The 57,671-nt window shown below is 51.5% G+C and carries 48 protein-coding genes (2 of these 48 running past the window's edge); 31 read left to right on the top strand and 17 right to left on the bottom strand.

All coding sequences use genetic code 11. The annotated features are described in order from the left end of the window. The 3 genes in view from wzc to SK36_RS06675 are tightly spaced (at most 5 nt apart) and all read right to left on the bottom strand, a layout consistent with a single transcriptional unit that may run on beyond the window. Positions 1-779, bottom strand: partial view of a tyrosine-protein kinase Wzc gene (gene wzc, locus SK36_RS06685; protein ID WP_048221096.1) — the start only. It extends 1,384 nt beyond the left edge of the window; 779 of the gene's 2,163 nt are visible here — the first part of the coding sequence; the start codon lies at positions 777-779; the stop codon falls past the left edge of the window. Then, positions 776-1,225 carry a low molecular weight protein-tyrosine-phosphatase Wzb gene (gene wzb / locus SK36_RS06680; protein WP_045444719.1) on the bottom strand — a complete coding sequence of 150 codons (450 nt, stop codon included), beginning with the start codon at positions 1,223-1,225 and terminating at the stop codon, positions 776-778. Before wzb ends, wzc begins: the two co-directional genes overlap by 4 nt. A 5-nt stretch (positions 1,226-1,230) precedes the next feature. Beyond that, a complete protein-coding gene (locus SK36_RS06675) occupies positions 1,231-2,370 on the bottom strand; it encodes a polysaccharide export protein (protein WP_045444723.1) in 1,140 nt (379 codons plus the stop codon). A 653-nt stretch (positions 2,371-3,023) separates the two neighbouring features. Between SK36_RS06675 and SK36_RS06670 the strand changes: the two genes are divergently transcribed. After that, positions 3,024-4,610, top strand: a complete 1,587-nt coding sequence (locus SK36_RS06670; protein WP_045444726.1) for a TerC family protein — start codon at positions 3,024-3,026, stop codon at positions 4,608-4,610. A gap of 53 nt (positions 4,611-4,663) precedes the next feature. Here SK36_RS06670 and asmA read toward each other — a convergent pair whose 3' ends face one another. From asmA to udk, 3 genes are all read right to left on the bottom strand, one after another. Further along, positions 4,664-6,517 (bottom strand): outer membrane assembly protein AsmA, encoded by a 1,854-nt coding sequence (asmA, locus tag SK36_RS06665; protein WP_048221095.1) that lies wholly within the window; start codon positions 6,515-6,517, stop codon positions 4,664-4,666. 26 nt (positions 6,518-6,543) lie between these two features. Further along, on the bottom strand, positions 6,544-7,125 hold the full coding sequence (dcd, locus tag SK36_RS06660) for a dCTP deaminase (protein WP_045444731.1): 582 nt from the start codon (positions 7,123-7,125) through the stop codon (positions 6,544-6,546). 91 nt (positions 7,126-7,216) lie between these two features. Further along, positions 7,217-7,858: a uridine kinase gene (udk, locus tag SK36_RS06655; RefSeq protein ID WP_003036776.1), complete on the bottom strand. Its 642-nt coding sequence runs from the start codon at positions 7,856-7,858 to the stop codon at positions 7,217-7,219. A 316-nt stretch (positions 7,859-8,174) separates the two neighbouring features. Here udk and SK36_RS06650 point away from each other — a divergent pair, with 316 nt between their 5' ends. Continuing rightward, the gene (locus SK36_RS06650) at positions 8,175-11,504 is read left to right on the top strand and encodes a diguanylate cyclase (protein WP_048221094.1); all 3,330 of its coding nucleotides are present in this window, start codon (positions 8,175-8,177) and stop codon (positions 11,502-11,504) included. On the opposite strand, the gene alkA is transcribed toward SK36_RS06650, so the two are convergent. Then, a complete protein-coding gene (alkA, locus tag SK36_RS06645) occupies positions 11,472-12,341 on the bottom strand; it encodes a DNA-3-methyladenine glycosylase 2 (protein ID WP_048222613.1) in 870 nt (289 codons plus the stop codon). The two genes, SK36_RS06650 and alkA, sit on opposite strands and share 33 nt — an antisense overlap. Positions 12,342-12,477: 136 nt before the next feature. Between alkA and yegD the strand changes: the two genes are divergently transcribed. Continuing rightward, on the top strand, positions 12,478-13,830 hold the full coding sequence (gene yegD / locus SK36_RS06640; protein ID WP_048221093.1) for a molecular chaperone: 1,353 nt from the start codon (positions 12,478-12,480) through the stop codon (positions 13,828-13,830). A 99-nt stretch (positions 13,831-13,929) separates the two neighbouring features. Here yegD and SK36_RS24615 read toward each other — a convergent pair whose 3' ends face one another. Continuing rightward, positions 13,930-13,989 (bottom strand): type I toxin-antitoxin system Ibs family toxin, encoded by a 60-nt coding sequence (locus SK36_RS24615; RefSeq protein WP_136345439.1) that lies wholly within the window; start codon positions 13,987-13,989, stop codon positions 13,930-13,932. Positions 13,990-14,267: 278 nt separating this feature from the next. On the opposite strand from SK36_RS24615, the gene SK36_RS06635 reads away from it, so the two are divergent. The 8 genes from SK36_RS06635 to trhP all read left to right on the top strand — a co-directional run bounded on the left by SK36_RS06635 (position 14,268) and on the right by trhP (position 27,241). Then, positions 14,268-15,515: an MdtA/MuxA family multidrug efflux RND transporter periplasmic adaptor subunit gene (locus SK36_RS06635; protein WP_048221092.1), complete on the top strand. Its 1,248-nt coding sequence runs from the start codon at positions 14,268-14,270 to the stop codon at positions 15,513-15,515. Then, entirely contained in the window at positions 15,515-18,637 is a 3,123-nt protein-coding gene (locus SK36_RS06630; protein ID WP_048221091.1) for an MdtB/MuxB family multidrug efflux RND transporter permease subunit, read from the top strand. The genes SK36_RS06635 and SK36_RS06630 overlap by 1 nt, the downstream gene beginning before the upstream one ends. Continuing rightward, on the top strand, positions 18,638-21,718 hold the full coding sequence (mdtC, locus tag SK36_RS06625; protein WP_048221090.1) for a multidrug efflux RND transporter permease subunit MdtC: 3,081 nt from the start codon (positions 18,638-18,640) through the stop codon (positions 21,716-21,718). It abuts the gene before it with no gap. Beyond that, positions 21,715-23,127: an MFS transporter gene (locus tag SK36_RS06620; protein WP_048221089.1), complete on the top strand. Its 1,413-nt coding sequence runs from the start codon at positions 21,715-21,717 to the stop codon at positions 23,125-23,127. Before mdtC ends, SK36_RS06620 begins: the two co-directional genes overlap by 4 nt. Beyond that, on the top strand, positions 23,127-24,530 hold the full coding sequence (baeS, locus tag SK36_RS06615; protein ID WP_048221088.1) for an envelope stress sensor histidine kinase BaeS: 1,404 nt from the start codon (positions 23,127-23,129) through the stop codon (positions 24,528-24,530). The genes SK36_RS06620 and baeS overlap by 1 nt, the downstream gene beginning before the upstream one ends. Further along, positions 24,527-25,249: an envelope stress response regulator BaeR gene (baeR, locus tag SK36_RS06610; RefSeq protein ID WP_045444756.1), complete on the top strand. Its 723-nt coding sequence runs from the start codon at positions 24,527-24,529 to the stop codon at positions 25,247-25,249. Before baeS ends, baeR begins: the two co-directional genes overlap by 4 nt. A 138-nt stretch (positions 25,250-25,387) precedes the next feature. After that, positions 25,388-25,720: a YegP family protein gene (locus SK36_RS06605; protein ID WP_045444759.1), complete on the top strand. Its 333-nt coding sequence runs from the start codon at positions 25,388-25,390 to the stop codon at positions 25,718-25,720. 159 nt (positions 25,721-25,879) lie between these two features. Further along, complete coding sequence (gene trhP, locus SK36_RS06600) at positions 25,880-27,241, top strand: prephenate-dependent tRNA uridine(34) hydroxylase TrhP (protein WP_048221087.1); 1,362 nt, start codon at positions 25,880-25,882, stop codon at positions 27,239-27,241. Between the two features lie 249 nt (positions 27,242-27,490). On the opposite strand, the gene clpA is transcribed toward trhP, so the two are convergent. Together clpA and clpS are read right to left on the bottom strand one after the other, a co-directional pair. After that, positions 27,491-29,767, bottom strand: coding sequence for an ATP-dependent Clp protease ATP-binding subunit ClpA (gene clpA, locus SK36_RS06595; protein WP_045444765.1), 2,277 nt, complete (start codon positions 29,765-29,767; stop codon positions 27,491-27,493). Between the two features lie 30 nt (positions 29,768-29,797). Then, positions 29,798-30,118 carry an ATP-dependent Clp protease adapter ClpS gene (gene clpS / locus SK36_RS06590; protein WP_003036810.1) on the bottom strand — a complete coding sequence of 107 codons (321 nt, stop codon included), beginning with the start codon at positions 30,116-30,118 and terminating at the stop codon, positions 29,798-29,800. Between the two features lie 322 nt (positions 30,119-30,440). Here clpS and cspD point away from each other — a divergent pair, with 322 nt between their 5' ends. Next, complete coding sequence (gene cspD, locus SK36_RS06585) at positions 30,441-30,665, top strand: cold shock-like protein CspD (RefSeq protein ID WP_003036813.1); 225 nt, start codon at positions 30,441-30,443, stop codon at positions 30,663-30,665. Between the two features lie 84 nt (positions 30,666-30,749). Here cspD and macB read toward each other — a convergent pair whose 3' ends face one another. Together macB and macA are read right to left on the bottom strand one after the other, a co-directional pair. Continuing rightward, complete coding sequence (macB, locus tag SK36_RS06580; protein ID WP_048221086.1) at positions 30,750-32,696, bottom strand: macrolide ABC transporter ATP-binding protein/permease MacB; 1,947 nt, start codon at positions 32,694-32,696, stop codon at positions 30,750-30,752. After that, positions 32,693-33,808 (bottom strand): macrolide transporter subunit MacA, encoded by a 1,116-nt coding sequence (gene macA / locus SK36_RS06575; protein WP_045444771.1) that lies wholly within the window; start codon positions 33,806-33,808, stop codon positions 32,693-32,695. The genes macB and macA overlap by 4 nt, the downstream gene beginning before the upstream one ends. Before the next feature lie 161 nt (positions 33,809-33,969). Between macA and SK36_RS06570 the strand changes: the two genes are divergently transcribed. Beyond that, a complete protein-coding gene (locus SK36_RS06570) occupies positions 33,970-34,917 on the top strand; it encodes a VirK/YbjX family protein (protein WP_048221085.1) in 948 nt (315 codons plus the stop codon). Here the strand turns inward: SK36_RS06570 and SK36_RS06565 are convergent. Beyond that, positions 34,914-36,572, bottom strand: a complete 1,659-nt coding sequence (locus SK36_RS06565; RefSeq protein ID WP_048221084.1) for an ATP-dependent endonuclease — start codon at positions 36,570-36,572, stop codon at positions 34,914-34,916. The two genes, SK36_RS06570 and SK36_RS06565, sit on opposite strands and share 4 nt — an antisense overlap. A gap of 370 nt (positions 36,573-36,942) precedes the next feature. On the opposite strand from SK36_RS06565, the gene aqpZ reads away from it, so the two are divergent. The 4 genes from aqpZ to hcr all read left to right on the top strand — a co-directional run bounded on the left by aqpZ (position 36,943) and on the right by hcr (position 41,496). Beyond that, entirely contained in the window at positions 36,943-37,638 is a 696-nt protein-coding gene (aqpZ, locus tag SK36_RS06560; protein ID WP_045444783.1) for an aquaporin Z, read from the top strand. Positions 37,639-37,809: 171 nt separating this feature from the next. Then, positions 37,810-38,709 carry a LysO family transporter gene (locus SK36_RS06555; RefSeq protein WP_048221082.1) on the top strand — a complete coding sequence of 300 codons (900 nt, stop codon included), beginning with the start codon at positions 37,810-37,812 and terminating at the stop codon, positions 38,707-38,709. Between the two features lie 155 nt (positions 38,710-38,864). Next, positions 38,865-40,517 carry a hydroxylamine reductase gene (gene hcp, locus SK36_RS06550; protein WP_048221081.1) on the top strand — a complete coding sequence of 551 codons (1,653 nt, stop codon included), beginning with the start codon at positions 38,865-38,867 and terminating at the stop codon, positions 40,515-40,517. A 10-nt stretch (positions 40,518-40,527) separates the two neighbouring features. Continuing rightward, entirely contained in the window at positions 40,528-41,496 is a 969-nt protein-coding gene (gene hcr, locus SK36_RS06545; protein ID WP_045444792.1) for an NADH oxidoreductase, read from the top strand. Positions 41,497-41,586: 90 nt separating this feature from the next. On the opposite strand, the gene SK36_RS06540 is transcribed toward hcr, so the two are convergent. Then, the gene (locus SK36_RS06540) at positions 41,587-42,021 is read right to left on the bottom strand and encodes a DoxX family protein (protein ID WP_048221080.1); all 435 of its coding nucleotides are present in this window, start codon (positions 42,019-42,021) and stop codon (positions 41,587-41,589) included. Positions 42,022-42,173: 152 nt separating this feature from the next. Between SK36_RS06540 and poxB the strand changes: the two genes are divergently transcribed. The 4 genes from poxB to SK36_RS06520 all read left to right on the top strand — a co-directional run bounded on the left by poxB (position 42,174) and on the right by SK36_RS06520 (position 47,483). After that, positions 42,174-43,892: a ubiquinone-dependent pyruvate dehydrogenase gene (gene poxB, locus SK36_RS06535; RefSeq protein WP_045444800.1), complete on the top strand. Its 1,719-nt coding sequence runs from the start codon at positions 42,174-42,176 to the stop codon at positions 43,890-43,892. Between the two features lie 36 nt (positions 43,893-43,928). After that, positions 43,929-44,930, top strand: a complete 1,002-nt coding sequence (ltaE, locus tag SK36_RS06530; RefSeq protein ID WP_048221079.1) for a low-specificity L-threonine aldolase — start codon at positions 43,929-43,931, stop codon at positions 44,928-44,930. Between the two features lie 10 nt (positions 44,931-44,940). Continuing rightward, a complete protein-coding gene (locus tag SK36_RS06525; RefSeq protein WP_048221078.1) occupies positions 44,941-46,371 on the top strand; it encodes an SDR family oxidoreductase in 1,431 nt (476 codons plus the stop codon). 98 nt (positions 46,372-46,469) lie between these two features. Next, entirely contained in the window at positions 46,470-47,483 is a 1,014-nt protein-coding gene (locus tag SK36_RS06520; RefSeq protein WP_045444810.1) for an NAD-dependent epimerase/dehydratase family protein, read from the top strand. On the opposite strand, the gene SK36_RS06515 is transcribed toward SK36_RS06520, so the two are convergent. Continuing rightward, positions 47,480-48,310 carry an N-acetylmuramoyl-L-alanine amidase gene (locus SK36_RS06515; protein ID WP_045444813.1) on the bottom strand — a complete coding sequence of 277 codons (831 nt, stop codon included), beginning with the start codon at positions 48,308-48,310 and terminating at the stop codon, positions 47,480-47,482. The genes SK36_RS06520 and SK36_RS06515 overlap by 4 nt on opposite strands. After that, positions 48,307-48,630, bottom strand: a complete 324-nt coding sequence (locus SK36_RS06510; protein ID WP_001160725.1) for a heavy metal-binding domain-containing protein — start codon at positions 48,628-48,630, stop codon at positions 48,307-48,309. The genes SK36_RS06515 and SK36_RS06510 overlap by 4 nt, the downstream gene beginning before the upstream one ends. A gap of 376 nt (positions 48,631-49,006) precedes the next feature. Here SK36_RS06510 and SK36_RS06505 point away from each other — a divergent pair, with 376 nt between their 5' ends. The 9 genes from SK36_RS06505 to yegS all read left to right on the top strand — a co-directional run bounded on the left by SK36_RS06505 (position 49,007) and on the right by yegS (position 55,788). Next, a complete protein-coding gene (locus tag SK36_RS06505; RefSeq protein WP_048221077.1) occupies positions 49,007-49,525 on the top strand; it encodes a ClbS/DfsB family four-helix bundle protein in 519 nt (172 codons plus the stop codon). Positions 49,526-49,686: 161 nt separating this feature from the next. Beyond that, positions 49,687-50,016 carry a YkgJ family cysteine cluster protein gene (locus tag SK36_RS23445; protein ID WP_071828981.1) on the top strand — a complete coding sequence of 110 codons (330 nt, stop codon included), beginning with the start codon at positions 49,687-49,689 and terminating at the stop codon, positions 50,014-50,016. Between the two features lie 205 nt (positions 50,017-50,221). After that, positions 50,222-50,737: a lipoprotein gene (locus SK36_RS06500; protein ID WP_045444822.1), complete on the top strand. Its 516-nt coding sequence runs from the start codon at positions 50,222-50,224 to the stop codon at positions 50,735-50,737. A 227-nt stretch (positions 50,738-50,964) separates the two neighbouring features. Then, entirely contained in the window at positions 50,965-51,693 is a 729-nt protein-coding gene (artP, locus tag SK36_RS06495; RefSeq protein ID WP_045444825.1) for an arginine ABC transporter ATP-binding protein ArtP, read from the top strand. Positions 51,694-51,710: 17 nt separating this feature from the next. Then, entirely contained in the window at positions 51,711-52,442 is a 732-nt protein-coding gene (gene artI / locus SK36_RS06490; RefSeq protein ID WP_045449691.1) for an arginine ABC transporter substrate-binding protein ArtI, read from the top strand. Between the two features lie 6 nt (positions 52,443-52,448). Continuing rightward, entirely contained in the window at positions 52,449-53,165 is a 717-nt protein-coding gene (gene artQ / locus SK36_RS06485) for an arginine ABC transporter permease ArtQ (protein ID WP_045444828.1), read from the top strand. After that, positions 53,165-53,833 (top strand): arginine ABC transporter permease ArtM, encoded by a 669-nt coding sequence (gene artM, locus SK36_RS06480; protein ID WP_045444831.1) that lies wholly within the window; start codon positions 53,165-53,167, stop codon positions 53,831-53,833. The genes artQ and artM overlap by 1 nt, the downstream gene beginning before the upstream one ends. Before the next feature lie 194 nt (positions 53,834-54,027). Continuing rightward, a complete protein-coding gene (gene artJ / locus SK36_RS06475) occupies positions 54,028-54,759 on the top strand; it encodes an arginine ABC transporter substrate-binding protein ArtJ (RefSeq protein WP_045444834.1) in 732 nt (243 codons plus the stop codon). Positions 54,760-54,888: 129 nt separating this feature from the next. Beyond that, positions 54,889-55,788, top strand: a complete 900-nt coding sequence (yegS, locus tag SK36_RS06470) for a lipid kinase YegS (RefSeq protein WP_048221076.1) — start codon at positions 54,889-54,891, stop codon at positions 55,786-55,788. A 21-nt stretch (positions 55,789-55,809) separates the two neighbouring features. Here yegS and fbaB read toward each other — a convergent pair whose 3' ends face one another. Next, the gene (gene fbaB, locus SK36_RS06465) at positions 55,810-56,862 is read right to left on the bottom strand and encodes a class I fructose-bisphosphate aldolase (protein WP_045444840.1); all 1,053 of its coding nucleotides are present in this window, start codon (positions 56,860-56,862) and stop codon (positions 55,810-55,812) included. A 253-nt stretch (positions 56,863-57,115) separates the two neighbouring features. Between fbaB and SK36_RS06460 the strand changes: the two genes are divergently transcribed. Then, positions 57,116-57,671, top strand: partial view of a nucleoside permease gene (locus SK36_RS06460; protein WP_048221075.1) — the 5' end (the start) only. It continues 722 nt past the right edge of the window; the window shows 556 of its 1,278 coding nt (coding positions 1-556); the start codon lies at positions 57,116-57,118; its stop codon lies off the right edge, out of view.

Genomic DNA, 57,671 nt, shown 5'->3' with positions numbered 1-57,671 from the left:
CGCGCCACGTTTTGTTCCAGGTAGTTACGGGTAATACTGTCGAGGATCTGGCGGATCTGCTCCCGGTCTTCACCGGTAAATGTCAGGCTCAATACGCCGGTGTCTTTCCCGGTTTCAGTGACGCTCAGGTTATTTTGCAGGGTATTGATCATCCCAAGCGTGGAAAATTTACTGATGGTGAATTCGCTCTCGGGACTGGCATGAATTGCCTGGACCTGCATCGTAACCCCATCGTGGTTTAACAACTTTCCGACCTGCCCCCGGGCGCTAAAACCCCCGTCGCTCGTCAGTTGGTAACTTTTGGCATTCAGCACGGTCAGCGTAAAGATCTGTTCATTCATCGGCTTTGGAAAAGTGAATGTCGTCACTTTGACCGTTTCGTTCTGGCGGCCCATGAGTCGCTCCCAGCCCGCGCCGAAAATGGGAAACGTATTTTTGGTGACGGCGATATCCAAATCGAGATCGTCCACCGTTTTACCCAATACCAGTCGCGACTGGATAAGCTGGATTTCGGCTTCAGAAGCCGGGGGCTTGTTCGATAACGCTGAACCAATATCCTGAACCAGCGAGTTACCGGTATTTTGCTCAATTTGCACCAGAGCATCAGCACTGTAGATAGGGGTGGCAAACAAGGTGTAGATCGCAGCACACAGCGCAAAAGCAGTGGTTATGCCAAGCACCCACCAACGCGCTTCTATAACCGTCCCCACCAGACGACCGATATCGATTTCATCGTTGCCTGTTACCGGCGTGGCAGACTGTTTTATATTTTCCGTCATTGTTTATCCTGCTCCGCGTTCAGCGCCTTAGCCCATTGGCGGGCAGACCGTTCAAGTAATGCGTATACCGAGTCAAATGCTTCGTGGCTTTTGCGATAGGGATCGGGGATTTCACGCTCACCGTCCCAGTGACCAAAAAGCATCACTTTGCCCCGCATCTCCGGCACCATTTCACACAGAGCTGTAATGTGGCGCTTTTCCATGGTCAGGATCAGGTCATACTCCCGACACATTCGCCCCGAAATTTGACGCGCGCTATGATTTGCAAGAGACAGGTCGTGTGTCTGAGCCACGCTAATGGCTTTGGGATCCGCACCTTTGCCGACCAACGCGCCCAGGCCCGCGGAAGAGACCGTCAACGCCGGATGAAATTGCCTTAACAACCGTTCTGCCGTTGGGGAGCGGCAAATGTTCCCCACGCAAACGACTAATATCTTGTTAAACATGGCGATTACCAGTTGTGAAGGTCGCTGGCCGTATCCGTCATGTAACGAACACCGCTGATAGTCGGCAGCAACTGATTGATCAAACGGTTCCAGCGAGAAACCGGCGCGGTCGTGACATACACCACGTCGTATGGCTGAAGTCGGAAAGAGGTCGCCATCACCAGAGAGGTCGCATCTGACATATCCAGTTGGTAGATATTGGCAATTTTGCCGCTGCGTTCGCCCTCGCCTTTTAACGGTCGAATGACGAAGATACCGCTGGCATTGGAGGTGGTCAGGTCGATACCTTCCGCATTTCCCAGCGCTTCGGTAAGCGTCATCCCGCTGAAGTCCATTTTGAGGGTGCTCTGTTTTTTCACTTCCCCCATCACGAAGACTTTCAGATCGTCATTACGTGGGACAAACAGAATGTCGCCAGGATAGAGCAGACGGTTCTGGCTCAGATCGCCATTTTGCATCAGCGCCTGCAGGGAAATACGTTGCTCCTGTCCACTATGGGTGAGCACAACGTTACGCCAGTCTGCCGCCTCGGTCAGTCCACCGGCGGCGTTAATCGCATCAAGGATAGTTAACGGAACATTGGTGATGGCCTGCTGGCCGGATTTATTAACCTGCCCGGAGACATACGCCTTCTGCGAGCGGAAAGCAGCGATATTAACGTCCACCTGCGGGTCAGCAATGTACTTCGCCAGGCGCCCGGTAATATCACTACGAATTTCTGCCAACGTTTTCCCAACAACGCTCACTTTACCAATGTAGGGATAAAACATGGTGCCATCAGGTTGAACCCAGTTGCCGGTATCACTTGAGCTTCGGTATTGCCCCGCTGGCGTTGTGAGTTCTGGATGATCCCAGACGGTCACATTTAGTACATCACCTGCGCCGACCCGATACTGGTACCCCGAAATCTCCTGGTCCAGCGACATATTGGGTTGTGCAACATTCGGTCGTGGACGTAATTGCTCTACCAGTCGAGGGGTTAGTGGATAAACATTCACCATCCGATTGATATCAAAATCAGCATCCTGCTGTTTGATCACATCTTTACCCATCGTAGACATATTGCTGCCCGGAAGTACGGTACAACCGTTGATCAAGATTACCGATACCAATACTGGTATTAATCTAAGTTTGGATTTCATCATTGATTATTTATCACTTTGGCAGAGTAATTATCACGTGCATTCTAAATAGCGTCTTCACCTGTGCCATTTACATTGCCGTTAATTAAACGAAAATATAATCGGCATCAGTCCTAAAAAAATGAATTCGTCAGCAGTCTGTTGACAGATTAATTCAGGCTTATCGTCAGGCGACCAGGCACGCTACCGCCCCTGGCTTCTTTAGCTACCAATGCACTGATTAATTTATATTTTTCTCGCCCCTCTGTTTTCATCACTTTCATAGCAACAATGCAGCAGAAATAGCACTGCGGGGTGATATAGTAATATTTCTCTTTTGGTGATTACGGAAAGAATTGTTACAGCTAACGGTGTTACAGGCAAGAAAACAGCTCGTCGTCTCCTTGCTTTTAAGATTAATATTAAGGACGCAAAATTTATATTTTTAGGATTTTATTGATATTGACATTATCACTCTGCAATTACGTAACCTGCGATATTTCTTAAATATGTTAATATTTATAAAACTATATCCTGTAGTAAATTTAAGGCTATTATCTCGTGTCACTCCAGATATAAACGGCAGAGAAATCCCTTATCGCCATTGCATTTTCCGTCGGCTTTATCCATGATCGAATTGTGACAATTGTCATACAACTATGGGTATAGCTTTTACTATGGAATGGATTGCCGATCCGTCGATCTGGGCCGGACTCGTCACGCTAATCGTGATAGAACTTGTTCTTGGCATTGATAACCTCGTTTTTATTGCCATCCTCGCGGAAAAACTGCCTCCTGGCCAGCGGGACAAGGCGCGTATTACCGGACTATTGCTGGCGATGGTCATGCGCCTGCTGCTGCTGGCGTCAATATCCTGGCTGGTGACGCTGACCACGCCACTATTTAGCATCCGGGATCTGAGCTTCAGCGCACGTGACCTGATTATGCTATTCGGGGGATTCTTCCTGCTGTTCAAAGCCACAATGGAGCTTAACGAGCGACTGGAAGGAAAAGACAGCGATAACCCCACCCAGCGTAAAGGCGCTAAGTTCTGGGGAGTCGTGGCGCAAATTGTGGTACTGGATGCCATTTTCTCTCTGGACTCAGTGATCACCGCCGTGGGGATGGTCGATCACCTGGCGGTTATGATGGCGGCTGTCATTATTGCTATTAGCCTGATGGTGCTGGCCAGCAAGTCGTTGACCCGTTTTGTAAACAGCCATCCAACCATCGTCATCTTGTGCCTTAGCTTCCTGCTGATGATCGGTTTCAGCCTGGTCGCAGAAGGGTTTGGCTTCCATATTCCGAAAGGCTATCTGTACGCCGCTATCGGGTTCTCGGTCATGATAGAAGCGCTGAACCAGTTAGCTATCTTTAACCGCCGTCGTTTCCTGTCAGCCAACCATACTTTGCGCCAGCGTACTGCCGAGGCGGTTATGCGCCTGCTAAGTGGACAAAAAGAAGACGCCGAACTGGATGCAGAAACCTCTGCTATGCTGGCGGATCATCACGACGGCCAGATTTTTGCCCCGCAGGAGCGCCGGATGATCGAGCGCGTACTGAACCTGAATCAGCGTACCGTCAGCAGCATCATGACTTCACGTCATGATATTGAGCATATCGATCTCAATGCTCCTGAAACAGAAATCCGCGCGTTACTGGAGAAAAACCAGCATACGCGCCTGGTTGTGACCGGAGAAGACGAGCAGGAAGATCTGCTTGGCGTGGTGCATGTGATTGACCTTCTGCAACAATCGCTACGTGGCGAGCAACTCGACTTACGCGTCCTGATCCGCCAGCCGTTGGTATTCCCGGAGACACTGCCGTTGCTTCCAGCGCTGGAGCAGTTCCGTAACGCCCGGACGCACTTTGCTTTTGTGGCTGATGAGTTTGGTTCGGTTGAAGGGATCGTGACACTGAGTGATGTAATGGAAACCATCGCCGGTAACTTGCCTAATGAGGTGGAAGAGATCGACGCCCGACATGATATTCAGAAGAATGCCGATGGGTCATGGACAGCTAACGGACATATGCCACTGGAGGACCTGGTGCAATACGTTCCTATTCCACTGGACGATAAACGTGAGTATCACACGATTGCCGGGCTGTTAATGGAGTATTTGCAACGCATTCCAAAAACCGGGGAGGAAGTTCAGGTTGGTGATTACCTGCTGAAAACCTTGCAGGTAGAAAACCATCGAGTGCAAAAAGTACAGTTAATACCGTTGCACAATAATGAAGAAGAGATGGATTACGAAGTGTAGGTAACGTGTTGTAAGTCGGACAAGACGTAAGACATCTTGTCCGACAATACAAATCAGAGTTTATCGAGCAGCTTTTTAACGTCCTTGCCGTTGCGGGAGTCTTTATTGCGATCGGCCCAGTCATTCAACCGGCGTTTCGCTTCATCCTGCATGTGCTTACGCAGAAGCTGGTCTACCTGCAGGTTGTAGTTTAAAGCCTGCCACTTACCGTAGACCCTAAGCGGAATGGGAGTGGCTTTCAGGAAATCAATCAGTTTGCTTTCCCCATTCCAGCCGCCCAGCACGCGTACGTTAAACTGTGTATCACAGTTCTGTTCAACCAGATCTAACGTGCCTTTACCTGAAAGTGCCAGCATCGCGGACTGCCCTTCCATGTCGTCCAGCATAACCTTGCCGTTACTCAGCGTCAGATCGGTAACAAAACGATCCAGCCGGGTGACATTGTCCAGATCTTGCTGCGATGTTACATCACCGCCGCTGCGCTCAACCGCCTGCTGCACCAGTTGCTGGAAGTTCATCCCTTCCATACGCGTGTCGCTCATCTCGACGCTGGCCTGCCCCTGCCAGTGGTGACGAAATGCCTGAGCGTCAATATCTGAACCTGAAAAATCGCCAGTCAGCGACAGCTTGCCCGTCAGCGCAATCGGATAGTCAAAGGCTTTGAGGATAGTCCCAATTTCTACATTTTCCAGACGTGGATGAAAGACCGCTCGCGGCTGAGTCTTTCTGGCATCCAGCGTACCGGGAAGTGAGATAATCCCACCATTGCTTTTTCCCTGTAACTCATCAATGTTCAGCAATCCGGAGTCGTTAGATATCTTCGCGGAAACATTATCAAAGGCCATTTTCCGCCAGAGAACCTTGTCCGCCTGCAATGTAATATCCGCAGAAAACCCCTTCAGTCCTTGATAAGATACGGCATCAACCTGCGAGGCGATGACCGGTCGAGCCAGCGTCGATTGACTCTGTCCCTGTTGCGCCCCACCGTTTGTTACAGCAGCGGCATCCTGTTGCACAATCAGGTTGTCGAGATTGAGCTGACCAAATCGCAGGTCGACCGACCATTCCGGCTTATCCGCCAGCGCGACCATAGCCTGCCCAGTCAGAGAGCTGTCATTAGCCGTCATCTTAATCTGGCTAAATGCGAGCTGTTTTTTATCTTCCTGCCATTGAGCCTGAAGCTGCCCCTGGCCGCGAATCCCCTGCTGCGGCAGGTCGGCGCCCTGTAACTGCCAGCTAAGCTGCTCAATATTAGCCGCGAGATTGTGCGGATAATCAGAAGCATCTACGGTGCCGCTAAGGGATAACGCAAGATCACGCTGATCGCGGTTCACGCGTCCGGTGAAGTCGAACGTACCGCGATGCTGGGCATCCTGTTCCATATTCAGGTGAATGTCACGAACCGTAATCTGTTCATCGTCTTCATGCTGAAATACCAGAACGCTGTCAGCAACCCGCAGACGAGCGATATCAAACGACCATCCGCGATCGTCTGCCAGATCAGGAAACGTATTATCTTTCGGAGCTACGGGCGCATCTTCTCCGCGCACCGCTTCGGTTTGTGGGGTCAGTTGGATCACAGCACCTTTGAGCATCACCTGCTTAACATCAAGCTGATGGCTCAGTAACGGCCACAACGCCACATCAAGACGCATATTGTCGGCACGTACCAGCGGTTCGCTGGCACCCTCAGCCGTTAACACCATGCGCCCGGAGAGGATGCTTAGCTGAGGCCATACATGCCAGCGCAAAGGACCATCCAACTGCAACTGATATCCGCTACGCGCAGCAACCTGCTTTACCATGTACGCGCGGAAATCATTCGGATTAACCAACAGTACTAACGCGGAAAAACCGGCCACCAGCACGACCAGAAGAATCATCAGCGTCGTCAGAAATCGTCTCATGCTATCCCCAATGGACTGACAAATACTCAGTCTTTATCAATCCGGCTGGCTACAGCGCCCTGCTGGTCGCGATATTTCGCATCCTGACGACGATTGTAAGGTCGCGCAGCCGGACCGGAAAGCGGCTCAAAACTCAGCGCGCCAATCGGCATGCCGGGGCGCAGGGCCAACGGTAATTTCCCGGAGTTGTAAAATTCCAGAACAATGCAACCCGACCAGCCCGGATCGATGCGGTGTGCAGTAACGTGTACCATCAGACCCAGACGCGCCAGTGACGAACGTCCGTCTAACCAGCCAACGAGATCGGATGGCAGCGTGACGGACTCCAGAGTGACAGCCAGTGCTAATTCACCCGGATGCAGGAAAAACGCCTCACCATCATCGAGAACGATTTCATCACTCATCACGCGATCCAGCGCGGCACTGACTTCATCCTTCGGTCCGCTCAAATCAATATACGGTGCCGTATGACCGCGGAACGTACGAAATTTGTTTCCAAGGCGCACATCTACCGTTGCGCCATTGATTCGCTCGACAGGAGGGCGTGGATTGATCGACAGACGACCTTCATCCAACCAGGCTTCAATATCTCGGTCACATAAACGCATGGCACTTTCTCCTTTCGTGCTTCAACCCCTTAACACCAGACGTGCTAAGGGTGAACCAGGTTATCACTGAACGGTACACAATTCGCTGAACTTATTCAAAGAACTGACTGATTTTCGCCTTCAGAATATCAATTGCGATGCGGTTTTTACCCCCACGCGGCACGATGATATCGGCGTATTGTTTTGAAGGTTCAATAAATTGCAGGAACATCGGACGGACGGTTTTTTGGTATTGCGCCATCACCGAATCCATGGAGCGGCCTCGCTCATTCACGTCCCGTTTGATACGACGCATCAGGCAAATGTCCAGTGGTGTATCAACAAAAATAGAGAAGTTCATCTCGTCACGCAAACGTGCATCCGTCAGCAGCAGAATGCCTTCCAGGATAATCACTTTCTTTGGTTCAATATGAATGGTGTCTTGCGTACGCGTGTGCTCAACATAGCTGTAAACGGGTAATTCAATCGCCGACCCGCGTTTAAGCGTTTGAAGATGCTGAAACAGCAGGCTGTGATCCATCGCGTTCGGATGATCGTAATTCGTTTTTACACGTTCTTCCATCGACAGATGGCTTTGATCTTTGTAATAACTGTCTTCGGGAATAACGCCAATATGTTCGTCACCCACTTGTTCGCGCAATTCGCGATAAAGAGTACTGGCAATAAGACTCTTGCCGGAAGCCGATGCGCCGGCAATGCCGATAATGACGCACTGATGAGACTGATCAGTCATAAATTTAGCGACCTGATTAACCTGGATGTAAGGAAGGGCGGCGTCGAAACGCCAAACGCGGCAATTATAGGGATTTCATTGGCGCGATGCCAGCCCAGGCTGCACCAATGCTGTCCCTGTCGCAAATTAAAATGGTCAGTTTTAAAGCAGGCACGCCATTTATTCTCCCGCCTTATGAATTAATAGCTTGGGAGTGTTAATTTATGAGCAGCTGGCGTATAAATTGTAAATTGTTTGTACTAGCATAATCTCAGATTAAACAGTACGCGCCCGGCATCTCCTCCAGGGCGACATCAGCTATTTGGGTAGAGTGGTAATGAGTAAACAATCCCAACATGTTTTAGTTACCTTACCTCATCCTCTACTGCGCCTGGCCAGTTTAGGTCTGGTGGCTTTTGTCTTTACGCTGTTCTCTCTGGAGCTATCACGCTTCGGAACGCAGCTGGCACCGCTTTGGTTCCCCACCTCTATCATGATGGTGGCATTTTACCGTCATGCGGGACGAATGTGGCCCGGGATTGCACTGGCTTGCTCCTTCGGTAGCATCGGTGCGTCTTTGCTATTTTTCCCTGGCGAGTCACTTAATTTTACCTACACGGCCATCAATATTATTGAGGCAATCACTGGCGCAATGTTATTGCGCAAACTGTTACCCTGGTACAATCCATTACAAAATCTTAATGACTGGTCACGCCTGGCATTCGGTAGCGCCGTCGTCCCGCCGCTGGTTGGCGGCGTTTTAATGTGGCTGCTCCTCCCAGGCGAAACATCGCTAAATACGTTTCTCATTTGGGTTCTGTCAGAATCCATCGGCGCCCTCGCGCTGGTCCCATTAGGTTTGCTGTTTAAGCCTCATTATCTGCTGCGCCATCGCGATCCCCGTTTACTGTTTGAGACTCTCATCACCCTGCTGGTGACCTTAACATTAAGCTGGCTCTCCATGATGTACGTTCCATGGCCGTTTACCTGCGTTATCGTTCTGCTGATGTGGAGCGCCGTTCGTCTACCACGTATGGAGGCGTTTTTGATTTTCCTGAGCACAGTCATGATGGTTTCGCTGATGCTCGCCGCTAACCCATCGCTGCTCTACACACCAAAAACGCACATTATGACGAGCATACCGTGGTTGCCGTTTTTAATGATTCTGTTGCCTGCCAACATGATGACCATGGTGATGTACGCATTCCGGGCTGAACGAAAACACATCTCTGAAAGCGAATCACGCTTCCGTAATGCTATGGAATACTCGGCGATAGGCATGGCACTGGTCGGTACTGAAGGACAATGGCTTCAGGCAAATAAAGCCCTGTGCCAGTTTCTTGGCTATAGCCAGGATGAGCTGAGAGCGTTGACCTTCCAGCAGTTGACATGGCCGGAAGATTTGAACAATGACCTGGAACAGTTGAATATGCTGTCTCGTGGGGAAATCAATAGTTACTCCATGGAGAAACGCTATTACACTCGCGCAGGCGAAGTTGTCTGGGCGTTGCTGGCCGTTTCGTTGGTTCGCCATAGTGATAACACCCCACTCTACTTTATTGCGCAGGTTGAGGACATCAACGACCTGAAGCACACGGAGTGGATAAATAAACGACTGATGGAACGTATTACGCTGGCAAATGAGGCGGGCGGCATTGGTATCTGGGAATGGGATCTGCAGCCTGACGTGATCAGTTGGGATAAACGCATGTTCGATCTCTACGAAGTTCCTGCGCATATCAAACCAACCTGGCAAGTCTGGTACAACTGCGTCGTTCCTGAAGATCGTGAGTACGCCGAAAATGTGATTCGCGATTCGCTTGCGGCGCGGATCCCTTTCAAGCTCGAATACCGTATCGCGGTAAAAGACGGCGTGCGCCATATTCGCTCGCTGGCTAATCGGGTGCTGAACAAAGACGGTGAAGTTGAACGCTTACTCGGCATTAATCTGGATATGACCGAAGTGAAGCAACTGCATGAAGAGCTTTATCAGGAAAAAGAGCGTTTGCATATTACGCTCGATTCCATCGGCGAAGCAGTGATTTGTATTGACGTTAATATGAACGTCACCTTTATGAATCCAGTTGCCGAAAAAATGAGCGGCTGGCAGCAGGAAAGCGCAATAGGTATTCCATTGCTGACAGTGCTACGCATCACCTTTGGTGAAAACGGTCCGCTCATGGAAAACATCTACAGTGCCGACATGTCACGTTCGGCAATAGAGCAAGAGGTGGTCCTGCATTGTCGTAACGGCAGTAGTTACGATATTCAGTACAGCATCACCCCGCTCAGCACTCTTGACGGCGGTAGTATTGGTTCCGTACTGGTGATTCAGGACGTCACTGAGTCACGTAAAATGTTACGTCAACTCAGCTACAGCGCCTCGCATGATGACCTGACCAATCTTGCCAACAGAGTCAGTTTCGAGAACCATCTGAAACAATTACTGTACACCGTACAGGACTCACACCAGCGTCATGTACTGGTCTTTATCGATCTGGATCGTTTTAAAGCAGTGAACGATAGCGCTGGACACGCCGCAGGCGATGCCCTGCTGCGCGAGTTGTCTTCACTGATGCTCAGTATGCTGCGCTCCAGCGACGTACTGGCACGTCTTGGCGGCGATGAGTTCGGTCTGTTACTACCGGATTGCAATATTGAAAGCGCACGCTTCATCTCGGGCCGTATCATTAGCGCCATCAACGATTATCACTTTATGTGGGAAGGCCGCTTACATCGTATTGGTGCCAGTGCAGGGATCACGCTGATTGATGAAAAAAACCATGTCGCGACCGAGGTCATGTCTCAGGCAGATATTGCCTGCTACGCAGCGAAAAACAGTGGTCGTGGGCGAGTATGCGTGTACGAGCCAGAGCAGAGTCAAACGCATGGTACACGAGGGCTGCTCTTGCCAGATGAACAGAAACAGATTATTACCCACAACCCGATACTCATGGTTGCCAGGGGTGTCGCATCCCCGCGCATTCCTGAGACATTTAGCTTCTGGCTTCTCTCACTACGTCTATGGAATAACGACGGCGAAGTCATCGAAGAACAGACCTTCCGCGCCGGTCTGGCAGATCCCATACTCAATCATGCGCTCGATCGGCGGGTATTTAATGAGTTTTTCTCTCATTCCGCCTCAGCTGTCGCCAGCAAAGGACTCAGTATTGCCCTGCCGCTTTCCGCCGCCGGACTGCTAAATTCGGAGATTGTGGATGAACTGTTGGAGCATCTGGAACAGAGTTCGCTGCCGCCACGGTTACTGCATCTGACCATCCCGGTGGGAGTGATGAATACGCATCCTACACAGGCCGTATCAGCAATCCATCGCCTACGTCATGCAGGCTGTCGTATTATTTTAAGTCAGGCAGGTCGGGACTTAGAGGTCTTTGACAACCTCAAGTATCACGTAGCCGATTACCTTTTGCTCGACAGCGAACTAAGCGCCAGCGCTCACGGTAATCTGATGGATGAAATGTGGGTTTCCATTATACAGAGCCATGCACAGCGTCTTGATATCAAAACCATCGCTGGCCCGGTACAAATGCCACTTATCATGGATGCGCTTTCTGGCATCGGTATCGATATGATTTATGGCGATATCATTGCCGATGCCCAACCGCTGGATCTGTTACTCAACACCAGCAACTTTGCTATCAACTGACGGTTGCCAGCCTTCTGTATACCAGATATGCAACAGCGCATAGGAACGCCATGGCTTCCAGCGCTCTGCATATCGCCGGATTTGTGCAGGTGTCATGCCTGGAAAACGCTGTTTAATCAGGTAGTCATCTGGCAAAAAAATATCCTTCGCCTGCCATCCGCGCAGAGCAAAGTAGTTGGCAGTCCAGCGCCCAATTCCTGGAAAAGTTTGTAGATGCTTCACGCCTTGTTCAATATCAGACGGGGCAACAGATGCAAGCGTACCCTCCAGCGCGGACCGGGCCAGGTGGATCAACGCTTCAGCACGTTTCAGCGGCATACCTAACGCTTTCAGATGCAACGGATCGGCCGAGGCCAGCGCTTCAGGGAGGGGGAAACATACATACTCTGGAGCGTCTTCAAGTGTATCACCGTAGGCATGGGCAACTTTCGCCGTCAATTTTGCCGCCATCGTCACACTCACCAGTTGTCCTAAAATTGCCCGAACCCCCTGTTCGAAGGCATCGACCGATCCTGGTAGCCGCAGCCCGGGGCGAGCAGCCCCCAGATTACCCAATGCGCTGACAATATGTTGGGGACGGCAGGTAAGATCGAACAATCGCTCGATTTTCGCCAGACACTCGGAGGCCACGGGTTGTAACCCTGGACTCAACGTAATCTGCAGCAGGTTGGCTTCCGGATCAGGGGTGACGCTCACCAGGCCGCGATGCTCACCGATAGCCAGGCTTCTTTCATAATACAACTCCCCGACGGTTTCTACGCCATCCACCGCACGTGCGGCAAGAAACCCTAACATCCAGGGCCAGTCATAGGGTGGGTGCCAGCTCAGCGTTAACATCTGGTTTTCCTTTTTATTCAAACCTACAGCATAAACGGTATCCGAACGATGTGCCTTGCTTTCATATTCCAGTTGTCTGGACGGCAACATTTCGCTAAAGTCACGCCCCTTCTTCACTGGCATGGGGATTTTTACGGTGTTTATTGGTTTTGACTACGGTACGGCAAACTGTTCAGTGGCTGTAATGCGTGACGGGCAACCACAATTGCTCAAAATGGAAAATAACAGCACGCTACTCCCCTCTATGCTTTGCGCTCCAACGCGCGAAGCAGTAAGTGAATGGCTGTATCGCCATCATGATGTGCCAACAACAGATGACGAAACGCAGGCTCTGCTGCGTCGCGCGATGCGCTATAACCGCGAAGAAGACATTGATGTTAACGCCAACAGCGTGCAGTTTGGTCTGGCGTCGCTGGGTCAGTATATTGAGGATCCGGAAGAGGTTTACTTCGTTAAATCGCCTAAATCTTTTCTGGGTGCCAGCGGCCTGAAGCCACAGCAGGTTGCCCTGTTTGAAGATTTAGTCTGCGCAATGATGCTGCACATCCGCAACCAGGCGCAAAACCAGCTACCCGAAACCATCACCCAGGCTGTAATTGGCCGTCCGATAAACTTTCAGGGGTTAGGCGGTGATGACGCCAACACTCAGGCCCAGGGCATTCTTGAGCGCGCGGCAAAACGTGCTGGTTTCAAGGATGTGGTCTTTCAGTACGAACCAGTAGCAGCGGGTCTGGATTACGAAGCTACATTGCAAGAAGAAAAGCGCGTACTGGTTGTGGATATCGGCGGCGGTACCACTGACTGCTCGTTACTGCTGATGGGACCACAATGGCACCACCGAGCCGATCGTGAAAACAGTTTGCTGGGGCACAGCGGATGCCGCGTAGGCGGTAACGACCTGGACATTGCGCTGGCATTTAAACATCTGATGCCGTTGCTCGGCATGGGTGGAGAAACAGAAAAGGGCATCGCTTTACCCATTCTTCCGTGGTGGAACGCAGTCGCGATCAACGATGTTCCCGCACAAAGTGATTTCTATAGTACCGCCAACGGACGGTTGTTAAACGATCTGATCCGCGATGCTCGCGAAGCTGACAAAGCGGCTCTGCTGCTTAAAGTCTGGCGCGAGCGCCTGAGCTATCGCCTGGTGCGCTGTGCAGAAGAGAGCAAGATTGCGCTGTCGGGCCAGACAAACATCACTACAGCACTCCCGTTTATCAGCGATGCACTGGCAACGGCTATCAGCCAGCAGGGGCTGGAAACGGCGCTGAATCAGCCCCTGGCGCGTATTCTGGAACAGGTACAACTGGCCCTGGATAATGCACAGGAAAAACCGGATGTCATTTATCTGACCGGCGGTAGTGCCCGTTCACCGTTGATTAAAAAAGCCCTTGCAGAACAGCTTCCAGGGATCCCGATCGCCGGTGGTGATGATTTTGGCTCTGTCACCGCGGGACTGGCTCGCTGGGCGGAAGTGGTTTTCCGCTAAGTGGCTCGCAGGCTGAAAAGCACGCGTATTGACATCATCACTACTGTGGCTTATTTTCAGGAGTGAGGGTTAGGGAAGGTTTCCCTTCCACCTGGTGTCTTAGTAAGCCGGTAAGCTAATCACTAAGAGTATCACCAGTATGATGACGTGCTTCATCATAACCCTTTCCTTATTTTGGCCCCTTCCTCGGGAGGGGCTTTCCCGTTCCAGCGTCCCGCTGAAATCTTTGGCTTTCCTCCTTTTTGCCGTGCCAGCACTCTAACGCACAATGACGTAATCGCTATTTTCACCGCTGATTGTTGCGTAATGCCTCGCAAGCCGCGTCAGCATTCAGACGAATCCCTACAGTGTTTCATAATTCCTCCATTTTTCTCCCTTGTTCGCTGGCTAAACTAGTATCATTCCGCGAAACGTTTCAGGATGAGAAACTTATAACAATGAAAGGCAGTAACAAAACCCGCTGGGTGATAGCAATCGTGATCGTCGTGGCCGCCATCAGCGCATTCTGGTTCTGGCAAAACCATAGCGATCGCCAGGGAAGCGCGCCTGGTGCTACCGGGCAAGCGCAGCACACCTCTGGCCCTGGTCGTCGGGGAATGCGTTCCGGTTCATTGGCTCCCGTTCAGGCAGCAACCGCCACCGAACAAACCGTCCCGCGTTATCTGACAGGGTTGGGAACAATTACTGCGGCTAACACTGCGACGGTACGTAGCCGCGTGGACGGTCAACTCATCGCGCTACACTTCCAGGAAGGACAACAGGTTAAAGCCGGCGACCTGCTTGCAGAGATCGATCCCAGCCAGTTTAAAGTTGCTTTAGCTCAGGCGCAGGGACAGTTAGCGAAGGATAAAGCCACGCTGGCAAATGCCCGTCACGACCTTGCCCGTTATCAGCAACTGGTCAAAACCAATCTTGTTTCCCGACAGGAGCTGGATGCTCAGCAGGCTCTGGTCAATGAAACTCAGGGGACGATCAAAGCTGATGAGGCCAGCGTCGCCAGCGCACAATTACAGCTCGACTGGAGCCGGGTCACGGCACCTGTGGATGGCCGCGTGGGACTGAAGCAGGTCGATGTCGGCAACCAGATTTCCAGCAGTGACACCACAGGGATTGTCGTTATTACCCAAACCCATCCGATCGATCTGATCTTCACCTTGCCTGAAAACGATATTGCCACCGTGTTACGGGCGCAAAAAACGGGTGCTCTGCTGAAAGTCGAGGCCTGGGATCGCACCAATTCGCAGAAACTGAGCGAAGGCGTACTGCTGAGTCTGGATAATCAGATTGACGTCACCACCGGTACCATCAAAGCTAAGGCCCGTTTTAATAATCAGGACGACGCACTGTTCCCGAATCAGTTTGTTAACGCCCGCATGCTGGTCGACACCGAACAAAATGCTGTCGTGATCCCAACCTCCGCATTACAGATGGGCAACGAGGGTCACTTTGTCTGGGTACTGAACACAGAAAACAAGGTCAGCAAGCATCTTGTCAAACCGGGTATTCAGGATAGCCAAAAAGTCGTGATCACTGCAGGGTTGTCAGTGGGTGATCGCGTCGTCACCGATGGTATCGACCGCCTGACGGAAGGGGCTAAAGTCGAAGTCGTGGAGGCACACACCTCCTCAGCCACAGAAGAGAAAGCCACCGCTAGCGGGTACAGCAAAAAAGGAGCACGCTCCTGATGCAGGTGTTACCCCCAGGCAATACAGGCGGCCCATCGCGCCTGTTTATTTTACGTCCCGTCGCGACCACGCTGTTGATGGTGGCAATTTTACTCGCCGGGATTATTGGCTATCGCTTCCTGCCCATTGCTGCTTTGCCTGAAGTGGATTACCCCACTATTCAGGTTGTGACGCTCTACCCAGGCGCCAGCCCGGATGTTATGACTTCCGCCGTCACCGCCCCGCTGGAGCGCCAGTTTGGACAGATGTCCGGCCTGAAACAAATGTCCTCGCAAAGTTCCGGCGGCGCATCCGTTGTCACATTGCAGTTTCAGCTAACCCTGCCGCTGGACGTAGCCGAACAGGAGGTCCAGGCCGCGATTAACGCCGCCACCAATCTATTGCCGGGCGATCTGCCGAACCCACCGGTCTACAGCAAAGTAAATCCGGCAGACCCGCCGATCATGACGCTGGCCGTCACCTCTACCGCCATGCCAATGACGCAGGTGGAAGATATGGTGGAAACGCGCGTGGCGCAGAAAATTTCCCAGGTCTCCGGTGTTGGTCTGGTGACACTTTCAGGTGGGCAACGTCCGGCAGTACGCGTCAAGCTTAATGCACAAGCCATTGCCGCTCTCGGGCTGACCAGCGAAACCATCCGTACCGCCATCACCAGTGCAAACGTCAATTCAGCAAAAGGGAGTCTTGATGGCCCAACACGCGCCGTTACTCTTTCTGCCAACGACCAGATGCAGTCTGCCGATGAATATCGTCAGTTAATCATTGCATATAAAAATGGCGCACCAGTGCGCCTCGGCGATGTCGCCACCGTCGAGCAAGGAGCAGAAAACAGCTGGCTTGGCGCCTGGGCCAATAAGCAACAAGCCATTGTGATGAATGTTCAGCGCCAGCCTGGTGCGAACATTATCTCCACAGCAGACAGCATTCGCCAGATGCTTCCACAGTTAACGGAAAGCCTGCCGAAGTCAGTCAATGTCACCGTGCTCTCGGATCGCACGACCAATATTCGCGCGTCGGTTTCCGACACCCAGTTTGAACTGATGCTGGCAATCGCGCTGGTGGTGATGATTATTTATCTGTTCCTGCGTAATATCCCCGCCACCATTATTCCCGCAGTCGCCGTTCCGCTGTCGCTGATTGGCACCTTCGCGGTGATGGTCTTTCTCGATTTCTCCATCAATAACCTGACACTAATGGCGCTGACCATCGCCACAGGCTTTGTGGTAGATGACGCCATTGTGGTTATCGAGAATATTTCACGCTATATCGAGAAGGGGGAAAAACCGTTGAGTGCGGCCCTGAAAGGGGCAGGCGAAATCGGCTTTACTATCATCTCTCTGACCTTCTCACTGATCGCCGTGCTAATCCCGCTGTTATTTATGGGAGATATTGTCGGGCGTTTGTTCCGCGAATTTGCCGTTACGCTGGCAGTAGCCATTCTGATTTCCGCCGTCGTGTCACTGACCCTCACGCCGATGATGTGCGCACGTATGCTCAGTCAGGAGTCATTGCGCAAACAAAACCGCTTCTCTCGCGCTTCTGAAAGAATGTTTGATCGGGTCATTGCCGGGTACGGTCACTGGCTGGCTAAAGTGCTGAACCACCCATGGCTGACACTCAGCGTGGCGCTCGGCACACTCGTCCTTAGCGTCATGCTGTGGGTCTTTATTCCGAAAGGATTCTTCCCGGTGCAGGATAACGGCATTATTCAGGGCACGCTGCAGGCTCCACAGTCCAGTTCATTTGCCAGTATGGCCCAGCGCCAGCGCCTGGTGACTGACGTGATCCTCAAAGACCCGGCGGTTGAAAGCCTGACCGCGTTCGTCGGTGTTGACGGTACTAATCCGGCACTCAACAGCGCGCGCCTGCAAATTAACCTTAAGCCACTGGATGATCGAGATGATCGCGTACAGAAGGTTATCGCCCGCCTGCAGGATGCCGTTGATAAAGTTCCTGGCGTAGATCTCTACCTGCAGCCAACTCAGGATCTGACCATCGACACGCAGGTAAGCCGGACACAATACCAGTTTACATTGCAAGCCACCTCTCTCGACGCGCTCAGCACCTGGGTACCACAGCTGTTGGAAAAACTGCAGCAGTTACCGCAGCTCTCAGATGTCAGCAGCGACTGGCAGGATAAAGGACTGGTAGCATGGGTTAACGTCAATCGCGACAGTGCCAGCCGTTTAGGCATCAGTATGGCGGATGTCGATAACGCTCTGTACAACGCCTTCGGACAACGGTTGATTTCGACTATTTACACCCAGGCAAACCAGTATCGTGTAGTGTTAGAACACGACACCGAAAATACGCCCGGGCTTTCCGCGCTGGACTCCATTCGCCTGACCAGCAGCGATGGCGGAATTGTGCCTCTGAGCACGATCGCCAGCGTTGAACAACGTTTTGCCCCACTGTCGATTAACCACCTCGATCAGTTCCCGGTTACGACCATCTCGTTTAACGTACCGGACAATCAGTCGCTGGGTGATGCGGTACAGGCGATTTTGCAGGCTGAAAAAACGCTCAACCTGCCGTCGAATATTACTACTCAATTCCAGGGTAGCACGCTGGCATTCCAAGCCGCGCTCGGCAATACCATCTGGCTGATTGTGGCGGCAGTTGTCGCCATGTATATCGTGCTTGGCATCCTGTATGAGAGCTTTATTCACCCGATTACCATTCTCTCCACGCTGCCTACTGCGGGCGTCGGGGCGCTACTGGCGTTAATGATTGCCGGTAGTGAGCTGGACGTCATCGCGATTATCGGCATCATTTTGCTGATCGGTATTGTTAAGAAAAACGCCATCATGATGATCGACTTTGCCCTCGCCGCCGAACGCGAACAGGGAATGGCGCCGCGCGACGCCATTTTTCAGGCTTGCCTGCTGCGTTTTCGGCCGATCCTGATGACCACCCTGGCGGCGCTGTTGGGAGCTTTACCACTCATGTTAAGTACTGGCGTGGGTGCTGAATTGCGCCGTCCATTAGGTATTGGTATGGTCGGCGGTTTGCTGGTCAGTCAGGTGTTAACGCTGTTTACCACCCCGGTGATTTATCTGCTGTTTGACCGTCTGTCGCTGTATGTGAAAAACCGCTTCCCGCGCCAGGAAGAGGAAGCGTAAATGAAATTTTTCGCTCTTTTCATTCATCGTCCTGTCGCGACCATTCTCATCTCCGTCGCTATTACCCTGTGCGGCATACTGGGCTTTCGCCTGTTACCGGTCGCCCCGCTGCCGCAGGTGGATTTTCCGGTCATCATGGTTAGCGCATCGTTGCCCGGCGCGTCGCCAGAAACGATGGCCTCCTCGGTAGCAACGCCGCTGGAGCGCTCACTGGGGCGCATCGCGGGCGTGAACGAAATGACCTCAAGCAGTTCACTTGGTAGCACGCGCATTATTCTTGAATTTAATTTCGACCGTGATATTAACGGTGCGGCGCGGGACGTTCAGGCCGCCATTAACGCTGCGCAGAGCCTGTTACCGAGCGGGATGCCCAACCGCCCTACTTACCGAAAAGCCAACCCATCCGATGCACCAGTCATGATCCTGACGCTGACCTCGGATACCTACTCGCAGGGTGAGTTGTATGATTTCGCATCGACTCAACTGGCGCAGACTATTGCGCAAATCGACGGTGTCGGTGACGTTGACGTCGGTGGCAGTTCCCTGCCCGCCGTGCGCGTGGGGCTGAATCCGCAAGCCTTATTTAACCAGGGGGTCTCGCTTGACGATGTGCGCAGTGCCATCAGTAATGCCAACGTGCGCAAACCTCAGGGGGCCATAGAGAGTGAAACACGGCGCTGGCAGGTACAAACCAACGACGAACTAAAAACCGCAGCGGAATATCAACCGCTGATCATCCACTACAATAACGGTGCGGCCGTGCGGCTGGGTGATGTTGCGTCGGTCAGTGACTCGGTACAGGATGTTCGTAATGCCGGTATGACCAACGCCAAACCGGCTATTTTGCTGATCATTCGCAAACTGCCGGAAGCCAATATCATCCAGACGGTCGACAGCATCCGGGCCAAACTGCCGGAGTTGCAAACCCTGATCCCGGCCACCATCGATCTACAAATTGCCCAGGACCGCTCTCCGACCATTCGCGCTTCGCTGGAGGAAGTGGAACAGACGCTGATTATCTCAGTCGCGCTGGTGATCCTGGTCGTATTTGTCTTCCTGCGCTCCGGACGCGCGACGCTGATTCCCGCCGTTGCGGTTCCGGTTTCGCTGATTGGCACCTTTGCCGCCATGTATCTTTGTGGATTCAGCCTCAACAACCTGTCGTTAATGGCACTGACCATCGCCACAGGTTTTGTGGTCGACGATGCCATCGTCGTGCTGGAGAACATTGCCCGTCACCTGGAAGCGGGGATGAAGCCATTACAGGCGGCATTACAGGGCACCCGCGAAGTGGGGTTTACGGTACTGTCTATGAGCCTGTCGCTGGTAGCGGTATTCCTGCCGTTACTGTTAATGGGAGGGCTGCCGGGACGATTATTACGTGAATTTGCCGTCACCCTGTCGGTAGCAATCGGTATCTCACTTCTGGTTTCGTTGACGCTCACACCTATGATGTGCGGCTGGATGCTTAAGTCCACGCCTCCTCGCCAACAGTCCCGTAAACGGGGCTTTGGTCGTCTGCTGGTCGCTTTACAACAGAGTTATGGCACTTCACTGAAATGGGTATTACGCCACACGCGGCTGGTAGGCGTTGTTTTACTCGGCACGATCGCACTGAACGTCTGGCTCTATATTTCCATCCCCAAAACCTTCTTCCCGGAGCAGGATACTGGCGTATTGATGGGTGGGATCCAGGCCGACCAAAGCATTTCGTTTCAGGCCATGCGCGGCAAGCTTCAGGATTTTATGAAGATCATCCGCGACGACCCGGCGGTAGATAACGTGACCGGTTTCACCGGCGGTTCTCGTGTCAACAGTGGCATGATGTTTATTACGCTGAAGCCTCGTGGCGAGCGTCATGAAACCGCTCAGCAGGTAATCGACCGCCTGCGTGTGAAGTTAGCCAAAGAGCCTGGTGCGAACCTGTTTCTGATGGCGGTGCAGGATATTCGCGTCGGTGGAAGACAAGCCAACGCCAGCTATCAGTACACGTTGTTATCCGATGACCTTGCGGCACTACGTGAATGGGAGCCCAAAATCCGTAAAGCGTTAGCTGCCCTGCCCCAGTTGGCTGACGTCAACTCCGATCAGCAGGACAACGGCGCGGAGATGAACCTGACCTACGATCGTGACACCATGTCTCGTCTGGGGATCGACGTTGAAGCCGCCAATAGTCTGCTAAATAACGCCTTTGGCCAGCGACAAATATCGACTATCTATCAACCGATGAACCAGTACAAAGTGGTGATGGAAGTCGATCCACGCTACACCCAGGACATCAGTGCGCTGGATAAAATGTTCGTCATCAATAACGACGGGAAGGCTATACCGTTGTCGTACTTTGCCAAATGGCAACCAGCGAACGCCCCGCTGTCCGTAAATCATCAGGGACTCTCTGCTGCCTCAACAATTTCCTTTAACCTGCCAACTGGGGCTTCACTTTCTGAAGCGACAGAGGCTATCAACAGAACGATGACGCAGCTTGGTGTACCTTCCACGGTGCGCGGTAGTTTTGCTGGCACAGCGCAGGTTTTTCAGGACACGATGAACTCGCAGGTGATCCTGATTATTGCGGCAATAGCGACGGTTTATATCGTACTGGGCATGCTGTATGAGAGCTACGTTCATCCGCTGACGATCCTCTCAACGCTTCCCTCTGCTGGCGTTGGTGCATTGCTGGCGCTGGAGTTGTTCAATGCCCCATTCAGCCTAATCGCGCTAATAGGGATCATGCTATTAATTGGCATTGTGAAGAAAAACGCCATCATGATGGTCGATTTTGCGCTGGAAGCGCAGAGAAACGGTAAGTTGACGCCGGAAGAAGCGATTTTCCAGGCATGTCTGCTGCGCTTTCGCCCAATAATGATGACCACGCTGGCGGCGCTGTTTGGCGCACTACCTTTGGTGTTATCCGCAGGCGACGGCTCGGAACTGCGCCAACCTCTCGGGATAACCATTGTCGGCGGCCTGGTAGTCAGTCAGCTTCTGACGCTGTACACCACTCCAGTGGTATATCTCTTTTTCGACCGTCTGCGTCTGCGTTTTTCGCGTAAAAACAGCAAACCGGTAGCAGATCTATGACAGAACTTCCTGACAGCACCCGCTGGCAACTGTGGATTGTGGCATTTGGCTTTTTTATGCAGTCGCTGGATACCACCATCGTCAATACCGCGCTTCCCTCAATGGCAAAAAGCCTTGGTGAAAGCCCGTTGCATATGCATATGGTCATTGTGTCCTATGTATTAACCGTGGCCGTAATGCTGCCCGCCAGCGGGTGGCTGGCGGATAAGATTGGTGTGCGTAATATTTTCTTCACCGCCATCATCCTGTTTACGCTCGGATCGCTGTTTTGTGCCTGGTCCAATACGCTCAATGAGCTGGTCATTGCCCGCGTTTTACAAGGTGTTGGCGGCGCAATGATGGTGCCGGTCGGCAGGTTAACGGTGATGAAAATTGTCCCCCGCGAACAATATATGGCGGCAATGACATTCGTCACCTTGCCGGGTCAGGTGGGTCCGCTATTGGGACCGGCGTTAGGAGGCATTCTGGTTGAATACGCCTCCTGGCACTGGATTTTCCTGATTAACATTCCGGTCGGCATTGTCGGGGCAATAGCGACATTGATGTTGATGCCCAACTACACCATGCAAACCCGACGATTCGATCTTTCGGGTTTTATGATGCTGGCAGTTGGCATGGCGGTGCTGACGCTCGCTCTGGATGGCAGCAAGGGAAGCGGAATTTCAGACATTACTCTGGCTGCGCTCGTTATCTGCGGCGTAGTGGCGGTCCTGTTATACCTCAAACACGCCCGGCACAATCCGCGGGCGCTGTTTAGCCTGAAGCTTTTCCGCACACCTTGCTTCTCGTTAGGCCTGTTTGGCAGCTTTGCCGGGCGCATTGGTAGCGGGATGTTGCCATTTATGACGCCGGTATTTTTACAGATTGGCCTGGGCTTTTCACCGTTTCACGCCGGTCTGATGATGATCCCAATGGTACTGGGCAGTATGGGAATGAAACGCATCGTGGTTCAGGTCGTTAATCGATTTGGCTATCGTCGGGTGCTGGTCGCAACGACGCTTGGCCTGTCACTGGTCAGCCTGCTGCTGATGACGACCGCCCTGCTCGGCTGGTATTACGCCCTGCCCTTCGTTTTATTCCTACAAGGAATGGTCAATTCAACCCGTTTTTCGTCAATGAACACCCTGACGTTGAAAGATCTACCTGACGATCTCGCCAGCAGTGGCAACAGTCTGCTTTCGATGATAATGCAACTGTCAATGAGCATTGGGGTTACCATTGCCGGACTGCTATTGGGTATGTTTGGTCAACAGCATATCGCTATCGGCAGCGACACCACGCATACCGTCTTTATGTATACCTGGCTGTGCATTGCTCTCATTATTGCGCTGCCAGCCATCATTTTTGCCCGCGTGCCGAACGACACGCAACCCAACGCGGTGATTTCACGACGCAAAAGGAGCACCTGATGAAGTTCTGGCGGCCCGGTATCACCGGCAAACTGTTTCTGGCAATTTTCGCCACCTGCATTGTGTTGCTGATTAGCATGCACTGGGCCGTACGCATTAGCTTCGAACGCGGTTTTATTGACTACATCAAGCATGGTAATGAACAGCGTCTGCAAATGCTGGGCGACGCATTGGGCGAACAGTATGAACAGCACGGCAACTGGCGTTTCTTACGCAACAACGAGCGCTTTGTTTTTCAGATCCTGCGCTCTTTTGAACACGAAAATGACGATGACAAACCCGGCCCGGGAATGCCCCCACACGGCTGGCGCACACAATTTTGGGTTGTCGATCAAAAAGCACATGTATTGGTTGGTCCGCGCGGCCCGGTGCCCCGTGACGGTATGCGCCGCCCTATAAAAGTTAACGGTGCTGAAGTTGGGGCTGTCATCGCCTCTCCCGTCGAGCGCTTAACGCGCAATACGGATATCAATTTTGATAAACAGCAGCGCCGAACCAGCTGGCTCATTGTCGCGCTCTCTACCCTGCTGGCGGCACTGGCAACATTTACCCTGGCGCGAAGCCTGCTGGCGCCAGTCAAGCGGCTGGTAGACGGCACGCACAAACTGGCGGCAGGTGATTTTACCACTCGAGTTACGCCCACCAGCACGGATGAACTGGGCAAACTGGCGCAAGATTTCAACCAGCTTGCCAGTACGCTGGAAAAGAACCAGCAGATGCGTCGTGATTTTATGGCCGATATTTCTCACGAGCTGCGCACACCACTCGCAGTTTTACGCGGAGAACTGGAAGCTATTCAGGATGGCGTTCGCCAGTTCACTCCTGACTCAGTTGCCTCGCTACAGGCCGAAGTAGGTACGCTCACCAAACTGGTGGACGATCTTCATCAGCTCTCGATGTCTGATGAAGGGGCTCTGGCCTACCAAAAAACCTCGTTAGATCTTATACCGTTGCTGGAAGTCGCGAGCGGAGCTTTCCGCGAACGCTTCGCCAGCCGCGGATTAACGATCCAGCTTTCGCTCCCGGACAGCGTAACGGTATTTGGTGACCGCGATCGTCTGATGCAGTTATTCAACAATCTGCTGGAAAACAGCCTGCGCTACACCGACAGCGGCGGTGGGCTGCATATTTCTGCCGAACAACGTGACCGGCTGGTGCTGTTGACCTTCGCCGATTCAGCGCCAGGGGTCAGTGAGGAGCAATTGCAGAAACTGTTTGAACGATTTTATCGTACGGAAGGGTCCCGTAACCGCGCCAGCGGGGGTTCCGGGCTGGGGCTGGCGATTTGCGTCAATATCGTCCAGGCGCATAATGGACATATCCGTGCCGCCCATTCGCCTTTTGGTGGGGTTAGCATTACAGTAGTGTTACCGCTGGAACGCGATTTACAGAGAGATGTATGACTGAGTTACCCATTGATGAAAACACACCACGTATTCTGATTGTGGAAGATGAACCCAAGCTGGGACAGTTGCTTATCGACTATCTGCGCGCTGCAAGCTATGCCCCAACCCTAATCAATCACGGTGATCTGGTGCTGCCTTACGTGCGACAGACGCCACCCGATATGATTTTACTGGATCTGATGCTACCAGGTACCGACGGTCTGACCCTGTGCCGGGAAATTCGTCGTTTCTCTGAAGTTCCCATCATGATGGTTACCGCCAAAATTGAAGAGATAGACAGGCTACTGGGGCTTGAGATCGGCGCAGATGACTACATTTGTAAGCCCTACAGCCCGCGAGAAGTCGTTGCCAGGGTGAAAACGATCTTGCGTCGCTGCAAGCCACAGCGAGAGCTGCAACAGATGGATGCTGACAGCCCATTGATCGTTGATGAAGGTCGTTTTCAGGCTTCGTGGCGTGGAAAAATGCTCGACTTAACGCCAGCCGAATTCCGCTTGCTCAAAACGCTGTCGCATGAACCGGGGAAAGTATTCTCGCGCGAGCAGTTGCTCAACCATCTTTATGACGACTATCGCGTCGTCACTGACCGCACCATCGACAGCCACATCAAGAACTTGCGCCGCAAACTGGAGTCGCTGGACGCGGAGCAGTCGTTTATCCGCGCCGTTTATGGCGTGGGATATCGCTGGGAAGCCGATGCGTGCAGAATTGCGTAAACATCCCTCTCTAAAATGGCTCTGTCAGCTGGCGGAGCCTTCGTCACTAGCAACTCTGTGAATATCACCCATACTCTTACTGGCAATACACTGTCGTTAATAACTGTTTGATATAAAATTTTTAATCAAGGAGTTCATATGGCTGGTTGGTTTGAGTTAAGCAAAAGCAGTGATAATCAGTACCGATTTGTTCTTAAGGCAGGAAATGGAGAAACTATCCTGACCAGTGAGCTTTACGCCACAAAAGGTGCTGCGGAAAAGGGGATCGCTTCGGTCCAGGTAAACAGCCCACTGAGCGAACGTTATGAGAAAAAAACGGCGACAAACGGCAAATTGCATTTCAATCTGAAAGCGGCAAACCATCAGGTTATTGGTACCAGTCAGCTGTATGCAAACGAGCAGTCGCGAGATACCGGAATTGCGTCGGTAAAAACCAATGGCATAAGTCAGACGGTGAAAGATAAAACCTGATTATCACTTCATCAGCCGGGTAACGCCAAACTGTCGCCCGGCGTTTTTCTTTACCTGTCTTCCCCGCAGCGCTACAATGCCCGCCCTTAATATGGGGGCACTCCCCTAACCGCCTCATTGAGTGAGGCGAGTCTGACCTGTCATCAGAACGAGAAAATTATGTTTAAACCGGAACTCCTTTCCCCGGCGGGAACGCTGAAAAATATGCGTTACGCTTTTGCCTATGGCGCAGATGCAGTATATGCGGGCCAGCCGCGTTACTCGCTGCGCGTGCGCAACAACGAATTCAATCACGAAAATTTGCAGCTCGGAATTAATGAAGCCCATGAACTGGGTAAAAAATTCTACGTGGTGGTAAACATTGCCCCACACAACGCCAAGCTGAAAACTTTCATTCGTGACCTGAAACCGGTTGTGGAAATGGGACCGGATGCCTTAATCATGTCCGACCCGGGTCTTATCATGCTGGTACGCGAAAACTTCCCGGATATGGACATTCACCTGTCGGTACAGGCTAACGCTGTAAACTGGGCAACGGTAAAATTCTGGAAGCAGATGGGACTGACCCGCGTGATCCTGTCCCGTGAATTGTCGCTGGAAGAAATTGAAGAGATCCGTAATCAGGTACCGGATATGGAGATTGAGATCTTCGTTCACGGTGCGTTGTGCATGGCTTACTCCGGCCGCTGCCTGCTCTCCGGCTACATCAACAAGCGCGATCCGAATCAGGGCACCTGTACCAATGCCTGCCGCTGGGAATATAACGTGCAGGAAGGTAAAGAAGACGTGGTAGGCAACATCGTACACAAGTATGAGCCTATTCCAGTACAAAACGTCGAACCTACGTTGGGTATTGGTGCGCCGACTGACAAAGTGTTTATGATCGAAGAAGCTCAGCGCCCGGGCGAATATATGACCGCATTCGAAGACGAACACGGTACTTACATCATGAATTCAAAAGATTTACGCGCCATTGCCCATGTCGAGCGTCTGACCCAAATGGGTGTGCATTCACTGAAAATCGAAGGCCGTACCAAATCCTACTACTACTGTGCTCGTACCGCGCAGGTGTACCGTAAAGCGATTGATGACGCCGCTGCCGGTAAACCTTTCGACACCAGTCTGTTAGAGACGCTGGAAGGTCTGGCGCACCGTGGATATACCGAAGGCTTCCTGCGTCGCCACACACATGACGACTATCAGAATTACGAATATGGTTTTTCTGTTTCCGAGCGCCAGCAATTTGTCGGTGAATTCACTGGCGAGCGCAAAGGTGAGTTGGCGGCAGTACTGGTGAAAAACAAATTCACCGTTGGTGATAGCCTGGAACTGATGACCCCGCAGGGTAATATCAATTTCACCCTCGAGCAGATGGAAAACGCCAAAGGCGAGGCAATGCCGGTCGCTCCAGGGGATGGCTACACTGTGTGGATGCCGGTACCGCAAGATATTGATCTGAACTATGCCTTGTTAATGCGTAATTTTGCCGGGGAATCCACGCGAAATCCGCATGCTAAGTAGTTAATTATGGATATTTTTCGGCGTTCGGAAGATTCTTAGAAACCGATCACATACCGTTTCGTTCATTAAGGGTATTATCTGTTTCGCTGAAAAACATAACCCATAAATGCTAGCTGTACCAGGAACCACCTCCTTAGCCTGCGTAATCTCCCTTACGCAGGCTTATTTTTTGCCTCTGACCCATCCATTACCCAATTTCAGGCGAAAAAAAACCGGGCATTTACGCCCGGTCTGTTATGAGATAAGAATTTAATGTGCTGCTTCCGGTTTATGCTTTTGCGCACTCTGGAAGCCATACGTCAGCTCATTTTTCTCTTTATCCAGCGCGACTGTCACCTGCCCACCATCCACAAGCGAACCGAACAGCAGTTCGTTTGCCAATGGTTTTTTCAGGTTGTCCTGGACTACACGCGTCATCGGGCGTGCGCCCATGGCGCGGTCATAGCCTTTCTCTGCCAGCCAGTCACGTGCTTCCTGACTCACTTCCAGAGATACACCTTTCTGATCCAGCTGAACCTGAAGTTCGACAATAAATTTATCCACAACCTGGTGAATGACCTCAGTAGAGAGATGATCAAACCAGATAATATTGTCGAGACGGTTACGGAACTCCGGCGTAAATACTTTTTTGATCTCGCCCATCGCATCAGTACTGTTGTCCTGATGAATAAGCCCAATCGATTTACGTTCAGTTTCACGCACCCCGGCGTTCGTGGTCATTACCAGCACCACGTTGCGGAAATCCGCTTTGCGCCCGTTGTTGTCAGTCAGCGTACCGTTATCCATCACCTGCAGCAGCAGGTTAAAGACATCCGGGTGCGCTTTTTCGATTTCATCCAGCAGCAGTACCGCATGTGGATGTTTAATCACCGCATCCGTTAACAAACCGCCCTGGTCAAATCCAACGTACCCCGGAGGCGCACCAATCAGGCGGCTGACGGTATGCCGCTCCATATATTCAGACATATCAAAACGCAGCAGTTCAATACCCAGCGCTTTGGACAGTTGCACCGTGACTTCGGTTTTACCGACGCCAGTCGGACCAGCAAACAAGAACGAACCGACAGGTTTATGCTCGTGACCAAGACCTGCACGACTCATCTTGATCGCTTCAGTCAGTGCTTCAATAGCTTTATCCTGCCCGAACACCAGCATTTTCAGGCGGTTGCCCAGATTTTTCAGCGTATCTCGATCGCTCTGCGAAACACTCTTCTCCGGGATCCGCGCAATGCGAGCCACAACGGACTCAATATCCGCTACGTTGACGGTTTTCTTGCGCTTGCTGACCGGCATCAGTCGCGCACGGGCGCCAGCTTCATCGATCACATCAATCGCTTTATCCGGCAGATGACGATCGTTGATATATTTCACCGCCAGCTCAACCGCTGCACGCACTGCTTTTGCGGTATAACGAACATCGTGGTGCGCTTCATATTTGGGTTTCAAACCGTTAATAATCTGCACGGTCTCTTCCACCGACGGTTCAGTAATATCGATTTTCTGGAAGCGGCGCGCTAACGCACGGTCTTTCTCGAAAATATTGCTGAACTCCTGATAGGTGGTCGAACCGATCACGCGGATCTTCCCGCTGGACAGCAGCGGTTTGATCAGGTTTGCGGCATCAACCTGGCCGCCAGATGCAGCCCCCGCACCTATAATGGTGTGGATCTCATCGATAAACAGAATACTGTTGGTATCCTGTTCCAGCTGTTTCAGCAGAGCTTTAAACCGTTTTTCAAAATCACCACGGTATTTGGTTCCCGCCAGCAGCGACCCAATATCCAGCGAGTAAAGCGTGCAGTCTGCCATGACTTCCGGCACGTCACCCTGGACAATACGCCAGGCGAGGCCTTCAGCAATCGCGGTTTTCCCGACGCCAGACTCACCCACCAGCAGCGGGTTGTTTTTACGGCGGCGGCACAGTACCTGAATGGCTCGCTCCAGCTCTTTTTCCCGGCCAATGAGCGGATCAATACCGCCCACGCGAGCAAGCTGGTTAAGGTTAGTGGTGAAGTTCTCCATACGGTCCTCCCCGCCAGCTTGTTCTTCGCTATTTGGCTGATTACCTGAATCAGAAGACTGACTCGGTTCGTCTTTGCGCGTGCCATGAGAAATAAAATTCACCACGTCCAGGCGACTGACTTCATGCTTACGCAGCAGATACGCCGCCTGAGATTCCTGCTCGCTGAAGATGGCAACCAGCACATTTGCGCCAGTGACTTCATTACGCCCGGAGGACTGAACATGAAAGACAGCACGTTGCAGTACACGCTGAAAACTCAGCGTCGGTTGCGTGTCGCGCTCTTCTTCGCTGGCAGGCAATACGGGTGTGGTTTGTTCAATGAAGGCTTCGAGTTCCTGACGGAGCGCCACCAAATCCACAGAACACGCTTCCAGCGCTTCGCGGGCCGATGGGTTACTGAGCAATGCCAGTAACAAGTGCTCGACGGTCATAAACTCATGTCGGTGCTCGCGCGCTCTGGCGAAAGCCATGTTTAAACTGAGTTCCAGTTCTTGATTGAGCATAGGCACCTCCCCCAATATTTATGCCTGCATTCAGGCTTTTTCCAGCGTACACAGCAACGGATGCTCGTTCTCCCTCGCATATTTGTTCACCATCGCAACTTTGGTCTCAGCCACTTCCGCGGTAAATACGCCGCAGATAGCTTTACCTTGATAGTGAACAGCAAGCATCAGTTGCGTTGCACGTTCTACATCATAAGAAAAGAATTTTTGTAACACGTCAATAACAAACTCCATCGGAGTGTAATCATCATTGACTAATATCACTTTATACATAGATGGCGGTTTTAGCGCGTCGCGCAATTTGTCTTCCGCCAGCAGGTCGAAATCCAACCAATCGTTCGTCTTACCCATTGTCAGTCGTCATCTTCAGTTACGGTTACCGGCAGAATAACTTGCCGCTGACAAGAGCCTATGCGCACAATCAATCTACCTCAAGTATTAGATAATTATCATCTATCAGTGTCATTCGCGACATCTGTCACAGAACCGACAATAGCGTTAACTGCTTCAAATTTTGATGCATTTTTACCCTATTCCACTAGCCTGACGCTTGACGCCCCGCCTGATTTCTCTAAATTGTAGTCTCGAGAGTTGGCGAGGTTTTGAACAGCCCCCACTCCGCCACCGGTTCATTCCATCTTACTTATATAAGATTTACGAAGGATGTCGAAGCATGGAAACGGGTACTGTTAAGTGGTTCAACAATGCCAAAGGGTTTGGTTTCATCTGCCCTGAAGGCGGTGGCGAAGATATCTTCGCCCATTACTCCACCATTCAGATGGATGGTTACAGAACGCTAAAAGCCGGACAGTCTGTCCAGTTTGATGTCCACCAGGGGCCAAAAGGCAATCACGCCAGCGTCATCGTGCCTGTCATTGAAGCAGAAGCTGTCGCATAGCTCTTCTGTCTCATTGTGTACATCCCGCAGACAAAATGCCAGCCCCGGAGGCTGGCATTTTTATTTCCTATGCAATACAACACGTTATTCACGCGCCAAAGCATCGACGGGATCAAGCCGCGCCGCATTACGCGCAGGCAGCCAGCCAAACAAAACGCCGGTCGCCGTTGAGCACAGGAAAGCCGTCAGCAGGGCAAAAGGAGAGAATCCAATTTCCCATCCAGGCAGAAAAAGTTGCAACGTAAAAGCGATTAGCATCGACAGGCTAATACCTAACGCCCCACCGACCAGACACACCAGCACTGCTTCAATTAAGAACTGCTGCAGCACATCACTGGCACGCGCACCAACCGCCATACGAATGCCAATTTCACGCGTTCGTTCAGTCACGGAAACCAGCATAATGTTCATCACACCTATTCCGCCGACCACCAGGGAAATCACCGCAACCAGAGTCAGGAACAACTGTAAAGTACGTGTGGTTTTTTCGGCGGTTTTCAAGACGCCGTCCATGTTCCAGGTGAAGAAATCTTTTTTACCATGGCGCAACGACAACAGTCGGGTCAGTTGCTGCTCCGCCTGCGCGCTGTCGAAACCATCCTTAACACGCACGGTAATAGAGTTCAGCCACGATTGCCCCATGATCCGCCCGGACATGGTGCTGTAAGGCAACCAGACCCGCAGGATCTTGCTGCTGCCAAACATCGACTGCTTCTCTTCGGCGACCCCAATCACGGTGGCAGGCATATTTCCCACCAGGATAACTTCTCCCACCACCTGCGCTTTATTGGGGAAGAGTTGGCGTCGGGTATTGCTGTCAAGCACCACCACCTGTGCCCGACCATTTAACTGTTCTGCGTTAAAAGTGTTCCCTTCGCTAAACGTCATGCCATAAACGTTAAAGTAATCTCCACTAACGCCGTTCGCGCTGGCCGCCACGTCGATATTTCCATAACGCAGACGCAAATTCTTCGACACCGCAGGCGTAACGGAACTCACCCAGGGCTGCTTCTGAATGGCGACTAAGTCGTCATATTTCAGCGCCTGCTGATACTGTGGGTCATCATCACCGAAATCTTTGCCGGGGTAGATATCAATGGTGTTCGTCCCGATAGCGCGAATATCAGCCAGCACCAGCTGTTTTGCTGCGTCACCAACAACCACAATAGAGACCACAGAAGCAATACCAATGATAATGCCAAGCATGGTCAGCAGTGTACGCATCTTATTGGCGGCCATTGCCAGCCACGCCATGGTAAGCGCCTCACGAAAACCGCTGGCAAACTGACGCCAACCAGAGGCCGTCGTCACCGTCGGTTCCGCAATACCGCGCCCTGCAGAGGGTTTCTGTGACGGTGGATTACGCACGATTTCGCCATCACGAATTTCAATCACTCGCTCGGCCTGTGCGGCTACCTGCGGGTCGTGAGTTACGATAATCACCGTATGTCCACGATCGCGCAGCTGATGCAGAATAGCCATCACCTCTTCGCCAGAATGGCTGTCCAGCGCCCCGGTCGGTTCATCGGCCAGAATCACCTGTCCGCCATTCATCAGCGCACGCGCAATACTGACGCGCTGCTGCTGCCCACCGGAAAGCTGGGAAGGTTGATAGTCGACCCTGTCACCCAGTCCCAGTCGCTGGAGCAACTCCTGCGCTCGTGCCAACCGCTGCTTACGCTCGGTTCCGGCGTAGACCGCGGGTACCTCAACGTTTTGCGCTGCCGTTAAATGCGAGAGTAAATGATACCGCTGGAAGATGAAGCCGAAATGCTCACGCCGTAGTTGCGCTAACGCGTCGCTGTCCAGGGTGGAAACATCGCGCCCGGCAACCTGATACGTCCCGTTGGTAGGCTTGTCCAGACATCCCAGAATGTTCATCAGCGTCGATTTGCCCGAGCCAGAAGCCCCGACAATCGCCACCATTTCGCCGGCCTGGATGCTCAAGGAGACGTTCTTTAACACCTCGACCTGCCCTTCTCCTGACGGGTAACTGCGGCAGATATTGCTCAGCTCAAGCAATGCCGTCATTGCGCTGCTCCAGGTTTCGCCTCACCGATGATGACTTCATCCCCTTCTTCCAGCCCTTTTACAATCTCTACATCGGTGTCATTACGTGCGCCGATAGAGACCTCACGTTCCCGGGTCTCGCCGTTGCGCAACAGTCTGACGTTATAACGGTTGTTGCCAATAGGATCGCCAAGGGCCGCTAACGGGATTGTCAGCACATTTTTCACATCCGTTAGCTGAATATGAACCTGCGCGGTCATATCCAGACGCAGGATCCCTTTCGGGTTAGGCACTTCGAAGCGGGCGTAATAGAAAATAGCGTCATTCACTTTCTCTGGCGTTGGCAACACATCTTTGAGTGTACCTTCATAGCGCGTCTGCGGATCGCCCAGCACAGTAAACCAGGCCTTTTGCCCCGGATGCAGATGAATAACATCCGCCTCGGACACCTGCGCTTTTACCAGCATGGTGCTCATATCTGCCAGAGTCAGAATGTTTGGTGCCTGCTGTGCAGCAATCACGGTTTGCCCCTGCAGGGTGGTAATTTGGGTTACCTCACCGGCCATAGGAGCCACGATGCGGGTGTAATCGAGGTTAGTCTTTGCCGTATCAAGCGAGGCCTGATTACGCTTAATTTGTGCATCAATGGTGCCAATTTGCGCCTGTTTAACCGCCATTTCGGTAGCCGCAGTGTCGAGATCCTGTTGAGAAACAGCCTGTGTTTTCGCCAACTGTTGCTGACGAGAAAGCGTTACCCGCGCCAGTTTCCATTCGGCTTCTGCCTGCAAACGCTGAGCGCGTAATTCCATGAGCGTCGCCTCAACCTCTTTGATCTGGTTTTGCGCCTGTTCAGGATCAATAACACCAAGCAGTTGATCTTTTTTTACTTTATCGCCAATCGCTACTGACAACGTTTTCAGCTGCCCGCTCACCTGCGCACCTACGTCAACTTTGCGTAACGCATCCAGTTTCCCGGTTGCCAGTACGCTTTGCTGGAGATCGCCAGGTCGAACGATTAATGTCTGATACTGAGGTAATGGAGCATTTAGTGTTCTCCAAAGTGCAATCATCACCACAATAATAATGATGGCGATGAGAAAATACCGTTTTTTAATTTTTCCCTTGAGCTTCATAAAAATCCCAGTTTCCCCCAATACGTCCACCAGAGTGGAGTGATAAACATCAACGATAAATTAACAGGCGTTGAAAAGTTCAAAGAATAACAGAGTTATTGATGAATCGTTAAGATCCACCGTGCTGAAATTAGTACCAGCGTATCAATTGGATTGTTATTATGAGCCAGCTAACTGAAAGCACTTTTCATTCTGCAAAACCAGCAACTGGTTTTGGCCTTTTTTGCAACCTGACTACCGGTCATTGGCGACCCGGTAATTGTTGGGAAAAGCGAAGTTTTCGCCGTAAGTTTATGTGGCGCTCATTGCTGATACCACGACTGACTCGAGAATGGATGACTGAACTGGCACAGTGGCCAGACCTTGATAATTTACTCTCCCGCCAGCCGCGCTTGCCGGTGCGTTTACATCGCCCGTATCTTGCTAAAAATTTCGACCTGAAAATGCGTTTAGACGCGGTGCGCTTTCATTACCATGTTATCCGTAACGCATTTTTGCCCGCGGAGTTTAGCGCATTTTTAAGCAATGATGGATTGCAACTGGCGAAAATTGAAGGCAAAGACGGTGAAATATTCACTGTCGACATGATGATGTTCACTGCACTGGATAAAGAAGGGGAAAGTACAATTCTCATGCGTAATAGCGCCGGGGACATCCTGATTAAAATGACGTTCACACTGTGTAAGTACAATAAGAAAAGTACGCTCTTTATTGGCGGCGTACAGGGTAATGCTCAACTGCCGCACGAAGAAATTCAAAAAGCGACCAAATCATGCCATGGAATTTTTCCTAAGCGTATTGTAATGGAGGCTATTTGCCGCTTTGCGGAACAGCTTAATATCGAACAAGTTCTGGCTGTCAGTAATGAGCAACATATTTTTCGCAGCCCACGTTACCATGATAAAAACAAGGTTATTCTTTCTGACTATAATGCCTTTTGGGAGTCGGTAGGTGGAGAATGCGACAGCCACGGGTATTATCATATTCCACGCACGTTGGCTCGAAAAAACGAGGCAGATATTGCCAGTAAAAAACGCGCGGAATATCGCCGCCGCTATCAGTTACTGGACAATATACACGCTCAGTTATCGCTGATGTTCCGCCACTAATCAGCCCGCCCGCGCGCCAACCACAGCACGCGCGAAAACATTTTCCTGAGCAGGGTTGGTACGGCTTCAACGCCGCGTCGCCCTGCTTCCATCGCCACTTCAATCGCCAGATCCGGTTTTGACGAACGATGAATAGCTTTCGATATAATCTTGCGCATATTCATTGGTACATTTTCCGGAATTTGTGCCACCCGATGAAAGACGTCAGAGAATCCCTGCCGGTACATAAAGTGTTCCATATCCAGCGCAGGCAGTATGGTTAAATGCTCGCGTTCTTCTTCCCGATCGTTATTCAGCAAGCTGCGTACGGTAGCGGCGTACTTTTTGCCCGCTTCATCTCCATCGACCAACACATGCCACTCTATCCCCATACGCCGGGCAAACTTAACCAGCGGTTTAAGGCCTGACTGGGCGAACTCAATGACTTTAATGCCTTCGGCATCAAAGTGATGTCCGCACTGACGAGCCAGTTCGTTAATAACCCAGGTTTCCGTTTCCCCCTCCACCAGCAGCCAGCAGCGGGCAAACAACGACGACGCTCGATTAAAGCGAATATGAAACGCAATACGCCGTCCGTCTTCCGCACTCAAACCACCCGGCCCCAGCCGCCAGGCGGCAACGCGGGAGGATTCACGCACCAGACGGACAACATGCTCAACGGGCGTGAGAGACAACAATTCTCCGGAGTTGGTGGTCGCCACACGCTGCAGAGGAAGTAGATTCAGCAACTGCCAGGCGACAGAGAGCATAATAGGATGCAACCGTGTTTCTGGATCTTCTACCAGCAACAAAGGACGGGCATCTTTATCCAGCCTAAGTGTGCCTTTAGCCTGTAACAGAGTCGAAAAAAGCCCCAAAAGGATCACGCGGTGAGTACGTCCTCCAGGCTTATCAATCATGCGGTTAATAATGTCCAGATAACGCCAGCTACGTTGTTCGTTATTGGATCGCCGACGCATCAGACGATAACGTGACTGACTAGATCCCTGCTCAGAAAAATAGTGCTCCAGCAGTTGAACCATGGCTGAAAGCCCCTGGCGAATCTGTCCATCCGTCAAATTTTGTGGACGGTTAGCGAGTTCGCGCGCCAGAAAATCCAGTTGACGGGCGGTGACTTCAACATCGGCCATATCTGGCACCGTACCGTTGCGGATCCGCCGCATAAAACGCGCATCACGCAGACGTAGAACCGGCATCAGGCGGACGAGATGGCGGGCCTGGTCGTTAATATCGTCGATGGGTAAAGGATGGCCTGCGCCATCAAGGAAGCTGCGCAGCGTCAGGACACTACCATCATCCGCACACTCTCCTTCCAGCCGATAGAAAATACGGTGATAGTTATCCGAACATGGGGACCAGCATGCTTCCAGCGGACGGTACCGACGTACCCGATGGCGGCCCGGTTGAGATTCGCGAAACGTCAGAATAATGTGCAAATGATGTTCCCGCCCCTGGACATCACCCGGTGGGAACCAAAAGTCTTCGCGATCAAAATGGTATAAATCCGACTCAGGTGACAACAACAGGGTTAATGCATCCAGCAGGCTGGATTTACCCCACGCGTTCTCCCCAATCAGCACGTTGTTTTGCTCCAGCACCAACGACAGCCGATTAATACCACGAAACCCAACAATCTCAACGCGTTCGAGAATCATATAGCCTCCGGAAATGCTAACTTTTTCCTTCAAGTTATCAGGAGTATAACGGCAAGCAGGCACTCAGGACACCCGATATCACCCAAACCGAAACCGGGGGAACTAAAAAACATAAGAATATTCTTCTTAAAATTTACAATGAATATTATTTCAGGGCACAACAATCCGCTTAATGTAATTAAACGATACCTTATCTACATCAAATCCAAAAAGGATTGACGTCGCATTGCCTTAAATCAAATTTTTTTATTAATTTAAGTGGCGAAGGGATGATGTTTTTTTCTAAAATATACGCTCTTTAATCATCGCCCCTTTTAGCGATGAATAACCGGGTACGACAACGAACCCGGAACTTTTAATTGAGGTGGTTATGTTCAGGAAATTAGCAGCCGAATTCTTCGGTACATTCTGGCTTGTTTTTGGTGGATGTGGGAGTGCCGTGCTGGCCGCAGCATTCCCTGAGTTAGGTATTGGATTTGCCGGTGTTGCGCTGGCCTTCGGTCTCACTGTTTTGACAATGGCATTTGCCGTCGGTCATATTTCAGGCGGACATTTTAACCCAGCAGTGACATTCGGTTTATGGGCTGGTGGTCGCTTTCCGGCAAAAGACGTTATTGGTTATGTTATTGCCCAGGTCGTGGGCGGTATTGTTGCGGCAGCTGTGCTGTATCTTATTGCCAGCGGTAAAGCAGGCTTCGATGCTACAGCCAGTGGGTTTGCGTCAAACGGCTACGGTGAACATTCTCCGGGCGGCTATTCGATGCTTTCCGCTATCGTTATTGAAATCGTTCTGACCGCAGGTTTCTTACTGGTTATCCACGGTGCTACCGATAAACATGCTCCGGCAGGTTTCGCACCCATTGCTATTGGTCTTGCGTTAACGCTGATTCACCTGATCAGCATTCCGGTCACCAACACATCCGTAAACCCGGCACGTAGTACCGCCGTTGCCCTCTTCCAGGGCGGCTGGGCGCTAGAACAACTGTGGCTGTTCTGGGTCATGCCGATTATCGGTGGGGTTCTCGGTGGACTTATTTATCGCACCCTGCTGGAAAAACGCGATTAATCCCACGTAGGCCATAGTGTCAGGTGGCAGTGTCTTACCTGACCTACAGTTCACTGCAATATGTAAGCCGGGTAGGCATCAGCGCCACCCGGCTTTTTTTGTAACTTTACCTGAAAGCTTTTATTGGGTAGTGTCATTGCGCTGCTTCACATATAAAGGACCCGGTTGTTCATGTTTTCAGGACTGTTAATCATTCTGGTCCCACTTATTGTGGGTTATCTGATTCCGCTTCGGCACAGGGCTGCTTTAAAACTCATTAATCGCCTGCTGAGTTGGATCGTCTACCTTATTCTCTTCTTTATGGGCATCAGCCTGGCGTTTCTGGATAATCTCACCAGTAATCTGTTATCCATTCTTCATTATTCTGCCGTCAGTATTACGGTCATTCTGCTATGTAACATTGCGGCGCTACTGTGGCTGGAACGTGCACTGCCCTGGCGACACAACCACCAGCAAGAAAAGTTACCTTCGCGAATTGCAATGGCATTTGAGTCGCTACAACTTTGTGGTGTCGTTGTCCTGGGTTTTCTGCTCGGGCTTACCGGGTTTTCAATGCTGCAGCACGCAACCGAAGCCAGCGAATATACGTTGATCTTTTTATTGTTCCTCGTGGGAATTCAATTGCGCAACAGCGGCATGACCTTAAAACAGATTGTGCTGAACCGCAGAGGCATGATTGTTGCCGTCGTCGTGGTTGCCAGTTCGCTGCTGGGTGGAGTCATCAATGCACTCATCCTCGGTCTACCGATGAAAACGTCACTGGCGATGGCATCGGGATTTGGCTGGTATTCCCTTTCCGGTATTTTGTTGACCGAATCGTTCGGGCCGGTTATCGGCAGCGCCGCTTTCTTTAACGATCTGGCGCGCGAACTGATTGCCATTATGTTAATTCCGGGATTAGTTGGCCGCAGTCGATCCACCGCCTTAGGACTCTGCGGTGCGACATCAATGGATTTCACCCTGCCCGTTTTACAACGTAGCGGTGGTCTGGAGATGGTTCCAGCTGCAATCGTTCACGGCTTTATTCTGAGTTTACTGGTGCCTTTGTTGATGGCATTTTTCTCCGCCTGATATACAGACAAATACCTCTCTGGCGGTAGTCAGCTACCGCCAAAATTGCGCTAAATCAATCTCCCTGCAAATTGTATTAGAAATCCCTTTAATCCCTGCGCGCGCAGGCATAACCTTAAACATGTATATTAAATATAACTTTAAAAGGTGTGACCATGTTTTGTGTGCAATGTGAACAAACCATCCGTACTCCGGCAGGGAACGGCTGCTCTTACGCGCAGGGTATGTGCGGTAAGACAGCGGAGACCTCCGATCTGCAGGATCTGCTGATTGCTTCCCTACAAGGTCTGTCTGCATGGGCGGTTAAAGCGCGTGAATACGGCATCATCGACCATGAAGTTGATAATTTTGCTCCGCGCGCGTTCTTCTCCACGCTGACCAACGTAAACTTCGACTCCCCACGTATTGTCGGCTATGCTCGCGAAGCTATCGCCATGCGTGACGCACTGAAAGCACAATGTCTGAATATTGATGCTAACGCGACTGTCGATAACCCGATGGCTGACCTGCAACTGGTCAGCGACGATCTGGGTGACCTGCAACGCCAGGCAGCGGAATTTACCCCGAATAAAGACAAAGCGACCATTGGCGAGAACATTCTCGGCCTGCGTCTGCTTTGCCTGTACGGCCTGAAAGGTGCGGCAGCCTACATGGAACACGCACATGTTCTGGGTCAGTACGACAACGATATCTACGCTCAGTACCACAAAATCATGGCATGGCTGGGTACCTGGCCTTCCGATATGAACGCTCTGCTGGAGTGCTCTATGGAAATAGGCCAGATGAACTTCAAAGTGATGAGCATCCTGGATGCCGGTGAAACTACCAAATACGGTCACCCGACACCGACTCAGGTCAACGTGAAAGCGACCGAAGGGAAATGCATTCTGATCTCTGGTCATGACCTGAAAGATCTGTATAACCTGCTGGAGCAGACCGAAGGCACCGGCGTTAACGTCTACACCCACGGTGAAATGCTGCCAGCGCACGGTTACCCGGAGCTGCGTAAATTCAAACACCTGATCGGTAACTACGGCAGTGGCTGGCAGAACCAGCAGGTGGAATTCGCCCGCTTCCCAGGTCCAATCGTAATGACCTCTAACTGCATCATCGACCCGACCGTTGGCGCATACGACGACCGTATCTGGACTCGTAGCATCGTCGGTTGGCCGGGCGTGAGCCATCTGGAAGGCGACGACTTCGGTCCGGTTATCGCTCAGGCGCAGCAAATGGCGGGCTTCCCGTACAGCGAAATTCCACACCTGATCACCGTCGGTTTCGGTCGTCAGACGTTGCTGGGCGCAGCTGATACCCTGATCGACCTGGTGAGCCGCGAAAAACTGCGTCACATCTTCCTGGTTGGCGGCTGCGACGGCGCCCGTGGTGAACGTAACTACTTCACCGACTTCGCCACCAGCGTACCGGACGACTGCCTGATCCTGACCCTGGCCTGTGGTAAATACCGTTTCAACAAACTGGACTTCGGCGATATTGAAGGTCTGCCACGTCTGGTCGACGCCGGTCAGTGTAACGATGCTTACTCTGCCATCATCCTGGCGGTAACCCTGGCGGAAAAACTGGGCTGTGGCGTCAATGACCTGCCGCTGTCTCTGGTGCTCTCCTGGTTTGAACAGAAAGCGATTGTAATTCTGCTGACCCTGCTGTCCCTGGGTGTGAAAAACATCGTCACTGGCCCAACTGCACCTGGCTTCTTCACGCCGGATCTGCTGGCTGTACTCAACGAGAAATTCGGTCTGCGTTCTGTGACCACCGTTGAAGAAGACATGAAGCAGCTGCTGAGCGCGTAAGGAGTAGAGAATGACAATGCCAACCCATCAGTGCCCGTGGCGGATGCAGGTTCATCACATCCATCAGGAAACGCCGGATGTATGGACAATTTCGTTGCTATGCCACGACTATTACCCATATCGTGCCGGGCAGTATGCACTGGTCAGCGTACGTAACTCAGCGGATACGCTGCGTGCTTACACCCTCTCCTCAACACCGGGCGTTAGCGAATACATCACGCTGACTATTCGGCGGATTGACGACGGTGCAGGTTCTCAGTGGTTAACCCGTGACGTGAAGCGCGGCGACTACATCTGGCTGTCCGATGCCATGGGTGAATTCACCTGTGAAGATAAAGCGGAAGACAAGTTCCTGATGCTGGCTGCTGGCTGTGGTGTTACGCCAATCATGTCAATGCGTCGCTGGTTGGCAAAGTATCGTCCGCAGGCCGATGTACAGGTGATCTTTAACGTCCGTTCGCCGGAAGATGTCATTTTTGCCGACGAATGGCGTGAGTATCCGGTCACGTTAGTCGCCGAAAACAATGCTACCCATGGCTTTGTTTCCGGCCGACTGACAACCGAACTACTGAAGAGCGTACCGGACCTGACCGCACGTACCGTGATGACCTGCGGCCCGGCGCCGTACATGGATCTGGTTGAAAAAGAAGTGAAAGCGCTTGGCGTGACGCGCTTCTTTAAAGAGCAGTTCTTCACTCCGGTCGCGGAAGCCGCCACCAGCGGTCTGAAGTTCACCAAGTTACAACCGGCAAAAGAGTTTTATGCACCGGTTGGCACGACCCTTCTGGAAGCGCTGGAAAGCAACAGCGTGCCGATCGTCGCCGCATGCCGTGCGGGCGTATGCGGCTGCTGTAAAACCAAAGTGGTTGATGGTAACTACACGGTCTCCAGCACCATGACGCTGACTGACGCGGAAATTGCTGAAGGTTATGTACTGGCCTGCTCCTGCCATCCGCAAGGTGATCTGGTACTTGCATAATCATTAATAGCCGGATGACACTGAGCTTATCCGTCCTACAAGAACAACCGTAGGACGGATAAGCTGTTTATGCTGTCATCCGACTATTTTTTACCGCCAGGCCGAGTTGCCACCCAACGCATATCTCCCCGCACCTAAAAATGCCACTGCCAGCGCACCAATAAAAAAATACACCAGGCTTTCAATCGCCCATGCGCCAGTTTTGTCCAGCGACCAGGTCTCCTCCATCCCGACCATCAGCCATGCTACAACCATCGTAAACGCCAGCCCTAACGCCGCCGGACGCGTCAGAATACCGAGAATAATCAGGCAAGGAGCAACCACCTCCCCCAACAAAACACCGTAAGCGATGAAACCCGGGAATCCCTTAGCGATCAACATGCCGCTGATACCATCAATACCCGCAAAAAGCTTATGCAAGCCGTGAAACAGCATCAGTCCCCCAACGGCAAGGCGTAACAAAAACTTGCCAAAGTCTTCATGAGTCAGCATCCGATTCACTGCATTTAATAGGCTCGTAAACATTTGAATTTATTCCTTGTTTTACCATGTCTGCTCTCAAACTACGCTTTATCTATCTGAAAAGAAAGCTGCCGAAAATCAGGGGGAATGAGAAGCATAACTATTATCTTCATCTAAACTTGTAACCGGTATCACATTAAAGGAGATGGAAAACCATGAAACAAACGGTTGCTGCGTTTATTGCTAAAACCCTTGAACAAGCTGGGGTAAAACGCATTTGGGGTGTAACAGGAGACTCACTGAATGGCCTGAGTGATAGTCTGAATCGTATGGGAACGATTGACTGGATGCCAACCCGGCATGAAGAGGTTGCGGCCTTTGCCGCAGGTGCAGAAGCACAACTGACTGGTGAACTGGCGGTGTGTGCCGGTTCATGTGGGCCGGGAAACCTGCACCTGATTAACGGCCTGTTTGATTGCCACCGTAACCACGTCCCGGTGCTGGCGATTGCCGCGCATATTCCCTCCAGTGAAATCGGCAGTGGTTATTTTCAGGAGACCCACCCGCAAGAGTTGTTCCGTGAATGTAGCCACTATTGCGAGCTGGTTTCCAGCCCTGAACAGATCCCGCAGGTACTGGCAATTGCCATGCGTAAAGCGGTGTTAAACCGCGGCGTTTCCGTGGTCGTTCTACCAGGTGACGTGGCATTAAAACCGGCCCCTGAAAGCGCCAGTACACACTGGTACCACGCGCCGTTACCGGTGGTGACCCCAGCAGAAGAAGAGATTAAAAAGCTGGCGCAACTGCTACGCTATTCCAGCAATATCGCGTTGATGTGCGGCAGTGGTTGCGCTGGTGCGCATAAAGAACTGGTCGAGTTTGCTGCGAAAATCAAAGCACCGATTGTTCATGCCCTGCGCGGGAAAGAGCACATTGAATATGACAATCCGTACGATGTCGGCATGACCGGGCTAATTGGCTTTTCATCAGGTTTTCATACCATGATGAATGCCGACACGCTGATCTTACTCGGCACCCAGTTCCCCTATCGCCCCTTCTACCCAACCGACGCCAAAATTATTCAGATTGATATCAATCCGGCGAGCATTGGCGCACACAGTAAAGTCGATATGGCGCTGGTGGGTGATATTAAATCCACACTTAGCGCCCTGCTACCGCTGGTGGAAGAAAAAACCGACCGGCAGTTTTTGGATAAAGCACTGGAACACTATCGTGATGCACGCAAAGGCCTGGATGATTTAGCCAAACCCAGCGATAAAGCCATACATCCGCAGTATCTGGCGCAACAGATCAGTCATTTCGCCGCCGACGACGCCATCTTTACCTGCGATGTCGGCACGCCTACCGTATGGGCAGCTCGCTATCTGAAAATGAACGGTAAGCGCCGTCTGCTTGGTTCGTTTAATCACGGATCAATGGCGAATGCTATGCCACAGGCGTTAGGCGCTCAGGCGACAGAACCAGGACGCCAGGTAGTCGCAATGTGCGGCGACGGTGGGTTCAGCATGCTGATGGGAGATTTTCTTTCAGTCGTGCAGATGAAACTGCCAGTGAAGATTATCGTTTTTAACAATAGCGTGCTGGGATTTGTGGCGATGGAGATGAAGGCCGGTGGCTACCTGACTGACGGTACTGAACTGCACGATACCAACTTCGCGCGCATTGCCGAAGCGTGTGGGATCACCGGCATTCGCGTGGAAAAATCATCAGACGTAGATGAGGCACTACAAAGGGCAATGTCGATTGATGGCCCGGTGCTGGTTGACGTGGTTGTAGCGAAAGAAGAACTGGCAATTCCACCACAAATCAAGCTCGAACAGGCTAAAGGTTTTAGCCTGTATATGTTGCGCGCGATCATCAGCGGACGCGGTGATGAAGTGATCGAACTGGCGAAAACCAACTGGCTCAGGTAAAACAGAGGGCATTACCTCACACTACAAGGAATGCCCGTGATCGATTTACGCAGTGATACCGTTACCCGACCGAGCCGTGCCATGCTCGAAGCAATGATGACCGCCCCGGTCGGGGACGACGTGTACGGGGACGACCCTACCGTCAATGCACTTCAACAATATGCCGCTGAGCTTTCAGGCAAAGAAGCGGCGATTTTCTTACCTACCGGCACTCAGGCAAATCTGGTTGCGCTACTCAGTCACTGCCAACGCGGTGAAGAGTACATTGCAGGCCAGGGGGCGCATAACTATTTATACGAAGCCGGTGGTGCCGCAGTGCTGGGCAGTATTCAGCCGCAGCCTATCGACGCAGCACCAGACGGCTCTCTTCCATTGGATAAAGTTGCTGCCAAAATCAAAGCAGACGATATCCATTTTGCCCGCACACGCCTGCTCAGTCTGGAAAATACCCACAACGGTAAAGTGCTGCCGCGCGAGTATTTAAAGGATGCCTGGGACTTCACCCGCGAACGAAATCTTGCGCTACACGTTGACGGCGCACGTATTTTTAACGCTGTCATTGCCTACGGATGTGAGCTGAAAGAGATCACCCAGTATTGCGACTCGTTCACCATTTGCCTCTCCAAGGGTCTGGGAACGCCGGTCGGCTCACTGTTAGTCGGTAGCCAGGACTACATCAAACGCGCCATTCGCTGGCGTAAAATGACCGGCGGCGGGATGCGTCAGGCTGGTATTCTGGCGGCTGCCGGACTGTATGCGCTTAAAAATAACGTTGCGCGTTTGCAGGACGATCATGACAACGCGGCCTGGATGGCAGAGCAACTACGAGAAGCTGGCGCGGACGTGATGCGTCACGACACCAATATGCTGTTTGTCCGTGTCGGTGAAGAGCATGCTGCCGCGCTGGGCGAGTATATGAAATCGAAAGACGTTCTGATTAACGCCTCGCCAATTGTACGTCTGGTAATGCATCTGGACGTCTCGCGTGAGCAACTTGCTGAAGTCGCCGCTCACTGGCGCACATTCTTAAACCGCTAAGGAGACAGGCGTGCCGCAACGGATTTTGGTACTTGGCGCCAGTGGTTACATTGGTCAGCATCTGGTTCAGGCGCTCAGCCAGCAAGGGCATCAGGTGCTGGCTGCGGCACGTCGCATTGAGCGACTGGAAAAACAGCAGCTGGCTAACGTCAGTTGCCATAAAGTCGATTTAAACTGGCCGGATAACCTGACGTCTCTTCTGGCTGGGGTCGATACTGTCTATTATCTGGTTCATGGCATGGGCGAAGGTGGCGATTTTATCGCTCATGAACGTCAGGTCGCGCTGAATGTCCGTGATGCGTTGCGTAACACCCCGGTCAAACAGCTTATTTTCCTGAGTTCATTACAGGCTCCCAAACATGAACAGTCCGATCACTTGCGCGCACGCCAGATAACGGCGGACACACTGCGAGAATCCGGTGTGCCGGTAACTGAGCTACGGGCCGGCATAATCGTGGGGGCTGGCTCAGCAGCCTTTGAGGTGATGCGCGACATGGTCTACAACCTGCCGGTGCTGACTCCCCCCCGCTGGGTACGCTCACGCACCACACCAATTGCACTGGAAAACCTGCTGCATTACCTGGTGGCATTGCTGGATCACCCAACAAGCGAACATCGTGTGCTCGAAGCCGCAGGGCCACAGGTATTAAGTTACCAGGAGCAATTCGAGCATTTTATGGCCGTCAGCGGCAAGCATCGCCTGCTTATTCCCATCCCCTTTCCTACCCGTTGGATCTCGGTCTGGTTTTTAAATGTGATTACCTCAGTTCCGCCGAACACCGCAAAAGCGCTGATACAAGGGCTGAAACACGATCTTCTGGCTGATGACGCCGCGCTACGGTCGCTTATTCCGCAACAATTGATTGCGTTTGACGATGCGGTACGCAGTACGCTCAAAGAAGAAGAGAAGCTGGTCAACTCCAGCGACTGGGGTTACGACGCCCAGGCATTCGCACGCTGGCGCCCTGAATACGGCTATTTTGCCAAACAGGCCGGTTTTAGCGTCGAAACGTCTGCCAGCCGGAAAGCGCTGTGGCAGGTAGTAAACCGGCTCGGCGGTAAGGAAGGTTATTTCTTTGGCAATATATTGTGGAAAACGCGTGCAGCACTGGACCTGCTGGTAGGCCATAAGCTGGCGAAAGGTCGACCCGAACACCCGATTTTACAGGTCGGCGATACCGTTGATAGCTGGAAAGTCATTATTGTAGAGCCGGAAAAACAGCTTACCCTGCTGTTTGGAATGAAAGCTCCAGGACTTGGCCGCCTGAGCTTTACGCTGGAAGATAAAGGCGATCACCGCCGTATAGACGTTCGCGCCTGGTGGCATCCACATGGTATGCCAGGCCTCTTCTATTGGTTGCTGATGATCCCGGCTCACCTGTTCATTTTCAGGGGGATGGCGAAGCGTATCGCCAAACTTGCAGAACAAATCACAGACTAAAGACAAAAAGAGGCTGTATTCTTTCATGTTTCCCATTGCATACAGTCGTATTTCACGGAAGAATGCGCGTGAAGTTCTATTAAACACAGCGGATTGATATGAAGGTACTGGTTACCGGAGCCACCAGCGGCTTAGGCCGAAACGCGGTTGAGTTTTTACGCAACAAAGGCATCAGCGTCAGAGCCACCGGTCGCAACGAAGCGATGGGTAAGCTGCTGGAGAAAATGGGCGCAGAATTTGTGCATGCAGATTTGACCGAACTGGTCTCTTCGCAGGCAAAAGTGATGCTCGCAGGCATCGACACGCTGTGGCACTGCTCCAGTTTTACCTCGCCGTGGGGAACACAAGAAGCGTTCGATCTGGCCAACGTCCGTGCGACCCGTCGTCTGGGCGAATGGGCCGTCGCCTGGGGCGTGCGTAACTTTATTCATATCTCCTCCCCGTCGCTCTATTTTGATTATCACCACCATCGCGATATTAAAGAGGACTTCCGTCCACACCGTTTCGCCAACGAATTCGCCCGTAGTAAAGCGGCTGGTGAAGACGTTATTGCGCTGTTGGCCCAGGCCAACCCGCAGACCCGCTTTACAGTGCTTCGTCCGCAAAGCCTGTTCGGCCCTCACGATAAAGTTTTTATCCCCCGCCTGGCACACATGATGCATCACTACGGCAGCATCCTTTTGCCACACGGTGGCAGTGCGCTGGTGGATATGACCTATTATGAAAATGCGGTTCACGCAATGTGGCTGGTAAGTCAGGAAACCTGCGATAACCTGCCGTCGGGTCGTGCGTATAACATTACCAATGGTGAGCATCGTACCCTGCGCAGTATCGTGCAAAAACTTATCGACGAGCTCAATATTGATTGCCGTATTCGCTCAGTACCCTATCCGATGCTGGACATGATTGCCCGCAGCATGGAGCGTCTTGGTAACAAATCGGCTAAAGAACCTAAACTCACTCACTACGGCGTTTCAAAGCTGAATTTTGACTTTACGCTGGATACTACTCGCGCCCAGGAAGAGTTAGGCTATCAGCCCGTTGTGACGCTGGATGAAGGAATTGAGCGTACCGCGGCCTGGCTGCGCGACCACGGTAAGCTACCGCGTTAATCCTGCCCGTATTTCTCCAGTAGCGCTTCGGCAATTGCCTGAGTTTCTGCATCCGCCACGCCGTTCCACAACGCCGGGCGGAAGTGCATCTGAAACGCCATAATCAACCGCTGCTGCTCGCGTGACGTCATTTCCGGTTTTACCTCATAGCCATAACGCGACAGCAGATCGAGTAACGATGCCGTTTCAACTAACTCATGAGGTGCGCGTCCGCCGAGATAAAACATCACGCGCTGCGCATCCGGCCATGCGCCAATCCCCTGTGCCGCCAGTTCACGCCACGGAAACAGGGGACCAGGATCGTCTTTGCGCTGCGGCGCAACATCCGCATGTGCCACCACGTTTTGTGGTTTGATGTCGTAGCGAGCAATGATTTCCTTCGCCAGAGGGATCAATGCCTGAATCTGCGCGGGCTCAAACGGGGCAAAATACTTTATGCCTGCCGATTTCTGCCAGCCACGGTTTTCCAGTTCAATACCAATCGACGTATCGTTAATACGTGTGGCGCCACGCCAGAAACTAATCCCCGCATGCCATGCCAGATCTTTCTCCGGAACCAGTTGCCAGATACGCGGCTTTCCGTGGTACAGCGGCGGTATCGCCGGGATCAGATAGTGCGAACTGACGTTTTTATCCGTCAGTGTCGCCAGAGAAGAGTCAAAATCGTCTGCCGTATAGTGGATAACCAGCACTTTTATCCGCGGATACGCCGCCTGAGCCTGACGGCGGGTATCCAGTTGATACCCGTCTTTATCAACAATACCTTTCTCACCGGCACACCCTGCCAATAGCAGGGTAAACATCAGCAGACATAACAAACGTTTCATCGGCGAGTTTTCACCGCAGTACCACTTACGCTCACCATCAACATGCTGCCGTCTTTACCTACAGTTTCGTAGTCAATATCGATACCGACGACCGCGTCCGCACCCAGCGCTTTCGCCTGTTCCCCCAGCTCCTGAAAGGCAATTTCTCGCGCTTTTCGCAACTCTTTTTCATACGCGCCGGAGCGCCCCCCGACAATATCACGAATGCCCGCAAAGAAATCACGGAAGATATTTGCGCCCAGAATAGCTTCACCAGTTACCACACCGCAGTATTCCACGATGCTCTGCCCTTCAAGCGTAGGGGTAGTCGAAAACTGCATGGTTAATCTCCTTAATGCGCTAAGCGTGCGATCTCAAAAGTATTCTCAAACCTATACACTATCATTGAAAATGATGTGATTGTATATTTTTCAAAACGACAAAAAGCACGTCCAGAAGTCGATTACCTTTCAGCAAATTATATAAATTTCAAATCAATATATTTGATTTTTTTGAGCTCGATGCTGTCTCAATAAACAATTTTCCTCCCAATAGTTTCCCTGTTTTTTTGTATTGATATCTTATGAAGAAAAAGCAAATGAGCTTATCTACCCAAGGGCCTTTCCCTGCTGTTGTAAGTGATACATAATTGACTGTTTTTCAAACACTACACCGTAGTCTTTATGGTAACTCTTCTGAAGCGAGAGGGAATTCTTTATGAGTGTGCCGCAAACCAAATCTGAACTACTTTTCGCTATTGATAAAAATTTCAGTAAATTAATGAGTTACCTTAGCGCAATCCCTCCCGAGTTAACTGCGGATAGCTCGATGGAGGGACATGCCAAAGGGACAGAAATGAGCGTTCATGACCTGGTTTCATACCTGCTCGGATGGAACGTCCTGGTTGTAAAGTGGATCACTTCTGACGCGAAAGGGATGCCCGTCGACTTTCCTGAGACGGGCTATAAATGGAATCAGCTTGGTCTTTTAGCGCAGAAATTCTACTCAGATTACAGTGAGTTGAGCTATAGCTCATTAGTAACCGAGCTTCAGGCCGTAAAAAATGAAATTGTGAAGCTTATTGATGAGCGCTCTAATGACATTTTGTATGGAAAACCATGGTACACAAAATGGACAATGGGAAGGATGATCTCCTTTAATACATCTTCACCTTATGCCAATGCTAATGGAAGATTAAGAAAATGGGCCAAAAATAAGAATATCAGCTTAAAGTAAACATCTGCGCAAAATAGCATGGATGAAAAATTATCCTGCCCCCCTATTTACAAATACCCAACTGGATGCAATATCAGTAACGTACACTTGCCCGGGTACCAAAGGCTGACATAATTTATATGTCGATTTAATTGATATGTAATGTTGTAACAGGTGAAGTAATGAGCAATCTGAACCCATGCATGACATGTGGCGCGTGTTGTGCATTTTTTCGTGTTTCTTTCTATTGGTCTGAAGGTGATGATGCTGATGGTGTAGTGCCAGCCCAATTAACCGAACAGGTATCCCCTTTCCTGCGCTGTATGACAGGCACTAACCAACCCCGCCCCCGCTGCGTTGCCCTTTGTGGAACGCCAGGACAATCTGCCCACTGTACTATTTATGAAAACAGGCCTACTACATGTAGAGAGTTTGCCATGACTGGTGAAAATGGTGGTGTGAATGAAGCGTGTAATCGTGCAAGGACATATTACGGACTCCCCCCACTTTGAACGTGGCTCCCCAGGGAGCGAGCAAAAACAATGCCTTAATCAATTATGCTATCATTGAAAAGATATGATTCATTATCGCTGTTGTAGAACGCTCATACTCTGAATCGTTCGAGCGCCGGTCACGCTGCTACGCAGTGACCGGGATGAGCGAGTATAGCCAACGCATCAGCAACTTGAAATATAACGAGTATATAAGGAAATCATTATGCGCTACTCAAAACTCTCTCTGCTGGTTCCATGTGCATTACTTCTCAGCGCCTGTACGACGGTGACTCCGGCCTATAAAGACAATGGTCCGCGTAGCGGCGCATGTGTGGAAGGTGGGCCGGACAGCGTGGCACAGCAATTCTACGATTACCGCATTCAGCATCGTAACAATGATATGACCGCCCTTCGTCCGTACCTGAGCGACAATCTGGCGAAACTGCTGACCGATGCCAGCCGCGACAACACGCACCGTGAACTGTTTAACAGCGATCTTTTCTCCAGCCGCACCACATTACCGGATAGCGCCAGCGTTGCCAGTGCATCGACCATTCCGAATAGTGATGCACGCAACATTCCACTGCGCGTAGAGCTTAAACAAGGGAATCAGACCTGGCGTGATGAAGTGCTGATGATCCGTGAAGGCCAGTGCTGGGTTGTGGACGATGTACGCTATCTCGGAGGCAGCGTACACGCGCCAGCCGGGACGCTGCGCCAGTCCATCGAAAATCGCTAATTACCACCATTCAACAGCTTAAATCATAACCCCCATAAATTGTCTGGCATTCTGCATAGAATGCCGACAATTATTCTTGCCCACTGGTGACCCCGCTATTTTGTGCTATGTTTAGATAAGAATGCGGTTTGCATTTAACTTTTAACGCATAAATATTGCATAACTATTCTGTCAAAGGTAGTATCTGCGGCTTCAATAGCTATCAGACTGCCAGTATACGAGTGTCAATGAGTATTCAATTAAACGGCATTAACTGCTTCTACGGCGCCCATCAGGCGCTGTTCGATATCACGCTGGATTGCCCTCAGGGTGAAACACTGGTGTTACTTGGCCCAAGTGGAGCCGGGAAAAGCTCGCTACTGCGCGTACTCAATCTGCTTGAGATGCCGCGCTCGGGCACGCTCTCTATTGCGGGCAACCGTTTCGACTTCACGAAAACCCCTTCCGATAAAGCCATTCGTGAGCTGCGTCAAAACGTGGGTATGGTTTTCCAGCAATACAATCTTTGGCCGCATCTCACAGTGCAGCAAAACCTGATTGAAGCGCCCTGCCGCGTACTCGGTCTGACGAAAGAAAAAGCGCTGGCACGTGCCGAGAAACTGCTGGAACGTCTGCGCCTCAAGCCTTACAGCGATCGTTACCCACTGCATCTTTCCGGCGGTCAGCAACAGCGTGTGGCCATTGCTCGTGCGTTGATGATGGAGCCGCAGGTACTGCTGTTTGATGAGCCTACCGCGGCGCTTGATCCGGAAATTACGGCACAAATCGTCAGCATCATCCGTGAGCTGGCTGAAACCAACATTACTCAGGTGATCGTCACCCATGAAGTGGAAGTTGCACGTAAAACTGCCAGTCGTGTGGTGTATATGGAAAACGGTCATATCGTAGAGTTTGGGGATGCGAGCTGCTTTGCCAACCCGCAAACCGAAGCGTTTAAAAACTATCTCTCTCACTAAGATTCGGGACAATGACAATGAAAAAAGTTCTGATTGCCGCGCTAATCGCAGGTTTTAGCCTTTCCGCTACCGCAGCCCAAACTATTCGTTTTGCTACAGAAGCGTCTTATCCTCCGTTTGAATCCATCGATGCTAATAATAAGATCGTGGGCTTTGACGTTGATCTGGCGAATGCGCTGTGTAAAGAGATTGACGCTACCTGTACGTTCACTAACCAGGCGTTCGACAGCCTGATCCCAAGCCTGAAATTCCGTCGTTTTGACGCGGTAATGGCCGGCATGGACATCACTCCGGAGCGTGAAAAACAGGTACTGTTCACTACTCCTTATTACGACAACTCTGCGTTGTTTGTTGGTCAGCAAGGTAAATTTACCAGTATTGACCAGCTGAAAGGCAAAAAAGTCGGCGTGCAAAACGGCACCACGCACCAGAAATTCATCATGGATAAACATCCGGAAGTGACCACCGTTCCGTATGACAGCTACCAGAATGCCAAACTTGATCTGCAAAACGGTCGTATTGATGGCGTCTTTGGTGATACTGCAGTCGTGACTGAATGGCTGAAAGACAATCCGAAACTGGCCGCAGTCGGCGATAAAGTCACGGATAAAGATTACTTCGGCACCGGCCTGGGCATTGCTGTGCGCCAGGGTAATACCGAGCTGCAGCAGAAATTTAACGCTGCGCTGGAAAAAGTGAAGAAAGATGGGACTTACGAGACCATCTACAACAAATGGTTCCAGAAGTAATACTTGATGAATGAATTTTTTCCTTTAGCAAGCGCCGCCGGGATGACCGTCGGCCTTGCGGTTTGTGCGCTGATCATCGGCCTTGCGCTCGCCATGCTTTTTGCCGTCTGGGAGTCTGTAAAATGGCGTCCGGTGGCCTGGACGGGCTCAGCTCTGGTCACTATCCTGCGTGGGCTACCAGAAATTCTGGTCGTTCTGTTTATCTATTTTGGTTCCTCTCAACTTCTGCTGACGCTGGCCGATGGCTTTACGATCAATCTTGGGTTCGTACAGATCCCCGTTCAGATGCAGATCGAAAACTTCGACGTCAGCCCGTTCCTGTGCGGCGTCATTGCATTGTCATTGCTGTACGCGGCCTATGCCTCGCAAACGCTGCGCGGTGCGCTGAAGGCCGTTCCGCTCGGACAATGGGAGTCGGGTCAGGCGCTGGGGTTGTCTAAGACCGCCATCTTCTTTCGTCTGGTGATGCCGCAAATGTGGCGCCATGCTCTGCCAGGCCTGGGTAACCAGTGGCTGGTACTCCTGAAAGATACCGCATTAGTTAGCCTGATTAGCGTGAATGATCTGATGCTGCAAACCAAAAGCATTGCTACCCGTACTCAGGAGCCATTTACCTGGTACATCGTTGCAGCCGCTATTTACCTGGTGATTACGCTGGTGAGTCAGTACATTCTCAAACGCATTGACCTGCGCGCAACACGTTTTGAGCGGAGACCGGGCTGATGCTTGAGTATTTACCTGAATTGATGAAAGGGCTGCATACCAGCCTGACACTCACGGTCGCATCCATCGTTGTGGCTCTGGTTCTGGCGCTAATTTTCACCGTCATCCTGACGCTGAAAACCCCCGTGCTGGTCTGGCTGGTTCGCGCCTATATCACGCTGTTTACTGGTACGCCGCTGCTGGTGCAAATCTTCCTCATCTACTACGGGCCAGGACAATTTCCCGCGTTGCAGGAATACCCGGTACTCTGGCATCTGCTGTCAGAACCGTGGTTGTGCGCCCTGATTGCGTTGTCATTAAACAGCGCGGCCTATACCACGCAACTGTTCTACGGCGCTATCCGTGCGATACCGGAGGGCCAGTGGCAATCATGTGGTGCGCTGGGGATGAGCAAAAAGGATACGCTGGCAATACTGCTACCTTACGCCTTTAAACGCGCCCTATCCTCTTATTCAAACGAAGTGGTGTTGGTGTTCAAAAGCACCTCGCTGGCCTACACCATTACGTTGATGGAAGTCATGGGCTACAGCCAGTTGTTGTATGGTCGCACTTATGACGTGATGGTCTTCGGTGCAGCAGGCGTCATTTACCTGATCGTAAACGGGCTGTTGACTTTAATGATGCGCTTAATCGAGCGCAAGGCACTGGCGTTTGAACACAGAAACTAACCATATAATCCAGACCGTATAAACTGCATAAGACAATAACATCAAGACGGACAAGTTTCTCAACTGTCCGTCTTTTTTTATCTTATAAAAAATACTTAATCATTTTTATTGCATACAAATTCATTAAATGGCATTGTAAATCCATGCCGCAGACACGGTAAATAATCATAAGATTGACAGACGGGAGTTCCACCATGAAAAAGTTAGTACTGGCCGCATTACTTGCTACTTTCGCCACCGGCGCCTCAGCTGCTGATAAAATTAATTTCGGTGTATCAGCGACCTACCCGCCATTTGAATCGCTGGATGCGAGCAATAAAATTGTCGGTTTTGACATCGACCTGGCAACAGCATTGTGCAAACAAATGCAGGCTGACTGTACTTTTACCAATCATGCTTTCGACAGTCTGATCCCCGCGCTAAAATTCAAAAAATATGATGCGGTGATTTCCGGTATGGATATCACCCCAGAGCGTAGTAAGCAGGTCTCCTTTACTCAGCCATACTATGCAAACTCTGCGCTGGTGATTGCGAAAAAAGATACCTATAAAACTTTTGCCGATCTAAAAGGCAAACGTATCGGAATGGAAAACGGCACCACACACCAGAAATACCTGCAGGACAAACATCCTGAAGTAAAAACTGTAGCCTATGACAGCTACCAGAATGCGATCATCGACCTGAAAAATGGACGTATTGATGGCGTATTTGGTGACACCGCGGTGGTTAATGAGTGGCTGAAAACCAACCCTCAGTTAGGTACGGCAACGGCAAAAGTAACTGACCCTGAATATTTCGGAACCGGCCTTGGTATCGCAGTTCGCCCGGATAACAAAGCCCTGCTGGAAAAATTGAATAATGCGCTGGCCGCCATCAAAGCTGACGGTACTTATCAAAAAATCAGCGACCAGTGGTTCCCGCAATAATCTCCCCTTGTCAGAAAAGCCGCAATCGCGGCTTTTTTTTCTCTTTACGCTTCCGCTTTCAGTCTGTTCCTGGGTCATATCCCGATTCCTGGCATACACTTGTTAAAACGATAAAAGTGAGGCAAAAGGATGATAGCGTTCCCTGCCAGCTTACTGATCCTGAATGGAAAAAGTGCTGATAATCTCCCTCTACGTGATGCAGTCGCCCTGCTTCGCGATGAAGGCGTGGAAATTCATGTTCGCGTTACCTGGGAAAAAGGTGATGCCCAGCGCTACGTTGATGAAGCCCGTCAACTGGGTGTCGCAACGGTGATTGCCGGCGGGGGTGACGGCACCATCAATGAAGTCTCCACCGCGTTAATTCAGTCGGAGGATAGCCACGCTATCGCACTGGGTATTCTGCCGTTGGGAACAGCGAATGACTTCGCCACCAGCGCAGACATCCCGGAGGCGCTGGATAAAGCGTTAAAGCTTGCTATCGCCGGGAATACGGTAGAGATCGATATGGTACAGGTGAACGATAAAACCTATTTTATCAATATGGCGACGGGGGGTTTTGGAACCCGGATCACCACCGAGACACCGGAAAAACTCAAAGCCGCACTGGGAGGCGTGTCGTACTTTATCCATGGACTAATGCGAATGGATACCCTCAAACCCGACAGTTGCGAAATTCGCGGTGAGGGCTTTCACTGGCAGGGCGACGCGCTGGTGATTGGCATCGGCAACGGGCGCCAGGCTGGTGGCGGACAGCAGCTTTGCCCAACAGCACTGATTAATGACGGTTTGCTACAGTTGCGGATATTTACCGGAGAAGAACTGCTTCCGGCACTGCTTTCGACGTTAACGCAATCCGATGACAACCCTAACATCATTGATGGAGCATCGGCATGGTTTGACATACGTGCGCCACATGAAATCACCTTTAATCTCGATGGTGAACCACTCAGCGGACAGGAGTTTCATATTGAAATCCTGCCCGCAGCGTTGCGTTGCCGGTTACCACCAGATTGCCCGCTGTTACGTTAGTACAAAGCAATCCGCAATGATTCAGGCAATTGTGACTTTGCTATCCAGATAAACATCCTGCACGGCGTTAATCAGCTTAACGCCGTCTGCCATAGTTTTCTTGAAGGCTTTACGACCAAGAATTAATCCCATCCCACCGGCACGTTTATTAATCACCGCTGTGCGCACCGCATCGCTGAGATCGGTTTCGCCCCCGGCGGCCCCGCCTGAGTTAATTAATCCAGCCCGGCCCATATAGCAGTTCGCTAGCTGATAGCGCACCAGATCGATAGGGTTGTCAGTCGTCAATTTGCTATAGACGCGATCGTCGGTGTAGCCGAAATTAACCGCTTTATACCCACCATTGTTTTCTGCCATTTTCTGCTTAACGATATCTGCACCGATAGTGGCAGCCAGGTGGTTAGCCTGCCCTGTCAGATCGGCGGAAACATGGTAATCCACGCCGTCTTTTTTAAATGCCGAATTACGCAGATAGGCCCACAGAACCGTCACCATCCCCAGTTCATGAGCACGCTCAAATGCCGCAGAAATCTCTTCAATCTGGCGACGTGACTCCTCTGAACCAAAATAGATGGTCGCTCCAACCGCTACCGCCCCCATGTTGAACGCCTGCTCCACGCTGGCATACAGCGTCTGATCAAAGGTATTAGGGTAACTGAGCGTTTCATTGTGGTTAATTTTCACAAGGAATGGGATACGGTGCGCGTAGCGGCGAGAAACGGAAGCCAGTACACCATAGGTCGATGCCACGCAGTTACAGCCCGCTTCGATAGCCAGCTCAACGATATTCTTTGGATCAAAGTACAACGGATTAGCAGCAAACGATGCCCCGGCGGAATGCTCCACGCCCTGGTCCACCGGCAAAATAGACAGATATCCCGTCCCGGCGAGTCGGCCTGTGTTGTACAGCGTCTGCATATTACGCAGCACGGCAGGCGGACGGTTATTATCCACCATCACTCGGTCGACGTAGTCATGTCCAGGCAGGTAAAGTTGATCAGAAGGAATGGTCATACAACGATGCTGTAAAAGGTTGTCGGCGTCTTTGCCAAGCAACTGCGCAATATCAGTCATAGCTATGCTCCCGTAAGTTCCGGCCAGATACCGGAATATGGATTGTCCTGACCCGCCTTGTTGCGGGCAGCAATAAGTCTGGTACTGACTGCGCATTTTTTCCATCTTTAGCGCACTTTTCAGCGGTTTCCGCTGGCTCGATTCAGGCAGAAAAAAATGTTACAGCGGTCAAATTTAAGCCACAAAGGTATTTTAAAGGTATTATCAAGTGGTACTATCGAGGCGTACCTTACCTGTCATGAAGGATTTAAAGATGAAAACTACAGTTAAGCTGTCGTTCATGATGTTTGTAGAGTGGTTTATCTGGGGCGCCTGGTTTGTACCTCTCTGGCTATGGCTGAGTAAAAGCGGATTTACCGCCGGTGAAATTGGCTGGTCCTATGCCTGTACAGCGATTGCTGCCATTCTCTCACCAATTTTTGTTGGCTCGTTAACTGACCGCTTTTTCTCCGCGCAAAAAGTGCTGGCCGTGCTGATGTTCGTCGGGGCAATTCTGATGTACTTTGCGGCGCAGCAAACGACATTTAGCGGATTCTTCCCGTTATTACTGGCGTACTCGCTAACCTATATGCCGACCATTGCGCTCACTAATAGCATCGCTTTTGCCAACGTACCGGACGTCGAACGCGATTTCCCGCGCATCCGTGTTATGGGGACAATTGGCTGGATTGCTTCCGGTTTAGCATGCGGATTCTTACCGCAAATGCTCGGCTACAACGATATCTCACCAACCAATATTCCTCTGCTCATCACCGCCGGAAGCTCTGCTTTACTCGGTGTTTTTGCCTTCTTCTTACCGGATACACCAC

Source organism: Citrobacter sp. MGH106, from assembly GCF_001037495.1.
GTDB lineage: Bacteria > Pseudomonadota > Gammaproteobacteria > Enterobacterales > Enterobacteriaceae > Citrobacter > Citrobacter murliniae.
Note: the sequence above shows the minus strand (reverse complement) of the source record. Positions and strands in the feature narration are given on the sequence as shown.

Excerpts from the sequence above, each read along its gene's own strand:
- wzb (WP_045444719.1), bottom strand. The coding sequence starts at position 1,225 with ATGTTTAACAAGATATTAGTCGTTTGCGTGGGGAACATTTGCCGCTCC.
- SK36_RS06675 (WP_045444723.1), bottom strand. The coding sequence starts at position 2,370 with ATGATGAAATCCAAACTTAGATTAATACCAGTATTGGTATCGGTAATC.
- SK36_RS06670 (WP_045444726.1), top strand. The coding sequence starts at position 3,024 with ATGGAATGGATTGCCGATCCGTCGATCTGGGCCGGACTCGTCACGCTA.
- asmA (WP_048221095.1), bottom strand. The coding sequence starts at position 6,517 with ATGAGACGATTTCTGACGACGCTGATGATTCTTCTGGTCGTGCTGGTG.
- dcd (WP_045444731.1), bottom strand. The coding sequence starts at position 7,125 with ATGCGTTTATGTGACCGAGATATTGAAGCCTGGTTGGATGAAGGTCGT.
- udk (WP_003036776.1), bottom strand. The coding sequence starts at position 7,858 with ATGACTGATCAGTCTCATCAGTGCGTCATTATCGGCATTGCCGGCGCA.
- SK36_RS06650 (WP_048221094.1), top strand. The coding sequence starts at position 8,175 with ATGAGTAAACAATCCCAACATGTTTTAGTTACCTTACCTCATCCTCTA.
- alkA (WP_048222613.1), bottom strand. The coding sequence starts at position 12,341 with ATGTTAACGCTGAGCTGGCACCCACCCTATGACTGGCCCTGGATGTTA.
- SK36_RS06635 (WP_048221092.1), top strand. The coding sequence starts at position 14,268 with ATGAAAGGCAGTAACAAAACCCGCTGGGTGATAGCAATCGTGATCGTC.
- SK36_RS06630 (WP_048221091.1), top strand. The coding sequence starts at position 15,515 with ATGCAGGTGTTACCCCCAGGCAATACAGGCGGCCCATCGCGCCTGTTT.
- mdtC (WP_048221090.1), top strand. The coding sequence starts at position 18,638 with ATGAAATTTTTCGCTCTTTTCATTCATCGTCCTGTCGCGACCATTCTC.
- SK36_RS06620 (WP_048221089.1), top strand. The coding sequence starts at position 21,715 with ATGACAGAACTTCCTGACAGCACCCGCTGGCAACTGTGGATTGTGGCA.
- baeS (WP_048221088.1), top strand. The coding sequence starts at position 23,127 with ATGAAGTTCTGGCGGCCCGGTATCACCGGCAAACTGTTTCTGGCAATT.
- baeR (WP_045444756.1), top strand. The coding sequence starts at position 24,527 with ATGACTGAGTTACCCATTGATGAAAACACACCACGTATTCTGATTGTG.
- SK36_RS06605 (WP_045444759.1), top strand. The coding sequence starts at position 25,388 with ATGGCTGGTTGGTTTGAGTTAAGCAAAAGCAGTGATAATCAGTACCGA.
- trhP (WP_048221087.1), top strand. The coding sequence starts at position 25,880 with ATGTTTAAACCGGAACTCCTTTCCCCGGCGGGAACGCTGAAAAATATG.
- clpA (WP_045444765.1), bottom strand. The coding sequence starts at position 29,767 with ATGCTCAATCAAGAACTGGAACTCAGTTTAAACATGGCTTTCGCCAGA.
- clpS (WP_003036810.1), bottom strand. The coding sequence starts at position 30,118 with ATGGGTAAGACGAACGATTGGTTGGATTTCGACCTGCTGGCGGAAGAC.
- cspD (WP_003036813.1), top strand. The coding sequence starts at position 30,441 with ATGGAAACGGGTACTGTTAAGTGGTTCAACAATGCCAAAGGGTTTGGT.
- macB (WP_048221086.1), bottom strand. The coding sequence starts at position 32,696 with ATGACGGCATTGCTTGAGCTGAGCAATATCTGCCGCAGTTACCCGTCA.
- macA (WP_045444771.1), bottom strand. The coding sequence starts at position 33,808 with ATGAAGCTCAAGGGAAAAATTAAAAAACGGTATTTTCTCATCGCCATC.
- SK36_RS06570 (WP_048221085.1), top strand. The coding sequence starts at position 33,970 with ATGAGCCAGCTAACTGAAAGCACTTTTCATTCTGCAAAACCAGCAACT.
- SK36_RS06565 (WP_048221084.1), bottom strand. The coding sequence starts at position 36,572 with ATGATTCTCGAACGCGTTGAGATTGTTGGGTTTCGTGGTATTAATCGG.
- aqpZ (WP_045444783.1), top strand. The coding sequence starts at position 36,943 with ATGTTCAGGAAATTAGCAGCCGAATTCTTCGGTACATTCTGGCTTGTT.
- SK36_RS06555 (WP_048221082.1), top strand. The coding sequence starts at position 37,810 with ATGTTTTCAGGACTGTTAATCATTCTGGTCCCACTTATTGTGGGTTAT.
- hcp (WP_048221081.1), top strand. The coding sequence starts at position 38,865 with ATGTTTTGTGTGCAATGTGAACAAACCATCCGTACTCCGGCAGGGAAC.
- hcr (WP_045444792.1), top strand. The coding sequence starts at position 40,528 with ATGACAATGCCAACCCATCAGTGCCCGTGGCGGATGCAGGTTCATCAC.
- SK36_RS06540 (WP_048221080.1), bottom strand. The coding sequence starts at position 42,021 with ATGTTTACGAGCCTATTAAATGCAGTGAATCGGATGCTGACTCATGAA.
- poxB (WP_045444800.1), top strand. The coding sequence starts at position 42,174 with ATGAAACAAACGGTTGCTGCGTTTATTGCTAAAACCCTTGAACAAGCT.
- SK36_RS06520 (WP_045444810.1), top strand. The coding sequence starts at position 46,470 with ATGAAGGTACTGGTTACCGGAGCCACCAGCGGCTTAGGCCGAAACGCG.
- SK36_RS06515 (WP_045444813.1), bottom strand. The coding sequence starts at position 48,310 with ATGAAACGTTTGTTATGTCTGCTGATGTTTACCCTGCTATTGGCAGGG.
- SK36_RS06510 (WP_001160725.1), bottom strand. The coding sequence starts at position 48,630 with ATGCAGTTTTCGACTACCCCTACGCTTGAAGGGCAGAGCATCGTGGAA.
- SK36_RS06505 (WP_048221077.1), top strand. The coding sequence starts at position 49,007 with ATGAGTGTGCCGCAAACCAAATCTGAACTACTTTTCGCTATTGATAAA.
- SK36_RS23445 (WP_071828981.1), top strand. The coding sequence starts at position 49,687 with ATGAGCAATCTGAACCCATGCATGACATGTGGCGCGTGTTGTGCATTT.
- SK36_RS06500 (WP_045444822.1), top strand. The coding sequence starts at position 50,222 with ATGCGCTACTCAAAACTCTCTCTGCTGGTTCCATGTGCATTACTTCTC.
- artP (WP_045444825.1), top strand. The coding sequence starts at position 50,965 with ATGAGTATTCAATTAAACGGCATTAACTGCTTCTACGGCGCCCATCAG.
- artI (WP_045449691.1), top strand. The coding sequence starts at position 51,711 with ATGAAAAAAGTTCTGATTGCCGCGCTAATCGCAGGTTTTAGCCTTTCC.
- artQ (WP_045444828.1), top strand. The coding sequence starts at position 52,449 with ATGAATGAATTTTTTCCTTTAGCAAGCGCCGCCGGGATGACCGTCGGC.
- artM (WP_045444831.1), top strand. The coding sequence starts at position 53,165 with ATGCTTGAGTATTTACCTGAATTGATGAAAGGGCTGCATACCAGCCTG.
- artJ (WP_045444834.1), top strand. The coding sequence starts at position 54,028 with ATGAAAAAGTTAGTACTGGCCGCATTACTTGCTACTTTCGCCACCGGC.
- yegS (WP_048221076.1), top strand. The coding sequence starts at position 54,889 with ATGATAGCGTTCCCTGCCAGCTTACTGATCCTGAATGGAAAAAGTGCT.
- fbaB (WP_045444840.1), bottom strand. The coding sequence starts at position 56,862 with ATGACTGATATTGCGCAGTTGCTTGGCAAAGACGCCGACAACCTTTTA.